This is a genomic window from Metabacillus niabensis, from assembly GCF_020524345.1.
In the GTDB taxonomy this organism is placed as follows: Bacteria; Bacillota; Bacilli; order Bacillales; family Bacillaceae; genus Metabacillus; species Metabacillus niabensis_B.
In genome coordinates this window covers 1-57,671 of the sequence record NZ_JAIVLH010000006.1, presented here as the reverse complement: position 1 = coordinate 57,671, position 57,671 = coordinate 1, and the positions used below count along the sequence as shown (strand labels likewise).

Annotated in this window: 58 protein-coding genes, 2 pseudogenes and 1 riboswitch (1 of these 61 running past the window's edge); of the genes and pseudogenes, 12 read left to right on the top strand and 48 right to left on the bottom strand. The window is 37.7% G+C overall.

Annotated features, from left to right (window positions below):
- The 3 genes from LC095_RS09195 to speE all read right to left on the bottom strand — a co-directional run.
- A protein-coding gene (locus LC095_RS09195; protein ID WP_226527911.1) for a CAP domain-containing protein crosses the window boundary here: on the bottom strand, positions 1–278 show its beginning. Its footprint begins 433 nt before the window's first position; the window shows 278 of its 711 coding nt (coding positions 1–278); it begins with the start codon at positions 276–278; its stop codon lies beyond the left edge, outside the window.
- Positions 279–623: 345 nt separating this feature from the next.
- Positions 624–1,502 (bottom strand): agmatinase, encoded by an 879-nt coding sequence (gene speB, locus LC095_RS09190; protein WP_226527910.1) that lies wholly within the window; start codon positions 1,500–1,502, stop codon positions 624–626.
- Between the two features lie 60 nt (positions 1,503–1,562).
- Entirely contained in the window at positions 1,563–2,393 is an 831-nt protein-coding gene (gene speE, locus LC095_RS09185) for a spermidine synthase (protein ID WP_226527909.1), read from the bottom strand.
- Positions 2,394–2,595: 202 nt separating this feature from the next.
- Here speE and LC095_RS09180 point away from each other — a divergent pair, with 202 nt between their 5' ends.
- Positions 2,596–4,665, top strand: coding sequence for a transglycosylase domain-containing protein (locus LC095_RS09180; RefSeq protein WP_226527908.1), 2,070 nt, complete (start codon positions 2,596–2,598; stop codon positions 4,663–4,665).
- Positions 4,666–4,961: 296 nt separating this feature from the next.
- Here the strand turns inward: LC095_RS09180 and LC095_RS09175 are convergent, their stop codons facing one another.
- The 6 genes from LC095_RS09175 to LC095_RS09155 form a co-directional block, all read right to left on the bottom strand.
- On the bottom strand, positions 4,962–5,474 hold the full coding sequence (locus LC095_RS09175) for a YwhD family protein (RefSeq protein ID WP_226527907.1): 513 nt from the start codon (positions 5,472–5,474) through the stop codon (positions 4,962–4,964).
- Between the two features lie 27 nt (positions 5,475–5,501).
- The gene (locus LC095_RS09170; RefSeq protein WP_226527906.1) at positions 5,502–6,176 is read right to left on the bottom strand and encodes a site-2 protease family protein; all 675 of its coding nucleotides are present in this window, start codon (positions 6,174–6,176) and stop codon (positions 5,502–5,504) included.
- 102 nt (positions 6,177–6,278) lie between these two features.
- Positions 6,279–6,800 (bottom strand): YwgA family protein, encoded by a 522-nt coding sequence (locus LC095_RS09165; RefSeq protein ID WP_226527973.1) that lies wholly within the window; start codon positions 6,798–6,800, stop codon positions 6,279–6,281.
- 41 nt (positions 6,801–6,841) lie between these two features.
- A complete protein-coding gene (locus LC095_RS09160; protein WP_226527905.1) occupies positions 6,842–8,140 on the bottom strand; it encodes an HD domain-containing protein in 1,299 nt (432 codons plus the stop codon).
- Positions 8,118–8,240, bottom strand: coding sequence for a hypothetical protein (locus LC095_RS26775; protein WP_264195979.1), 123 nt, complete (start codon positions 8,238–8,240; stop codon positions 8,118–8,120). Before LC095_RS26775 ends, LC095_RS09160 begins: the two co-directional genes overlap by 23 nt.
- A 481-nt stretch (positions 8,241–8,721) precedes the next feature.
- Entirely contained in the window at positions 8,722–8,946 is a 225-nt protein-coding gene (locus LC095_RS09155) for a DUF1450 domain-containing protein (protein WP_026563054.1), read from the bottom strand.
- A 287-nt stretch (positions 8,947–9,233) separates the two neighbouring features.
- Here LC095_RS09155 and LC095_RS09150 point away from each other — a divergent pair, with 287 nt between their 5' ends.
- Together LC095_RS09150 and LC095_RS09145 are read left to right on the top strand one after the other, a co-directional pair.
- Positions 9,234–10,028, top strand: coding sequence for an RsfA family transcriptional regulator (locus LC095_RS09150; protein ID WP_226527904.1), 795 nt, complete (start codon positions 9,234–9,236; stop codon positions 10,026–10,028).
- Positions 10,029–10,138: 110 nt separating this feature from the next.
- The gene (locus LC095_RS09145; RefSeq protein ID WP_226527903.1) at positions 10,139–10,960 is read left to right on the top strand and encodes an EcsC family protein; all 822 of its coding nucleotides are present in this window, start codon (positions 10,139–10,141) and stop codon (positions 10,958–10,960) included.
- 107 nt (positions 10,961–11,067) lie between these two features.
- Here the strand turns inward: LC095_RS09145 and LC095_RS09140 are convergent, their stop codons facing one another.
- The 3 genes from LC095_RS09140 to pta form a co-directional block, all read right to left on the bottom strand.
- Complete coding sequence (locus LC095_RS09140) at positions 11,068–11,910, bottom strand: biotin/lipoate A/B protein ligase family protein (RefSeq protein WP_226527902.1); 843 nt, start codon at positions 11,908–11,910, stop codon at positions 11,068–11,070.
- Positions 11,911–11,989: 79 nt separating this feature from the next.
- Complete coding sequence (locus LC095_RS09135; RefSeq protein ID WP_226527972.1) at positions 11,990–13,399, bottom strand: NAD-dependent succinate-semialdehyde dehydrogenase; 1,410 nt, start codon at positions 13,397–13,399, stop codon at positions 11,990–11,992.
- Between the two features lie 370 nt (positions 13,400–13,769).
- A complete protein-coding gene (pta, locus tag LC095_RS09130) occupies positions 13,770–14,738 on the bottom strand; it encodes a phosphate acetyltransferase (protein WP_226527901.1) in 969 nt (322 codons plus the stop codon).
- A 295-nt stretch (positions 14,739–15,033) separates the two neighbouring features.
- Between pta and hemQ the strand changes: the two genes are divergently transcribed.
- A complete protein-coding gene (hemQ, locus tag LC095_RS09125) occupies positions 15,034–15,786 on the top strand; it encodes a hydrogen peroxide-dependent heme synthase (RefSeq protein WP_226527900.1) in 753 nt (250 codons plus the stop codon).
- A gap of 159 nt (positions 15,787–15,945) precedes the next feature.
- Here hemQ and LC095_RS09120 read toward each other — a convergent pair whose 3' ends face one another.
- Positions 15,946–16,509 (bottom strand): GNAT family N-acetyltransferase, encoded by a 564-nt coding sequence (locus LC095_RS09120; protein ID WP_226527899.1) that lies wholly within the window; start codon positions 16,507–16,509, stop codon positions 15,946–15,948.
- Between the two features lie 181 nt (positions 16,510–16,690).
- Here LC095_RS09120 and gerQ point away from each other — a divergent pair, with 181 nt between their 5' ends.
- On the top strand, positions 16,691–17,149 hold the full coding sequence (gene gerQ / locus LC095_RS09115; protein ID WP_084043141.1) for a spore coat protein GerQ: 459 nt from the start codon (positions 16,691–16,693) through the stop codon (positions 17,147–17,149).
- Between the two features lie 54 nt (positions 17,150–17,203).
- Here the strand turns inward: gerQ and LC095_RS09110 are convergent, their stop codons facing one another.
- From LC095_RS09110 to LC095_RS09085, 6 genes and pseudogenes are all read right to left on the bottom strand, one after another.
- Positions 17,204–17,575 carry a DUF423 domain-containing protein gene (locus tag LC095_RS09110; protein ID WP_026563046.1) on the bottom strand — a complete coding sequence of 124 codons (372 nt, stop codon included), beginning with the start codon at positions 17,573–17,575 and terminating at the stop codon, positions 17,204–17,206.
- Between the two features lie 204 nt (positions 17,576–17,779).
- Positions 17,780–18,079, bottom strand: coding sequence for a hypothetical protein (locus LC095_RS09105; RefSeq protein WP_226527898.1), 300 nt, complete (start codon positions 18,077–18,079; stop codon positions 17,780–17,782).
- 99 nt (positions 18,080–18,178) lie between these two features.
- The gene (locus LC095_RS09100) at positions 18,179–18,478 is read right to left on the bottom strand and encodes a YwdI family protein (RefSeq protein WP_226527897.1); all 300 of its coding nucleotides are present in this window, start codon (positions 18,476–18,478) and stop codon (positions 18,179–18,181) included.
- A gap of 13 nt (positions 18,479–18,491) precedes the next feature.
- Positions 18,492–18,671 (bottom strand): hypothetical protein, encoded by a 180-nt coding sequence (locus tag LC095_RS09095; protein WP_026563043.1) that lies wholly within the window; start codon positions 18,669–18,671, stop codon positions 18,492–18,494.
- Between the two features lie 13 nt (positions 18,672–18,684).
- Entirely contained in the window at positions 18,685–19,356 is a 672-nt protein-coding gene (locus tag LC095_RS09090; protein ID WP_226527895.1) for a uracil-DNA glycosylase, read from the bottom strand.
- A gap of 17 nt (positions 19,357–19,373) precedes the next feature.
- Positions 19,374–20,184 (bottom strand): annotated as a pseudogene (locus LC095_RS09085) (glycosyltransferase family 2 protein).
- Positions 20,185–20,333: 149 nt separating this feature from the next.
- Here LC095_RS09085 and LC095_RS09080 point away from each other — a divergent pair.
- The gene (locus tag LC095_RS09080; protein ID WP_226527893.1) at positions 20,334–20,657 is read left to right on the top strand and encodes a general stress protein; all 324 of its coding nucleotides are present in this window, start codon (positions 20,334–20,336) and stop codon (positions 20,655–20,657) included.
- Between the two features lie 191 nt (positions 20,658–20,848).
- Here the strand turns inward: LC095_RS09080 and galT are convergent, their stop codons facing one another.
- From galT to LC095_RS09065, 3 genes are all read right to left on the bottom strand, one after another.
- Positions 20,849–22,381, bottom strand: a complete 1,533-nt coding sequence (gene galT / locus LC095_RS09075) for a UDP-glucose--hexose-1-phosphate uridylyltransferase (protein WP_226527891.1) — start codon at positions 22,379–22,381, stop codon at positions 20,849–20,851.
- Between the two features lie 158 nt (positions 22,382–22,539).
- On the bottom strand, positions 22,540–23,529 hold the full coding sequence (gene galE / locus LC095_RS09070) for a UDP-glucose 4-epimerase GalE (protein ID WP_226527889.1): 990 nt from the start codon (positions 23,527–23,529) through the stop codon (positions 22,540–22,542).
- A gap of 19 nt (positions 23,530–23,548) precedes the next feature.
- A complete protein-coding gene (locus LC095_RS09065; RefSeq protein WP_226527887.1) occupies positions 23,549–24,724 on the bottom strand; it encodes a galactokinase in 1,176 nt (391 codons plus the stop codon).
- A gap of 231 nt (positions 24,725–24,955) precedes the next feature.
- Between LC095_RS09065 and LC095_RS09060 the strand changes: the two genes are divergently transcribed.
- Positions 24,956–25,810, top strand: a complete 855-nt coding sequence (locus LC095_RS09060; RefSeq protein ID WP_226527885.1) for an AraC family transcriptional regulator — start codon at positions 24,956–24,958, stop codon at positions 25,808–25,810.
- 146 nt (positions 25,811–25,956) lie between these two features.
- Here the strand turns inward: LC095_RS09060 and LC095_RS09055 are convergent, their stop codons facing one another.
- From LC095_RS09055 to LC095_RS09025, 7 genes are all read right to left on the bottom strand, one after another.
- A complete protein-coding gene (locus LC095_RS09055; RefSeq protein WP_226527883.1) occupies positions 25,957–26,517 on the bottom strand; it encodes an ECF transporter S component in 561 nt (186 codons plus the stop codon).
- 325 nt (positions 26,518–26,842) lie between these two features.
- Positions 26,843–26,974, bottom strand: a riboswitch (FMN riboswitch).
- 178 nt (positions 26,975–27,152) lie between these two features.
- On the bottom strand, positions 27,153–27,407 hold the full coding sequence (locus LC095_RS09050) for a hypothetical protein (protein ID WP_216775067.1): 255 nt from the start codon (positions 27,405–27,407) through the stop codon (positions 27,153–27,155).
- Between the two features lie 72 nt (positions 27,408–27,479).
- Positions 27,480–28,391: an NAD(P)/FAD-dependent oxidoreductase gene (locus tag LC095_RS09045; protein ID WP_226527882.1), complete on the bottom strand. Its 912-nt coding sequence runs from the start codon at positions 28,389–28,391 to the stop codon at positions 27,480–27,482.
- Between the two features lie 370 nt (positions 28,392–28,761).
- A complete protein-coding gene (locus LC095_RS09040; protein ID WP_226527880.1) occupies positions 28,762–29,667 on the bottom strand; it encodes an SDR family oxidoreductase in 906 nt (301 codons plus the stop codon).
- Between the two features lie 91 nt (positions 29,668–29,758).
- Positions 29,759–31,057 carry a hypothetical protein gene (locus LC095_RS09035; protein ID WP_226527879.1) on the bottom strand — a complete coding sequence of 433 codons (1,299 nt, stop codon included), beginning with the start codon at positions 31,055–31,057 and terminating at the stop codon, positions 29,759–29,761.
- Positions 31,058–31,230: 173 nt separating this feature from the next.
- Positions 31,231–31,980 (bottom strand): oxygen-insensitive NADPH nitroreductase, encoded by a 750-nt coding sequence (gene nfsA, locus LC095_RS09030; RefSeq protein WP_226527878.1) that lies wholly within the window; start codon positions 31,978–31,980, stop codon positions 31,231–31,233.
- Positions 31,981–32,048: 68 nt separating this feature from the next.
- Positions 32,049–33,257, bottom strand: coding sequence for an MFS transporter (locus LC095_RS09025; protein ID WP_226527876.1), 1,209 nt, complete (start codon positions 33,255–33,257; stop codon positions 32,049–32,051).
- Between the two features lie 376 nt (positions 33,258–33,633).
- On the opposite strand from LC095_RS09025, the gene LC095_RS09020 reads away from it, so the two are divergent.
- A complete protein-coding gene (locus tag LC095_RS09020; protein ID WP_051475795.1) occupies positions 33,634–33,912 on the top strand; it encodes a spore morphogenesis/germination protein YwcE in 279 nt (92 codons plus the stop codon).
- A 48-nt stretch (positions 33,913–33,960) separates the two neighbouring features.
- Here the strand turns inward: LC095_RS09020 and qoxD are convergent, their stop codons facing one another.
- The 6 genes from qoxD to LC095_RS08990 form a co-directional block, all read right to left on the bottom strand.
- Positions 33,961–34,245, bottom strand: a complete 285-nt coding sequence (qoxD, locus tag LC095_RS09015) for a cytochrome aa3 quinol oxidase subunit IV (RefSeq protein WP_078432068.1) — start codon at positions 34,243–34,245, stop codon at positions 33,961–33,963.
- Positions 34,246–34,247: 2 nt separating this feature from the next.
- Positions 34,248–34,844: a cytochrome aa3 quinol oxidase subunit III gene (qoxC, locus tag LC095_RS09010; RefSeq protein WP_026563027.1), complete on the bottom strand. Its 597-nt coding sequence runs from the start codon at positions 34,842–34,844 to the stop codon at positions 34,248–34,250.
- 2 nt (positions 34,845–34,846) lie between these two features.
- Positions 34,847–36,790, bottom strand: coding sequence for a cytochrome aa3 quinol oxidase subunit I (qoxB, locus tag LC095_RS09005; RefSeq protein WP_226527875.1), 1,944 nt, complete (start codon positions 36,788–36,790; stop codon positions 34,847–34,849).
- A gap of 113 nt (positions 36,791–36,903) precedes the next feature.
- Positions 36,904–37,848, bottom strand: a complete 945-nt coding sequence (qoxA, locus tag LC095_RS09000; RefSeq protein ID WP_226527874.1) for a cytochrome aa3 quinol oxidase subunit II — start codon at positions 37,846–37,848, stop codon at positions 36,904–36,906.
- 326 nt (positions 37,849–38,174) lie between these two features.
- Complete coding sequence (locus tag LC095_RS08995; RefSeq protein WP_226527873.1) at positions 38,175–39,155, bottom strand: nuclease-related domain-containing protein; 981 nt, start codon at positions 39,153–39,155, stop codon at positions 38,175–38,177.
- Between the two features lie 404 nt (positions 39,156–39,559).
- A complete protein-coding gene (locus LC095_RS08990) occupies positions 39,560–40,021 on the bottom strand; it encodes an SRPBCC family protein (RefSeq protein WP_226527872.1) in 462 nt (153 codons plus the stop codon).
- 384 nt (positions 40,022–40,405) lie between these two features.
- Here LC095_RS08990 and LC095_RS08985 point away from each other — a divergent pair, with 384 nt between their 5' ends.
- A complete protein-coding gene (locus LC095_RS08985; protein ID WP_226527871.1) occupies positions 40,406–42,598 on the top strand; it encodes a DNA topoisomerase III in 2,193 nt (730 codons plus the stop codon).
- Between the two features lie 57 nt (positions 42,599–42,655).
- Here LC095_RS08985 and LC095_RS08980 read toward each other — a convergent pair whose 3' ends face one another.
- The 7 genes from LC095_RS08980 to LC095_RS08950 all read right to left on the bottom strand — a co-directional run bounded on the left by LC095_RS08980 (position 42,656) and on the right by LC095_RS08950 (position 49,832).
- Positions 42,656–44,377: an adenine deaminase gene (locus tag LC095_RS08980; RefSeq protein WP_226527870.1), complete on the bottom strand. Its 1,722-nt coding sequence runs from the start codon at positions 44,375–44,377 to the stop codon at positions 42,656–42,658.
- Positions 44,378–44,393: 16 nt separating this feature from the next.
- Positions 44,394–45,458: an ABC transporter ATP-binding protein gene (locus tag LC095_RS08975; protein WP_226527869.1), complete on the bottom strand. Its 1,065-nt coding sequence runs from the start codon at positions 45,456–45,458 to the stop codon at positions 44,394–44,396.
- Positions 45,459–45,528: 70 nt separating this feature from the next.
- Positions 45,529–46,317: an ABC transporter permease gene (locus LC095_RS08970; protein WP_226527868.1), complete on the bottom strand. Its 789-nt coding sequence runs from the start codon at positions 46,315–46,317 to the stop codon at positions 45,529–45,531.
- Between the two features lie 6 nt (positions 46,318–46,323).
- Positions 46,324–47,145, bottom strand: a complete 822-nt coding sequence (locus LC095_RS08965; protein ID WP_226527867.1) for an ABC transporter permease — start codon at positions 47,143–47,145, stop codon at positions 46,324–46,326.
- A gap of 24 nt (positions 47,146–47,169) precedes the next feature.
- Positions 47,170–48,099 (bottom strand): nucleoside hydrolase, encoded by a 930-nt coding sequence (locus LC095_RS08960; RefSeq protein ID WP_226527866.1) that lies wholly within the window; start codon positions 48,097–48,099, stop codon positions 47,170–47,172.
- Positions 48,100–48,230: 131 nt separating this feature from the next.
- The gene (locus LC095_RS08955) at positions 48,231–49,274 is read right to left on the bottom strand and encodes an ABC transporter substrate-binding protein (RefSeq protein ID WP_226527864.1); all 1,044 of its coding nucleotides are present in this window, start codon (positions 49,272–49,274) and stop codon (positions 48,231–48,233) included.
- A 192-nt stretch (positions 49,275–49,466) separates the two neighbouring features.
- Positions 49,467–49,832 carry a DUF2294 domain-containing protein gene (locus tag LC095_RS08950; RefSeq protein WP_264195978.1) on the bottom strand — a complete coding sequence of 122 codons (366 nt, stop codon included), beginning with the start codon at positions 49,830–49,832 and terminating at the stop codon, positions 49,467–49,469.
- Between the two features lie 376 nt (positions 49,833–50,208).
- Here LC095_RS08950 and LC095_RS08945 point away from each other — a divergent pair.
- Positions 50,209–50,550, top strand: a pseudogene (locus LC095_RS08945) (ATP-binding cassette domain-containing protein); the annotation flags it as partial.
- A gap of 271 nt (positions 50,551–50,821) precedes the next feature.
- On the opposite strand, the gene LC095_RS08940 reads toward LC095_RS08945, so the two are convergent.
- The 6 genes from LC095_RS08940 to LC095_RS08915 form a co-directional block, all read right to left on the bottom strand.
- On the bottom strand, positions 50,822–51,664 hold the full coding sequence (locus tag LC095_RS08940; protein WP_226527863.1) for an STAS domain-containing protein: 843 nt from the start codon (positions 51,662–51,664) through the stop codon (positions 50,822–50,824).
- Between the two features lie 22 nt (positions 51,665–51,686).
- A complete protein-coding gene (locus tag LC095_RS08935; protein ID WP_226527861.1) occupies positions 51,687–52,319 on the bottom strand; it encodes a response regulator transcription factor in 633 nt (210 codons plus the stop codon).
- Positions 52,312–53,358, bottom strand: coding sequence for a sensor histidine kinase (locus LC095_RS08930; RefSeq protein ID WP_226527860.1), 1,047 nt, complete (start codon positions 53,356–53,358; stop codon positions 52,312–52,314). Before LC095_RS08930 ends, LC095_RS08935 begins: the two co-directional genes overlap by 8 nt.
- Entirely contained in the window at positions 53,355–54,089 is a 735-nt protein-coding gene (liaF, locus tag LC095_RS08925; RefSeq protein ID WP_226527859.1) for a cell wall-active antibiotics response protein LiaF, read from the bottom strand. The genes LC095_RS08930 and liaF overlap by 4 nt, the downstream gene beginning before the upstream one ends.
- Positions 54,090–54,336: 247 nt before the next feature.
- A complete protein-coding gene (locus LC095_RS08920; protein WP_226527857.1) occupies positions 54,337–54,984 on the bottom strand; it encodes a PspA/IM30 family protein in 648 nt (215 codons plus the stop codon).
- Positions 54,985–55,005: 21 nt separating this feature from the next.
- The gene (locus tag LC095_RS08915; RefSeq protein ID WP_226527851.1) at positions 55,006–55,353 is read right to left on the bottom strand and encodes a flagellar basal body rod protein; all 348 of its coding nucleotides are present in this window, start codon (positions 55,351–55,353) and stop codon (positions 55,006–55,008) included.
- A 223-nt stretch (positions 55,354–55,576) separates the two neighbouring features.
- Here LC095_RS08915 and LC095_RS08910 point away from each other — a divergent pair, with 223 nt between their 5' ends.
- Both LC095_RS08910 and LC095_RS08905 read left to right on the top strand, forming a co-directional pair.
- Positions 55,577–57,115 (top strand): FAD-dependent oxidoreductase, encoded by a 1,539-nt coding sequence (locus LC095_RS08910; protein ID WP_226527850.1) that lies wholly within the window; start codon positions 55,577–55,579, stop codon positions 57,113–57,115.
- 140 nt (positions 57,116–57,255) lie between these two features.
- A complete protein-coding gene (locus LC095_RS08905) occupies positions 57,256–57,405 on the top strand; it encodes a hypothetical protein (protein WP_226527849.1) in 150 nt (49 codons plus the stop codon).
- Positions 57,406–57,671: the final 266 nt, after the last annotated feature.

The following is a 57,671-nucleotide window of genomic DNA, read 5'->3' as shown; positions in this document are numbered from 1 at the left end:
GGTTGCCCGGTTGCTGGTTGTTCGGTTGCTGGCTGCTGCTCAGTTTGTGTTTGTTCTTCTTTTGGTGCTTCTACTTCTTTTTGAATAGTAGATTTCTGATAGTTGCTGAAATATTTTTTAATGAATTCATTGATTTGTTCTTGGTCTAGATTACCTGATTGATAGTAATAGACTTTTGCTTGTGTTGTGTTTGAAGCAGCATCTGCTTTTTGTGCAAGTGGATTTGCCATTAATAGAGCCGCACCTGCTACAACTGATAAAATGATTTTTTTCTTCATGTATATGTCATCCTCCTTATCAACTCATGTGCTGACGAGACAATCGTAACATGTGTTTTTTTGTCATATTTGAGGATAATTTTAACAGTTGGTCACCATTATAGGTAGATGGTCTTATGTGGATTGACTTAAGTCTCGGAATCTATCAATGTTTTCACCGATTTACTAGCAGAAGCGGCACTTTCACCAAATGTCCTAATAGTTGGAAAACCACCCACTATTTTGGTCAAAACATCATGTTGACAAGGTTTTTAAAAAGCCTGTTTCTTTACATATATATCGGTATTGTTACAATTTTTTCAATGAAAAAAGCCTGATACATCAAGTACCAGACTTCCAATCTGTCTATTTTTTCTGCACTAATCCTAAAATCATTTCTCTTATAATTTTACTTGCTGTGTTCGCTGTTTGTTCAGAGTGATCATAAATTGGCGCAACCTCTACTAAGTCAGAACCTACAACACGTATATCTGATTTTGCGATCTCATGAATAGATGCAAGAAGCTCTTTTGATGTAATACCACCAGCGTCTACTGTACCTGTTCCTGGGGCGTGCGCCGGGTCAAGAACGTCGATATCAATCGTTAGGTAGACAGGACGTCCTGCCAGCTTTGGCAGCACTTCTTTTAATGGCTCTAGCACTTCAAATTTTGAAATGTGCATGCCCACTTCTTTTGCCCATTGGAATTCTTCCTTCATTCCTGAGCGGATTCCGAAAGAAAATACATTTGTTGGTCCAATTAAATTAGCGATCTTTTTAATTGGTGTTGAGTGGGAAAGTGGTTCTCCTTCATAGTCATCACGAAGGTCTGTATGAGCATCAAAGTGAATTATCGCAAGATCAGGGTATTTTTTATACATAGCTTTCATAACAGGCCATGATACAAGGTGTTCTCCTCCCATTCCCAACGGATATTTATCATCTGCAAGCAGTTGATCAATATATTCCTCAATCATGTCGATGCTTCGCTGCGGGTTTCCAAATGGCAATGGAATATCTCCTGCATCAAAGTATTTTACTTCCTCTAACTCACGATCTAAGTAAGGGCTGTATTCCTCAAGACCAATTGATACTTCGCGAATGCGCGCAGGGCCGAAACGGGAACCCGGGCGATAGCTTACTGTCCAATCCATCGGCATGCCGTAGATAACAGCTTCACTTTCTTCATAGTTAGGATGGCTTTTAATAAATACATTACCTGAATAAGCTTCATCAAATTTCATTAATTATTACCTCCATTCAAAAAGTGAGAGATTTCCCTTCTCTCACTTTTTATTTCAAAATTATTTAATTAAATCACTTACAAATTTAGGTAATACAAAGCAAGCTTTGTGTAATTCTTTTGTGTAGTATTTTGTTTCAATTTCATGGAAGCGATCTTCACTTACTTCTAGTGGATCGTATTTTTTTGAACCAATTGTGAAAGTCCATAGACCGCTTGGGTATGTTGGAATGTTCGCTGTGTATAGGCGTGTGATTGGGAATATCTCTTTCACGTCACGTTGAACATTTGTGATTAATTCCGGTGTAAACCAAGGGTTGTCCGTTTGAGCAACGAACACACCGTCTTCTTTTAGTGCTTTGGAGATACCTGCATAGAAGCCTTTAGTAAATAGGTTAACTGCAGGTCCCATTGGTTCTGTAGAATCAACCATAATCACATCATATTCATTTTCGCTTTCCGCGATATGCATGAAGCCGTCGCCTACTTTTACTTCCACGCGAGGATCGTCAAGTTTTCCAGCAATTTCAGGAAGGTACTTTTTAGAATACTCGATTACTTTACCATCGATATCAACAAGTGTCGCTTTTTTCACTTGTGGGTGTTTTAACACTTCACGAATAACACCACCGTCTCCACCGCCAACTACTAGAACATTCTCAGGGTTTGGGTGTGTAAATAAAGGCACATGTGCCACCATCTCGTGATAAACGAACTCGTCCTTCTGTGAAGTCATCACCATACCATCAAGGAACAACATGTTTCCGAACTCTTCTGTTTCCACCATTTCTAAGTACTGAAAATCAGTTTGTTCTGTATGTAACGTTTGCTTAACTTTTAACGTAATCCCAAAATTTTTCGTTTGCTTCTCTGTATACCATAACTCACTCATTATAATCATCCTTTCAAAACTGGGACAGAGGGACAGGTCCCCTGTCCCGTTCATTATGGGACACGGAACCTGTCCCCTTGTCCCTTATAGCAGAAAATGAGAAAAAAATCTATTAATTTTGTTTAAAATGTTTAAAATTCTGATAAAAAACTCATAATGGCTAACAGTATGTCTTTCATGACGAATATAGGAGGTGAGCTTCATGGATGTGATGACACCTAGACGTTTACGCATCACCCTTAAAACAGTACGGGCACTTATTTTTATAAGTTTATTATGTTTAGTACTTTTTTCAACGATTATTTTAAGTATTGTGTTATATGCAAAGTGGCTGGGACCTCCTTCTTTATCAGTTCCACAATCAACTCTCATTTATGCAAGTGATGGGTCAAAAATAGGTGAATTGCATAATGGTCAAAAACGGTACTGGGTTGATATTGATCATATTTCCCCACATGTCCGTGAAGCAACCATCGCAATAGAAGATCGAAGTTTTTACCAACATGATGGTTTTGATTATAAACGAATAGCAGGTGCTGCATTAGCTGACTTAAAAGCTATGGCAAAGGTACAGGGTGCCAGTACGATAACCCAGCAATACGCCCGAAATTTATTTTTAGAGCATGAAAAAACATGGCAGCGTAAAGCGAATGAAGCATTATATACCATTCGATTGGAGCAAAACTACAGCAAGGACCGGATTTTAGAAGGATATTTAAACACCATCTATTACGGACATGGAGTTTATGGAATTGAAGCAGCAGCTAAATATTACTTTGGAAAAAGTTCAAGTGACTTAACCCTTGCTGAAGCTGCCATGCTTGCAGGCATTCCAAAGGGACCAACCCTCTATTCTCCTTACGCAAACAGGGAAAAAGCAGAAGAAAGACAAGAAATCATTTTAAAAATGATGAAAAATGAAGGGTATATTACGGAAAAGCAATTCCAATCAGCACTCACAGCAGAGCTTATGTATAAAAAGAAAACAGACACTGTTCAACCAAGATTAGCCCCATATTTCCAGGATGCAATGCTAAGTGAGATTTCAGAGAAGTTAGACATAGACACACAAGCTATTCAAACCAAAGGGTTAAAGATTTATACAACATTGGATGCAGACATGCAAAAGCTTGCTGAAGAAACGGTTGGAGAAACGATTGATGAGTCCTCTGACATTCAAACAGGTGTTGTTGTGATGGATCCTAAGAACGGTTATGTTCGGGCATTAATCGGTGGACGTAATTATGAGGAAAGTCCTTTCAATCGTGCTACTCAGGCAAAAAGGCAGCCGGGTTCAACGATTAAGCCTTTTCTTTACTACTCTGCGATTATGAACGGCTTTACACCATCTACCGAGATGAAAAGTGAACCAACTTCATTTACCTATGATGATGGAAAAGCATCCTATAAACCGAGTAATTATAACGACTATTATGCGAACGACTTTATTACAATGCTTCAAGCCATCGCTCTGTCTGACAATATTTATGCCGTGAAAACACATATGTTTATCGGGATGGAGGAGCTTATCAAAACAGGGAAACTCCTTGGACTGAGCACAGGTATAAAGAAAAATCCTTCAGCTGCATTAGGTACGTCTCCTGTCCGTTTGATTGACATGGTCAATGCGTACGGAATGCTGGGTAATGGAGGAAAAAAAGTTGAACCTACTTTTGTGACAAAAATTGAAGACACTGCTGGAAATGTCATCTACGAATCGAAACAGTCAAAAGAGCAAGTATTAGACGAACAAGCAGCCTTCGTCACGACACACATGATGAAAGGAATGTTTGATACAACATTAAATGATTATACATCTGTTACAGGTCACAGCATTGCTGACTCCCTCACCCGGGACTATGCAGGCAAATCAGGTACAACCTCATCAGACAGCTGGATGATTGGATTTGCCCCACAACTTGCCGTCGGTGTTTGGACAGGGTATGACAAAGGAAAAACGATCAACCTTGTTCAAGAACGCGGCTATGCGAAGGAAATATGGTCCACCTTTATGGAGGAAGCATTAGATGATCAATCTGTAAAAGCTTTTCGCCCACCGGATGGGGTTGTCGGGGTTTATATTAATCCTGCCAGCGGAAAGCTCGCCACAAAGGGCTGCCCAACGAAGCGTCTCACGTATTTTATTGAAGGCACTGAGCCGACTGAGTATTGTGAAGAACATATGAGTGATGGTGAAGCTTCGGAAGCGGAACAGTCCTCTGATCAGAAGGAAAAAGAAAGCTGGCTTGATAAGTTTAAATGGTGGGATTGAAGCTGAGAATAGGGACGGATCGGTTTTTGTCAAAAATTGACAAATCGTTGATATATTCTCAGAATCGAAGATAAAATCTCATAATCGTTGATAAATCTTTAAAATCGAAGATAAAATCTCAGAATCGAAAATAAATTCTCAGCATTAAATCAAAAACCCCCGGGCAACTAATATGCCCGGGGGTTTTTGTGTCCTAGTTTTATAAACTGTATATTCAGTCTACTAATTTTCATGAAAAATCACAAGATTTTACCAATTTGTTCACGAAAACGTCACACTTTCGACAAATTTATATCCTAGACTTTTAAATCGTCTTTTAATTTTTGCTCAGAATGTTCCCACATTTTTTTATCGTGATGTTTTAAGAAGTTGGTTAAAATCTCTTTTGAACGATCGTCCATATGATCAACGATAATATGACGTTTCATTGATTTATCCATACGGTTTACATGCTCAGGCAGTGATTTGTAGCCCCTTCTTATTGAGCGGTCTACTGTAAGTTCGCATGCGGCTACTCCTGCATAGTAAGGACCATCTTCTTTACGGTCAATTGTGACCCAAACTAACCAATACGGCTTTCCGTTTGGAACCTCTTCTTTTGTTTTCAAAAATTTAATCCCTTTTTCCACGACACTTCTCGCATGCATGGCACCGATATCAACGAAGGCCTCTCCTTCTTCGATATCAATGAAAACCGGGGACACATTATCCAAACTAAGGGCACCTACACCAAACCCGCCGTGACCATCTGTTGGATCGCTTTTTATAATATTAAAACCAATGCTTTTTTTCTTTTTTTCTTGTTCCATATCATGGACCTCCTCATATGTAAGACATCATAATAATGGGCTAAGCAATAAATGAAAAATATTCATGACAATTGCCCGGCCAATTTCAAAAACTGGTTGAATCGTATAGGCATCCAGTGGTGTGATGACTAAAACTAAGAAAATAATAATTCCATAACTCTCAAACTGAACGAGCTTTGGCCGAATATGTGCCGGGACCAAATCTTCAATAATACGATATCCATCCAGCGGTGGAAATGGAAGTAAGTTAAAAATAAACAAAATTACATTAAGTGACACAAAAATATTAAAAAACTGCTCAAGTCCTGTTACATATTGTGATGGCAGATATGTCACTGCGTTTGTCGCTAATAGTATATACCAAATTGCGGTTCCTAAGAAGGCTAAGAAAAAGTTACTTAGCGGTCCGGCAACAGAAACTAATACTCCGGCTAATCGGGGCCGTTTAAAATGAAATCGGTTTACCGGTACCGGTTTTGCCCAACCAAACCCTGCAATAAAAATTAAGATTGTTCCAATTGGATCCAAATGTGCTAATGGAGAAAGCGTTAATCTTCCTTGTCGTTTTGCAGTTGGATCTCCAAACTTATAAGCTACATAGGCATGTGCAAACTCATGTAATGTAAAAGCAATCATTAGCGTAATGACCACATAAGGAATCATTTCTAACGGAAAGGCTAAAAATTGATTAAATTCATTCATCACTGGCTCCTCTGTTCTAAATGTACTCATTCTTAAGCTTACCATGATTAGGGGGTAATTTCGACTAATGGTTACTGACAAAGATGTAAAAAAACCGCCAGATTAATGATTGGCGGTTTCGTTTTGAGCGACTTGTTTAATTTTTTCAATATAATCATATGCTTCAGCAATTTCTTCTTCTGTGTAACGCTGCTTACTTTTTAACGTAAACACTTTTTCTTTTACTTCTTCTCTGCTAAGTCCTTCAAAATATAAAACGGTTGAAACTAATTCCAAAAATCTGGAGCTTTGCTCATTCAAATCCAGCATGCAGTTCTTTAATGGAGGCATGTCCACATCGTAATGGCCAAGGAATTCATTTCCTGCTTCTGTTAAAGTATAACGATATTGAAAATATCCACCCTTTTTTTCATGAACCTCGTCAATAAACCCTAAGTTACAAAGCTCTTCGATACGCAATGTAAGTTCTTCAGAGTATGGTCCAAAAAAGTGAAAATTGTATTTTTCATAGAAAGGTAAATCAATTTTCTTTGCGATATAAATCATTTTTTGCAATTTTTTCCGGCCAATGATTTCCCCTGCTGATGAGATAGCCTTCATCAGCTTCGCATGTTCTTTCATCAATTCCCCGTCATCTCCTAACTTTTCTTTGGTACCGATAAGCATTATTTCTTTATATTTAATAATTCAAGTATTTTCTTTTTCGCCGTACGCTTTGTTGAGAAATCCTCTATTAAGTCCAATGGAAAATACAATTTGTGATCTGTTCTTCTTTTCCCAGAAATAGCATCGACAATCTCTGATTCCCGTGACAATTCGCGCAAATCACCATTCGACATTAATAGATGGATCGGCAGTCTTTCCTCTTCTTCACCAGGACGATAAAAATCGTATGGAAGATCTGAGGAAGAATCAACAACAAGATAATAATCCGGATCGATTCCCGCTTTTTTAAATAATGATGTTAATTCCATCAATGTCATCATCTGTACATTCGGGTTAAATTCCACATATTTAAAAAGCTGGCGGTTCATAAAGCGGGTACATAAGTCACGCAGGATTGGATCTTCTTCCTCCTGCCATGCCTGAAAATAAAACATAATAACAGATTCGTCCAGCTTTAAATAGTCTTGAAGTGACAGCTCTTCTTCAAATAAAGAATAAAAATGAACAGGATCATGTTTAAAGGAATAAAACTCTTGATGCAGCTGTTTTGCACGGTGAAGAATTTTCGTTAAAATCACTTCGGCACTTCGTGTAACCGGGTGAAAATAAACCTGCCAATACATTTGGTAACGGCTCATAATATAATCCTCAACCGCATGCATGCCACTGCTTTTAATCACGACCTGCTCTTCACGAGGACGCATCACTCTTAAAATCCTTTCCATATCAAAGTGACCATAGCTAACACCAGTATAGTAGGCATCACGCTGCAGATAATCCATTCGATCAGCATCAATCTGACTAGATATTAAACTTACAACCTGTTTATTTTCATAGGTTTTGGCAATAACCTCTGCTACCTTTTTTGGAAAATCCGCTTCTACCGATATTAACACCTTGTTAACCTCTGTATCTCCCAGAATAATGGCTTGGGTGAAATCCTCATGATCAAGGTGGAATACTTTTTCAAACGAATGTGAGAATGGACCATGACCTAAATCATGCAACAACGCGGCACAAAGGCATAAAAGCCTTTCTTCATCATCCCATTCAGGTCTCCCCTTGAACACATCATCCACTATTCGGCGAACAATTTCATACACTCCTAGTGAGTGATTAAATCTGCTGTGCTCAGCCCCATGAAATGTTAAATACGTTGTTCCCAGCTGGCGTATTCTTCTTAATCGTTGGAATTCTTTCGTCCCAATGAGATCCCAAATGATTTTATCACGCACATGTATATATCGGTGAACGGGATCTTTGAAAACCTTTTCTTCAGACAACTTTCCATTTTCCATTGGCTTCCACATCCGTTCTGCTTAGTAACTTTTGGCTGCATTCTGTTTTTTTAAGATAGTTAACCATAAGAACAGGTTCGTTCCATTTCGCTCCAGACACAAGATTCGCCGGGGAGGAAGCTGAGCCTCCTCTGCTTCCCGCAGGAGTCAAGTGTCTTCCGCTCCATTCCACTATTGTTTTTATTAATCTTTGAAAGCAACAAACTTTGCAGAAAACAGCCTAAATTTTGACGACATTCACTAACTTCCACTTAATATTATATCGGCTTCCAATCGACAATAACACCAAAAATCCGCAAAATCATTCGACATGCCGAAATGCGGAAGGCGCTAAGCATTCGGCGACAAGCATAAGGCGACAAGCATAAGGCGAATAGGAATAGAAGGCGCTCTTTGCCTTCAATTCCTATTTGACTTATGACCTCGAGACAGTCAAAGACGCGACGTCCTTTCGCATTGAATGCACTTGCACGTCCTGTGCTTCGCCGATGGCGCCTGGAGCTAGACACCAAAACTAATTACTATAAACCCGTTCTACCTCAAAATAAAACATCACCCATGCATTAAACACAAAGGTGATGTTATTTTGATAATTTCTGAACGATCTTTTCTATTAATTCGTCCTCTGACGGTGCAGCTAATGGACGATTGTTTACAAAACAGAATGATTTCTTTCTTCCCGGGCCACAATAAGATTGGCAGGCAATATCTATCTTAGCTTCTGAATCTACCTTTTTTAACTTAGGCACAAGTGTTTTAATATTTGTTGCTTGGCAATCATCACAAATACGAAATTCATTTGCCATTGATTTCCCAATCCTTTCCTTCCAATAGGCGTGCTACCGTTTTTCACTAAGAGGTATTTTACCGTTATTCTTCCCTCTATGCAAGTAACGCTGGGCAAAGGACAAAAAGTTTTCACTTCCTTCAAAGGATTGATTTTCCATCGATTTTCAGTAGATTTCAAAAAAGCTATGAACATTTAAAAAAAATCTACTATCCTCTTAACAAATTTGTATAAAACATCTTCAACTTGTCCATGCTTACTAACAGTTGGAAGTAAATAATCTATTTATATAGGGAGTTGGAAAAAATGAAACAAAGACAAGACGCATGGTCTGAAGAGAATGATTTATTACTAGCTGAAACGGTTTTACGTCATGTGAGAGAAGGCAGTACTCAATTAAATGCTTTTGAAGAAGTTGGAGACAAATTAAATCGTACGTCTGCTGCTTGTGGGTTCCGCTGGAATGCCGTTGTTCGCCATGATTATGAGAAAGCTTTATCGCTTGCTAAAAAACAACGTAAACAGCGGATGAGAGCTTTAGGAAATGGACAACCAGTGAAAAAGCAGCTTTTATATACCCCTGATACACCTGCTATGGAAATGGAAATTGAGGATTTTGATCAACATGAAGAACAAACCATGTTGGCAAGTTTAGAGAGTCATATGGCTGAAGTTATGCCGGCTGATGAAGATGTTAAAACACCATTCAGCAATCAAGCACCTACAGCAACACCTGCAGCCCCACCAAAAGAAATGATGCAAAACAAGCAGCCTGTAAGCATAAATAACAGATTAACAATGGATCATGTTATTGCATTCTTGCAGTCTTATAAAACAAACAATCTACAATCAGAAGCATTAGTAAGTGAAAATAAACGATTAAAGAAAGAAAACCAAGATTTATCTATACAAAATGATGAGCTGATGAAAAAGGTTGAAAAACTAGAACAAGACACAGTAACCGTTCAAGAAGACTATGAAACACTGATGAAAATTATGAACCGTGCTCGTAAGCTTGTCCTATTTGATGAAGAAGACCGCACAGCACCAACAACATTTAAAATGGACCGTAATGGAAATCTGGAAAAGATGGCAGAGTAATAACTAGACGGTGTGCCTATGCATGGCACACTTTTTCTTTTTTTTGAAACTATTAAAGGACCTCCTACGTATTAACCTTAACATTACATTTCAAAAAGGTTGGTTTGATCATGGAAAATAAAGACTGGCTATTAACTGAGCTACAAACAATTGAAAAATGGGAGCAGGATCAGAAAGGAATATTTTTTTGGGAGAAAATTGGCAGACTTCCATTTAAGCTATTAGATAAAATCACACCGGCATTTATCCAAAAGAAAATAGGTGTTCTTTTAGATGAACTGGGACAATTCGTACAAACTGGTGGTCAATATTTAACACAAGAAAAATTAATCTTAAAAAGGCTTCAAAAACAATCGAATCAACACCAGGAGCTGACTATACAAGATATCGGCTCCCTCCCTCTGTCTACGATGGATGAGGTTAGTGATCAATTAAAAACAAATCGAGGAAACCTAGCAACAATTCAGGGGGCAACAACAGGTGTTGGAGGTATTTTCACCCTTGCCATTGATATCCCTGTCTTATTGGGCCTGTCGCTGAAAACATTGCAGGAAATCGCCATAACATATGGCTACGATCCTAAAGATCGAGACGAACGTATTTTCATTGTAAAATGCCTGCAGTTTTCTTCTGCTGATATTGTCGGAAAACAGGCCATTTTAAACGAATTATCATCTTTTTATAAAAGAAAAGAAGTAACAAATAACGAAATGATTTCCCAGCTTCAAGGTTGGCGTGAAGTTGTCTATACGTACCGTGATCAATTCGGCTGGAAAAAGCTGTTGCAAATGGTTCCTATTGCAGGGATTTTATTTGGAGCGATCACTAACCGCTCCATGATCAATGATTTATCAGAAGTTGGCATTATGTTATATCGAAAAAGAAGAATTCTGGAAAAACTTAACGAAAACGAAAAGGAGCTAGCAGAATAATAACGGTTAGCTCTTTTTTCACCTTAAGAAAGTTTAACTATATTAAAGGATTAAAGGATAAGAAAAGACATCAACTTTCGCCATTCTTGGCGGTAAGTCGTGTTTTTCTAAGAAAATACCTTTTCATTTCGATTAATCATCCGAACCAAATTTTGTTGAAATAAAAGCTGTTCTTCAACAGTTAAAGATGACGAAATTAGGTCCTGGCTGTGTTCTTTTAATGTGAAGAGCAGCTGATATAAAAGTTTTTCAACAGTAAGGTCGACTCCCAATAAATCACTGAGAGATGACATTGTCTCAGGCTTTATTGTTGGAAAAACAAATTTCGTTTGTTCCTTTTTAAGAGAGAGCTCATAAAATTGACGAATAAGTTCTGCACGGTCTTCTCCACTGCCTGCTACACAAAGATAGATTTGAACCGCAACTCCGCCGCGAAGTCTTCTTTGTGAAATACCTGCAAACTTCTTTCCATTTATACTTAAATCATAGCTGCCCGGGCAATATGAGCCGACGATTTCTCTTGCTTCAATGTTTGCATCATACTCTTTGAGCATATGCTTGATTAAATCGAGCATCGCGTCATATCCACGGTCTATATCAATTCCCTTTTCAGATTCAGGGAAGATGAGGGAAATGTTTAAAACATCCTTATCCAACACAACCGCCAGCCCGCCGGAATTTCGTACAATCACTTGATAGCCCTGATCGTGAAGAAATTGAAGTCCATCCTCTAAGAATGGTAGTTTTGTATCCTGTATTCCTAACACGATCGTTTGATGGTGCACCCATGTTCGGGCTGTTGCTGGCGATTCATTTTTCCCGACACTCGCACAGAGTGTATCATCTATAGCAAACGAATGCTTAGCGTCAAACTGCGGTCCTAAGCTTGATTGATCAATGACTCTCCATTTTGGTTGGTTGATTAATGAGGACGGCTGTAATAGGTTCATGCTGTTTACTCCTTAACTTTTACTATCCCTTATTATATCACTATCAGCTTTACAGCATAAACCTATTAAACAGAAACCCCTAAAGCCCCAATGAGATATATTTCACTTCCAAATATTCTTCAATTCCATAATGTCCGCCTTCACGACCAAGTCCACTTTCCTTAAAACCGCCAAATGGTGCTTGCGCAACAGAAGGTAATCCATCATTAAGTCCAACAATTCCATATTCAAGGTCCTCTACAATTCTAATACCTTTGGAAATATTTTGTGTAAATACATATGCTGCTAAGCCATATGGAGATTGATTTGCCCGTTTGACCACTTCTTCGATTGTTTCAAACGTTGTGACTGGTGCAACAGGGCCAAATGTTTCCTCTGTCATACAAAGCATATCATCACTGGCGTTACCAACTATAACAGGTGTCATAAAATAACCATTCTCACTATCTACTGATTTTCCTAAATAGGTAATATCTCCACCTTTATTTGATGCGTCTTCTAAGTGGTTCTTTACTTTCTTTAGCGCATTACGGTCTATTAATGGTCCAATTGTCGTTTGATCTTGGAGCCCATTGCCAACATGGAGATTTTGAAAAGCATCTTTCAGCTTGTTCATGAAAGGCTCATAGATTGTTTGGTGAACATACACTCTATTCGTACACACACATGTCTGGCCGGCATTTCGGAATTTGGAGCTTATTACTCCTTCAACTGCCTGATCGAGATCAGCGTCCTCTAATACAATCAGTGGAGCATGTCCCCCCAGTTCTAAGGAGATTTTCTTAACCGTATCAGCTGCTCCTCTCATTAACATCTTGCCAACCTCTGTTGAACCTGTAAAGGAGACTTTGCGCACACGATCATCCTTTAACCAGACCTCTCCAATTTCCTTGGCATCTCCAACAACTAAGTTAAGCACACCTTTTGGAATTCCTGCTTCATGTGCCAATTCAATAAGCCTGACGGCTGTTAATGGCGTTTGTTCTGCCGGTTTAATAACAGCTGTACAGCCGGCGGCTAATGCAGGTGCTACTTTTCGGGTAATCATGGCAGCTGGGAAATTCCACGGTGTAATGGCTGCCATGACGCCTACCGGCTGCTTACTCACAAAAAGTCTTTTATTCGGATGGGAGCTCGGTATGGTCTCACCGTAAATCCGTTTGCCTTCTTCTGCATACCATTCAATAAAACTATTAGCATATTGAACTTCTCCAAGGGCTTCCTTCAAAGGCTTTCCTTGTTCACTCGTCATGATTTTTGCGATTTCCTCTTTGTGTTGATCAATTAATTGATACCATTTCTTTAGGTAGCCGGCACGCTCTCCAGCGACAAGCTTTGACCAGCTTGAAAAAGCGTCATATGCAGCTTCGACTGCCATGGCTGCTTCTTTCTTTCCGCCATAGGCACTTTTTGCGATAATTTTGTTTGTTGCAGGGTTTTCTACATCAATTGTTGTGTCTGTTTGATGCCAGTTGCCGTTAATGTACATTGGTTTGGTTTCCATGTTTTCACCTCATGTCTTTGTATGTAGCTCTTGTATATTACTATTCGCTATATTGTTTTAAGCTTCCTCTTACTAATTATTTAAATACCTCATGGACTTGGTTGGCAAACAAACTTTGTAGTTAAACATGAAAATTAGTTTGTTCCATTGCGCTCCAAACACTCGACTCCTGTGGGATAGGTGAGACCCCGCAGACGGAACACGCAAAGCGTTGAGGAGGCTCACCGCACACCCCACGGAAAGCGAGCATCCTGGAGCTCAAATCAACCATCTCAACACTTATTACGGAGCAACAAATATCCATAAAAAAAGAACCGACAAAATAATGTCAGTTCCTTTTCTGCTATTTATGAAATTATGCCTGTGCAGCCGTAATCAAAGCTAATTTATAAACATCCTCTGCATTACATCCGCGGGATAGGTCGTTTACTGGTTTATTTAAACCTTGCAGAATTGGTCCTACTGCTTCAAAATTGCCTAAGCGTTGGGCGATTTTGTAGCCAATGTTTCCAGCTTCAAGGCTTGGGAATACAAATACGTTTGCGTCACCTTTAATAACTGAATCCGGAGCTTTTTTCTCAGCTACAGATGGTACAAATGCTGCGTCAAATTGGAATTCACCATCTAGAACAACACTTGAGTCTAGTTCTTTTGCAATTTCAACTGCGTTTGCCACCTTTTCTGTTTCAGGAGATTTAGCAGAGCCTTTTGTTGAGAAGCTTAACATCGCAACACGTGGATCGATGTTAAACATTTTTGCTGTTTGTGCACTTGCGATTGCAATTTCTGCAAGATCCTGGCTATCTGGTGCAATGTTGATTGCACAGTCAGCGAATACATATTTTTCGTCACCACGGACCATGATGAATACACCTGACGTCTTTTTAATGCCTGGTTTTGTTTTAATGATTTGAAGAGCCGGACGAACCGTATCAGCCGTTGAGTGTGCTGCACCACTTACAAGACCATGAGCTTTTCCAAGGTGAACAAGCATTGTTCCGAAGTAGTTTTCGTCTAATAAAATTTTGCGTGCATCTTCTTCTGTTGCTTTACCTTTACGTCTTTCAACAAACGCTGCAACAAGCTCGTCCATTTCCGGGTAGTTTTGCGGATCGTAAATGTCTACACCGTCTAATGTTAAGTTAAGTTCTGATGCTTTATTCGTAATTTCCTGCTGATTACCAATTAAGATCGGTTGAAGGATGCCTTCACCTGATAAACGGTTTACTGCCGCTAGAATACGCTCATCTAATCCTTCTGGAAAAACGATTTTAATTTGTTGGCCGCTCACTTTTTCTTTTAACGTTGCAAATAAATCTGACACAAAAAAACCTCCTTGATATGTATAAAGAATGCTTCCTTATCTAGCATACTCCACTTATTTCTCTTTTCAAACTGTTCTATTATGCTATAACGCTTACATCATAAATTTCTTTCATTTCAAAAAAATCTAACTTTTCTCAACTTCATTTTTGATCCTTTTTAAGTTTCTCACAGATTGGCTTTTTTACTCCTAACGTCATACATGAAGTTCAAGTTTTATTCACAAGGGTTCATGGACAAACTATGATATAGTTAAACTGTGTACATAATCATTAACTTTTTAGGAGTGAATATATATGAGTGAAGCAGCACAAACATTAGATGGTTGGTATTGTCTGCATGATTTCCGTTCGATTGACTGGTCTTCATGGAAACTTTTATCAAATGATGAGAGACAAGCAGCAATTAACGAATTTTTTGGCTTACTTGAAAAATGGACTGTCACAGAAAATGCTGAGCAAGGTAGTCATGCGCTGTACTCTATTGTTGGTCAAAAAGCAGATTTCATGATGATGATCCTGCGCCCTACAATGGAGGAGCTTAATGAGATTGAGCTTGAATTCAACAAAACAAAGCTTGCTGAATTTACGCTCCCGACATATTCCTATGTTTCAGTTGTTGAGCTTAGCAACTATCTTGCTGGTGAAAGCAATGAAGATCCTTATCAAAACCCGCATGTTCGCTCAAGACTTTATCCAAAACTTCCACAGTCTAAATATTCTTGCTTCTATCCAATGGATAAGCGTCGTCAAGGAAATGATAACTGGTACATGCTTACGATGGAAGAACGCCGTAACATGATGAGAAGTCACGGTCTAATCGGTCGTTCTTATGCAGGAAAAGTAAAGCAGATTATTACCGGTTCGGTTGGCTTTGATGATTATGAGTGGGGAGTAACACTATTCTCTGATGATGTTCTTCAATTTAAAAAGCTTGTTTATGAAATGAGATTTGATGAAGTGAGTGCACGATATGGAGAGTTTGGTTCCTTCTTTGTCGGAAACCTGCTGGATTCTGGAAAGCTTCAAAACTTTTTTGAAATAAACTAAAACCTATTATATAAACAGACTCAGAATGTGTAGACTATTCAGAGTCTGTTTTTTCTTCGTTTAGGAAAATTATAAAACTCTCGTACTGTAGATAAGCGCACGGCATCCAGCTCCAGCGCCTATCGTCTATCAAACTTCAGATCATCTCCCTACGATAAGTCAACATCGGTTCGCTTCGCTTACCGTGTTTCCTAAATCTTTAGTCGATGCTCCTCCAGTTTGTACGTCGATGATCAAGGCGCTTGCGCTTTTGTTCTTTATCACCTTTTCAAAACAGTCTACTTTTTTCCCTTCTTTATAAGGTTTTGTTTCATACCTTTTATAGCCTAGTGACTCCCAAAAGGTTCTTGCCGAGAAATTCTCTGTTAATACCGCTAAACGTACGATTTGCATCCCCGCTTTTCTTGCTTCAGCTTCAAATAAAGAGTAGGCCTTTTTTCCATATCCTATCTCTTGATAATCATGATGAATCATAAGTAATCCAAGCCAAGGATATTGGTCGTTGGGATTTTTAACTAAATAATCCAGAACCCCTACATACTCATTGTTTCCCTTTATAAAAAAGCTTTCTGTCGTTTCATTTAAAAACTCTTCTTCCATCTCCTTCAAAGTGCGCTCTTCCCGTCCGTTTTCAAGCACATTATATCTTTTGTTCGAATTCACAATGTCTCTTGCTATGTGAAGGGTTTCTTTTGAGATTTTTTCTAAAGAAAAATTAGACATTTCTCTTCCTTCTTCCATTTATTTTTTTATGGATAAGTCATAAGTTGTTTTTCTTTTACATACGTATGAATGAGCAAAGATTGAGTAATGAAATGTCTTTTCTTACAGCACCATCTTGCTTCATTTCTTTTCCAAACAGTCCTTATGTTTATTAATATTTTTAGGAGGGGTCATTTTGGCAATGAACCAAAACCAGCAGTATGGATACCCAATGCAAGGCATGCAACAAGGAGCAGGTTACCAACAACCTTATCCTACATATGCCTATCCTAGTCCATATGGTCAATATGGTCAAAACGGAGTTCAACCACCTCAAATGCTACCACAACAACAGCAGCAAGGGGTAGCTCAAAACATTCCCGGTATGCTGCCATTAGAACAGTCTTATGTTGAAAATATTTTGCGGTTAAACCGTGGGAAAGTTGCAACTGTTTATATGACATTTGAAGGAAATCGTGAATGGAATGCGAAAATTTTTAAAGGTGTAGTTGAAGCTGCAGGAAGAGATCATCTCATTTTAAGTGATCCTCAAACAGGTAAGCGTTTCTTACTACTAATGGTGTACTTGGATTATGTAACATTTGATGAGGAGCTGAATTATGATCCGCAATTCACACTTGCAACGGCTTCTCCAAGGTAATGGTAGCTTAAAAGCCGATCATTAGGATCGGCTTTTAGATTTATGTATTGCTGCTTATAAATATCGAATTGCTGCATATCCCACCAATAGCCATCCGCCTAAAAACGCTAAGCCGCCAAGTGGAGTAATGGCACCTAAAATACTAATTTGTGTCACGCTTAACACATACAGACTTCCAGAGAACAAAATAATCCCTGCTAAAAATAACCACCCTGCGGTTGTAAACGCCCCAATGTTTGTAAACTTATCTACTAAAAAGGCAACAACAAACAGGGCTCCGGCATGAAACATTTGATATTGCACACCTGTTTGCCATGTTTTTAGATATTTTTCAGGAATTTTCCCTTCTAATCCATGAGCACCGAAGGCTCCTAATGCTACTGCCAAAAATCCATTAATGACACCTAGAATAAGAAAAAGCTTCATCAAAAACACACCTCCCCCTTTCATCTTACCCTACTATCTTATAAATTCAACTTGAAATCTTGACTAAATGATGGCTTTTATTATTCTGTAAAGATACGTTTTTGCTTTGTAATAAGTGTTGGATTCGTTTCTTTTGAAAGAACTTATTAAAGGCAACAAGTTTTAAAAAAGCGATCAATAATAAAAAAAGGGCCAAATTGGCCCTTAACGATTTTGCAGATACACTTTTAGCACGTCTGCAACTTTGTGCTCGTTTTCGATTGCTTTAATATGATAGTGATCTCCATCTACTACCGATTGGAAATTTGAAATTCCTTCGTTTTTAAGGAAATCATCGATATCGTGAACAGATTCTTGTGCTGTTAATAAGTACTTTTGACCAACATAATCTTGGTTTACATATACATCATATCTGTCATGTGAGAGCTTTGTTGAGGAGAAATCATCAAACGCTCCCATCGTAAATCTGCCTCTTCCAACATTTAAAAATTCATCATATGCCATTTCACTAACCTCCATTAAGATAATTTTACTTATCATTGTGTCCTGATTAGTTTTAGAATATGATGGATTTCTTTGGAGAGGATGACCAGCTATTTTCAATTAAAAATCAAATAATGAGTCACCATTTGCATCATCTTCTTTTCTAGCCTCAGAGCTTGATGGATTTTTAACAACCGTTGCCATATTTCCCATCATTTTTTGAAGCTCAGCTTGACTTATTGAGCTCGAAGAAGGAGATGTGGTCGCTTGTACTTGTGGTGATTTTTCATCTAAAATCAATTCACATAAAGATTGAATGACAACAATTCGCTCTCTTCTTTCCTTTTCTGATTGACTGTTTTTAGCTTTTGTTAATTCTGCTTCCATTTTAGAAAGAAGCTTTGATATTGGTATATCCACTCTGATCCCTCCACTATGCCTTCATGGACTTTTGTTCATACTTTAAGCAGGCCATTCCAGATGATTTCTTTACCATGATTGCCGGTCTACCTGCAGATTTAAACCCATATGCCCTGCAGCCATTTGGAAATCTCGTATCCCATGTTACATAGAAATGCTTACACTTCACACAATTTATTGGTGTTTCTTTCATCATCCATACTCCCTCATCTTAAGGTCCAATCAATTTCACCTAATCCGTGTTGTATTAAAAACTCATTTGCCTTTGAAAATGGTTTACTGCCAAAGAATCCTTTTCTTGCTGAAAATGGACTTGGATGAGCCGACTCGATAATGAAATGGTTTGGTGAGGTTATCAATTGTTTTTTTGCTTGAGCATGTTTACCCCATAAAATAAAGACAACCGGCTTCTCACGGTTATTTAATACATGTATGATTTCATCGGTGAAGATTTCCCACCCTTTTCCTTTATGGGAATTAGGCTGACCTTTCCTAACGGTTAGCACCGTGTTCAAAAGCAAAACACCCTGCTTTGACCATTTGACTAATGACCCATTTTCGCTTTTTTCACACTTTATATCTTCACAAAGCTCCGTGAAAATGTTTCGCAGGGAAGGAGGAAGTTTTTCGCCTGGTTGAACAGAAAAACTTAATCCTTGTGCCTGCCCTTCTCCATGATATGGATCTTGTCCGATGATGACCACCTTCACATCCTCATAGGGAGTCTCATTTAAAGCGCGAAAAATATTCTCACGCTTTGGAAATATAGTTTGTTGCTTATATTCGTCATCTAAAAAATCTATTAGTTTTTTAAAATAGTCCATTTCAAATTGCTTACTTAGTAACTTACTCCAACTTTGTTCCATGTTCTCATTCATCTTTAGGTACCTCTCATCTATCTGCTATAACGGGAATGAATTGGTTGTCCACCCCATACAATTGTCGTGTTTGCTTCACGTTCTTTCATTTCGGGCTCTTCAAGCAAAACAAAGAAATTTTTCTGTGGTAATGATCCTAAGTGATGTTTTTCACATAACTTATCCAGATAGGCTTTACGCTTTTCATTTAAGCTTGCAGACTGATTTGTTCCACTCTCTGCAAATGCATATATGACACTGGCAACAGGAACTCTTTTCACCTGACAAGCCTGTGCCGCTCTTAACATGAAATCCCAATCCCAATAGTTATGTACATTCGGATCAAACATTCCGATTTTATCATGTAATTCCTTTTTCCTTTTTATACACACTGCCTGAGGGGACATAGGTGGAGAACTTCTTCATTCCCTGCTCATCATAGTGATAGGCAAACGTTCTTCTTTTTACAGGAATACGGGTTTTCCCGTGCTTCTCAAAATTAACAATTTCCGCATCAAAATAAACAAAGTCTGCTTCACGTAAGGCATCTTTTGCATATTCCAAATGCTTTGATGAAAGGAGGTCATCATCATCACAAAGCATGATATAATCTCCAGTTACATGACCAACCCCCATGTTTCTGGCACGTACATGCTTCATATTTTCATGTAATTCAATTGTTTTTATTGGCAGCTCTTTATAAAGATTAACGACTGGCTCAATGCTCTCTCCACAATCATTGACAATAATGATTTCATAAGGTGCTTCGGTTTGGATGGAAATGGATTCAAGAAGCTCGGCTAATTCGTCCAGTCGATTATGCGTCACAATCACAATGGATATTTTCATTATCATCACCTGTTCTTTTATATTCTTTTATTTTAACAAAGACCTTACTGACTTTTATAGTTAAAACGTCTTTTAGCCTATAACTTATTTTCCCATTATGTTTCATTTACTTTTAAAAGGGGTACAAGTTTATTAATCATGCAAAGGAGATGATGAACTTGAAAACATATGTTGTAGAAAATGGTGTACAAGCAACTCAAATCATTCAGGAGCTTGAGGGTCAGGGATATGATAAAGATCACATCTATTTATTTGCACATGATACTACCCGTTCCAAGCATTTAACAGAACAGACAGACACTCGTCAAATTGGTTTAAAAGAAGAAGGTGTTTTTGATAAAGTGGCCAATGTCTTTCGATCTCGAGGAGACATGCTTAGAGATAGGATGACATCATTAGGGGTTTCACAAGACAAAGCAAATGAATTAGAGGAAGAGCTTGATGAGGGCAGAGTTGTTATTGTAGCTCAATAATAATGATAGGGACAGTTCACAGCTGTCCCTTTTAGTTTTTCTTATACTATCATCAATAAAATCTTATACTTTCTAATAATCCAAAAAAATACCCCCTTACAAGTAAGGAGGCAACATACATATATAAAAATTAGGGGGGGATTACTAGCATCATTGACACATTTACGATATCTTATACCAGTAACCCACAATTATTTTAAAGAAGTTTGTAATTGCTGTACAAAGCGCTTAAATCCTTGTTGTCCGGCTTCATCCTGCTTGAATACTCCTGCATGCTCTAGAATGGTTGCAAAAACATGTCCTACTTCTTTTAACAGCACCTCATACACAATGGCTTCTGTTAGATCTGGGTATTTCTTATATACCTGTTTCGCCCATTCATAATGTTTGTTAATTTCGTCATCTTTTTCAATCTTATCTAAGCCATCTGCTTCAACTAAGAATTCTGCTAGTTTTTTGAGCTCATCCAGTAGTCTTCCAGGCAATACAGCTAATCCCATTACCTCGATTAAGCCGATATTTTCCTTTTTAATATGATGAACCTCTTGATGAGGATGAAAAATTCCAAAAGGATGTTCATCACTAGTTCGGTTATTTCTTAACACCAAATCAAGTTCAAAAAGGTCGCCTCTTCTTCTGGCAATCGGTGTGATCGTGTTATGTGGAGTTTCGCCGGAAAAAGCGTGTATATCTACAGTCTCATCACTATAGGACTTCCATTCCTGTAATATATCATCTGCTGCTGCAATTAAGTCCGCTTGATTATTTCCTTGCAGACGCAGCACAGACATCGGCCACTTCACAATAGCGAAATCAATCGATGGATATTTATTTACAGAAAAAGAATACATTTTTTCTGCTACTTCCATCGGGAAGGTATGATGCCCCCCCTGGAAGTGATCATGACTTAAAATAGAGCCTCCAACAATCGGTAAATCTGCATTTGATCCAAGAAAATAATGAGGATACTGCTCAACAAAATGCAGAAGCTTTTTGAACGAGTCTTTGGAAATCTTCATCGGCTTATGTTCACCTGAAAAGACAATCGCATGCTCATTGTAATACACATATGGTGAGAACTGTAGAAACCATTGTTCATCATCCAGTGTAACAGGAATAATGCGGTGATTTTGTCTTGCCGGGTGATCCAAACGACCTGCATATCCAACATTCTCTTTACATAAAAGGCAAGCAGGGTACTCACTTTTTTGCATGTTTCTTGCTGCCGCAATGGCAACAGGATCTTTTTCTGGCTTTGACAAATTGATTGTCATTTGCAGATCACCATATTCCGTACCAACAAGCCACTTTTCATTTTTCGCTATGCGGTCAGTCCGAATATAATGAACATCCTGTGAAAACTGATAAAACCATTCTGTTGCTTGTTTAGGTCCGCCCTGAAAGACAAGTTCATCAAAGCGACGTATGATTTCCCCTTGTGAAGGAACAAGACAGCCCATTATTTTTGTGTCAAATAAATCACGGTAGGTAACAGTGTTATCTTCGATAAGTCCCTGTTCAGCAGCCCAATCCAATATTGTTTCTAAAATGGGTACAGGAGAATCCGGTACTTCCTTATCAACTGTTACAGCCTTCACATCAGAAAGCTGTAACACCTCTAAGATTTTATTGCGGGCTAAATCCACGTCCCAGATTGTAATAATTTCCTTTTTCAAAGCAAATTGAAGTAATCTTTCTATTTCAGCATCAATATGAATAGACATGGTATACACCCTCTCGTCTTATATCAAAAGCGCAAGCGCCTTGTTCAGCCTCGGGCAAATAAGACGATTTAGAATAGAAGGTGTTCTTTGCCTTCAATTCTAAATTGGCTAGACCCTAGAGGTGCTAGGCGCTGGAGCTGGATGTCACAAAAAGAAATTTAGTTTTGATAGCCTTTAGGATTCTTTTGAAACCAGTTCCAGGCGCTTTCAATCATTGTGTGAAGATCTGCATATTTAGGTTTCCAACCAAGCTCATTGATCGCTTTTTCGGATGAAGCAATTAATACAGCCGGGTCACCTGCACGACGTGGCGCAACTTCAGCAGGGATTGGATGACCTGTTACTTTTCGAGCTGTTTCGATCACTTCTTTTACCGAAAAGCCGTTTCCATTTCCAAGATTATACGTAGCACTTGTATGATCTTTACGCAGCTTTTCAATCGCTAAAATATGAGCATCCGCTAAGTCTGTCACATGAATATAATCTCTTATACATGTGCCATCTTCTGTGTTGTAGTCATCACCAAAGATCATGATTTTCTCACGATCTCCCAATGCTACTTGTAAAATGATTGGGATCAGGTGTGTTTCCGGATCATGGTCTTCACCAAGTTTTCCTTCCATATGAGCACCTGCAACATTGAAATAGCGAAGAACGACATATTTTAACCCGTATGCCTGTTCACTCCACTTCAGCATTTTTTCAACTGCAAGCTTTGTTTCACCATATGGATTTGTTGGAACAGTAGGATCTGTCTCAACGATTGGAATATTTTCTGCCTCACCATAGGTTGCAGCCGTTGATGAAAAGACAATTTTCTTTACACCAAACTCTTGTATCACCTTTAAAAGGCACATTGTTCCATACACATTGTTTTCATAGTATTGAAGTGGTTTTTCAACACTTTCGCCTACTAGTGAATCAGCAGCAAAGTGGATGACTGCTTCGATATCATTTTCTTGGAAAACGTTTTTTAAGAATGCTTCATCACGTAAATCACCGTTGTAAAATTTCACTCCTTCTAAAACAGCCGGTAGATGTCCCTTTTGAAGATTATCAACCACCACAACCTCTTCATTTCGATCTAACAGCTCGGAAACCGCGTGACTACCGATATATCCTGCTCCACCGCAAACTAATACTGCCATCTTTTCATCCTCCAATTGTTTAGTTCATGTTTATTTCTTTTGCTCCATCGCCAACATTCGCTACGTAAAAATCAGCCGTTAATCCTGTTTTTTCGTTATAGCGTTTGCCTACTTCTTGAATGAATTCTTCAATCTTATCATTTTTCACAATTGATACTGTACAACCTCCAAAGCCTGCTCCTGTCATTCTTGAGCCAATGACACCTTCTTGGCTAAGGGCTGCTTCTACTAAAGTATCAAGCTCAAAACCGGTTACCTCATAATCATCTCGTAAAGATGTGTGAGAATCACACATTAATTGACCAAAACTTTCAATATCACCTTGTTGAAGTTTTTCAACTGCTAGAATCGTTCTCGCATTTTCATAAACAGCATGTTTTGCACGCTTTTGATCAACTTCGTTTTCAATTAAATGGCGATGTTGTTCAAATTGCTCAGGTGTTAGGTCGCCAAGAGATTGAATCGATAATTCCTTTTGCAATTGTGAAAGAGCACGTTCACATTCTGAGCGTCTTTCATTGTATTTCGAGTCTGCAAGTGTTCTGCGTTTGTTTGTGTTGGCAATAACAAGTGAAGCATCCTCAAGAACTATCGGGCTATATTGATAGTCAAGCGTTTGACAATTTAACAAGATCGCATGGTCTTCTTTTCCCATTCCGATTGCAAATTGATCCATAATGCCACAGCTAACGCCGATAAATTCATTTTCTGCATGCTGACTCATTTTAACAAGATCCACACTGCTGAACGTTGTTTCCAAGATTGATTGTAAAGCAACTGCTGTAACAAGTTCAATAGATGCTGAAGAGGATAATCCTGCACCATTCGGGATATTACCGTAGTATAAAATATCAAATCCTGTATTTAGCTGATTGCCTCGATCTGTGAACTCTTTCATCACACCTTTTGGGTAGTTGGCCCAATCATGCTCTTTTTGAAGTTCAAGCTGCTCTTGAGTTGATAGTTCAATGATTCCTACATTTGGAAAATTGACTGAGTACAGACGAATAGATTGGTCATTTCTTGGTGCAACTAATGCGTATGTCCCAAACGTTAACGCACATGGAAACACATGACCTCCATTATAATCTGTATGTTCTCCTATTAAATTCACTCGGCCTGGCGCAAAAAAAGTGCGTACAGGCTGATCTGTGTTGAATATCTGTTTAAATTGTTGTAGTAATTGTTCTGTCATTGGAAATCACCCTTCATCTCGCGTTTTTGTTTGTGATAACGTTATCTTTATTGTAAGTTCCATTTTTACCTGGAACAATGGTAAAATTATTTTATAAATTAGCACTTATTTGCTTAGAAGTTTCATTTAAACACAATGAATATAGCTATATTTAATACGTTTTACGATCATACTTCAGTCTTTTTTTGCTCACCTCAACAAAAAAGGGTAAGAAAGGGGGATTTTTTTGCTATGGAAAAGAAAAAGGGCGCAATTGTTTTTCGGTTTAATGAGCCTAATGTGAACAAAGTTGCACAAATTTGGTCTGTTGGTTGGGATGAACAGGATTCTTCTATTTATTCTTGGAGCGGTACGGAAAGAAAAGACCAAGATAAATACATTTTTCAATATACGTTATCAGGACATGGTGAAATCAATATTGATGGAAAGATTCATCAACTAAAAGCAGGTCATGCGTTTATTGTGAACAGTCCAAGCAACTATCGTTATTATTTACCTGAACAATCAACAAAATGGGAGTTTCTCTATTTAACCTTATACGGAAACGAAGCAAAGCGTTGTTGGGAGCAGGTAAAAAAATCCGACAACCAGGTTGTTCGCTTCCATCCAGAGTCAACGCTCATTAAACTGCTTAAGCAAATTTACGATGATTCAATCGAAAAAAAAATAACCAATGCCTACCATGGCTCAAGCATTGCCTATCAATTTTTAATGGAATTATCTTTATCCTTAAAAACAGTGGATAAATTTATGGAGGATTGGTCAGAAGGAATTATAAGCGCTGTTTTATTCGCCCAAAACTATTACCAGGATGATATTGGAGCAGAGGAAATGGCAGAGGCTTCAAAATTATCAAAGTATCACTTTACAAGATTGTTTAAAGAAGAAACCGGGACAACCCCTATTCAATATTTAACAAATATTCGCTTACAAAAGGCCATCGAGCTTTTGCAGCATACAAGATATACTGTTGATGAAATTGCACAATTAGTTGGTTATAAAAATGCGAATTATTTAAATAAGATCACCCGCAAGCTTACCGGGAAATCACCAGGGGAAATTAGGCAAGAGAGACATACTGTTTAGGTTGATTCACATGTTATCGTTTATAAACTTTTAATAAAAGATGCAAAAAAGCGGCCAATCCTGCAAAATTTATCTCGTTTCCCTGATGATAGCTTTTTCGGCAAAAAAATAGTCCCCAGTAAATCACTGGGGATGCCATAGTTCTTTTATGCAACTTTCGTCATCCAACTTTTAATCCGGACAAATACCAATACAAACATAGTTGACATCAGCACACCTTTTATTACATTAAACGGTAATATTGCAGGTATAACTAAACTGCGCATATCAGGTGCCTGCAGGAAGTAGGTATATGCTGGAAGAATAAATAAATAGTTTAATATACTCATAATAATCGCCATTGAAAGTGTTCCAACCGCCAGAGCAATCATCATTCCTTTTCTCGTTTCCATTCTTTTATATACAAAATACGTAGGTAAAATAAAGACAACTCCTGCTAAGAAGTTTGCGATGTGACCAACAGGCACTCCAGTTGGACTCCCCATCATTAAGAAATTAATGATATTTTTAATTAAAACGACTAAGACACCTGCCACTGGACCAAACATAATGGTTGCAATGAGCGCAGGAATGTCACTAAAATCAATGAATAAAAAGGTAGGAAATAACGGCAACGGGAAAACTAACAGCATTAATAAATACGATATACTGCTAAGCATTGCAACTGAAGCCATTGTTCTTACACTAAATCTTTCTGTTCTAATCATTTGTCTTCTCCTCCATTGATCCATCGCGTTTGGAAGAGGTGTTCGCAAGTAAGATACCTTACGCGGCTACGAACAAAAGCGCAAGCGCCTTGATCAGCCTAGGGAAATAAGACGATTTAGAATAGAAGGCGTTCTTTGCCTTCAATTCTAAATTGGCTAGACCCAAGAGAGGCTAGGCGCTGGAGCTGGATGTCGAAACTTATCCACAGTTCAAGAAATTTATAATTTCCTAAACGATAGAAAACTCCCTCACAAATATATGAGGGAGTTACGAAGGCATCCTAAATAAACGTTCATCTTGTCATTTTTTAAACGTTAGCTGAACCTCCATCTTCTCCCATCCAGACTATACTGTCGGCTTTGGAATCGCACCAAATCCTGCCTAAAAGGCTCGCGGGCTTAAAGAAAGTTTCTTAATACCGCCGATCGGGAATTTCACCCTGCCCCGAAGATAGATCATTATTTTGTTTATGTCTTCATTATACAGAAAACTTCATATTTTAAAAGATATTTGCATTTTATTCCTAGATATTCACTTGGTGTAAATTTTCTCTTTTTTCTTATCCGATCATCCATAAAAATTTTATGCTTTCTAATAGTATAAAATAAAGGCGTGTGACGTAACGACTCTTCTCTCAATTATTTAGATCTATTTGAATGGTCCCTTTTTGATGCATAATCGTCATCTTTGTTCCAGGTGTCATGATATTTTCTAAAATATCCTTAGCCGCTTGCAAGGCAAATTCGATTCTTTCCAGCTTCTCTGTCACTTCTTCAGATTGGGTGATTGGGTATTCAGAAAGCTTTTCTGTGTAGTCAAAAGACTTTTGATGATATTCAGCCAGTTTCTCATAGACTTCATCGTACAATTCCTCAATTTCCTTTTTCAAGTCCAACCTCTCCCTTATTGATTCCTATTCTCTCTATGATACAAAACATCATGAAGAAGGAAAACAGAGATTTCACTTATTATTTTTCAATAGTCGTTTATGAATCCATATCGCTGCCTGACATCCGTCTGCCATCGCGATCGTCACTTGCTCTGAGTGGGCAATAAGATCTCCTGCTGCCCATACATTTGTTATATTTGTTTCCTTTGTTCGAGGATCTACAAGGACATGTTTGTTTTCAAGCCTCTCTACTCCTAATTGTTTTGCAAGCTCCGAATGAACAGCATTTCCGCCAAATCCGATAAATCCTTTATCACCATGAACGATTTGTCCATTTTTTAATGTCACACCTTTAAAGTCGGATTCATTTTCAGTGATAATCCCATCAATCTCTTCATTGATAACAGCTATGTTCTTTTGCTTAAGCTCATTTAATAATGGCGGCTCTATTCCTCCATCATGATTAATGAACGTAATCTTGTCTGTCCAATAAGTAAGAGTTATCGCTAAATTTGCACCTGTTTTCCCTGATCCTAACAGGAGAACATGCTGATTCCTTACCTCATAGCCATCACAATCCGGACAAACATAGATGGAAACACCTAAACACGGGTTTATGTTTTTAATCTCGGGTATTCGATCTTTTATTCCTGTGGATAACAAAAGTGTTGTGGATTCATACATTTTACCTGATTTCGTTTTCACCGTTATTCTTTCTTGATCTTTCTTTGCTTCGATAACATAATCTTTTATAAATTCAATTCCATATTGTGATGCTTGTTTCTTCCCTAATTCCCTAAGGGTTTCACCACTTACACCATCCGGCCATCCCAACATATTATGATAGCCTCTGCATAAGTTTGACCTTCCATCTTCAGAATCAATTACTACTACCTTATGCATATATCTCCCTAATTGAATAGCCGCCTGCAAACCGGCTATTCCTGCCCCAACGATCAAACATTCATATGTATTCTTTGACATCATGACACGTCCTTTGAAGTAGATACTACTTATCGTGCGTCAAATTAAAATTGTTCATTCAAATATAAAAGGACCTTTTTATAATCGGTCTCCTCAAATACTTCAAATTTTATTTTTCAATTGTGGATAACTACGCTTTCATTTGCGAATTGTTGATATTTTTTGAGGTATTTACCTTTTATAACGTAAAAATTTAGATATTAACAGCTTATTATCCAGTTAACAACAACTTATCCACAAAAGTTATCAACATATCCACAATTTCTATCCACATTTTGTGTGGGTACATTCGTTCGCCACAATATATATAGGACTATTATCTCCTATAAACAAGTTATTCACAGGGCGTTTTTTCGTAACTAAGTTCTCCTTACGAAGTACGAAATTGACCTCCATTTACGTGTAATACCTGACCTGTAACATAGCGTGAATCATCTGATGCAAGATACACATATGCAGGTGCAAGCTCAAAAGGTTGCCCCGGTCTTTTCATTTCCGAATCAGAACCAAAGGTTGATACATTTTTCGCTGAAAAACTCGCCGGAATTAACGGAGTCCAGATCGGACCAGGTGCTACACCGTTCACCCTTATTCCTTTATCCACAAGTGATAAGGATAAAGATCTTGTAAATGTTGTGATCGCTCCTTTTGTTGCAGAATAATCAATTAAAGTTTTATTTCCTTCATACGCTGTTACGGATGTTGTATTAATGATGGAGCTCCCCTTTTGTAAATAAGGCAAGCATGCTTTTACCATGTAAAAAAAGGCAAAAATATTCGTTTTAAACGTTCTTTCCAGTTGCTCGGCCGAAATATCCAAAATACTTTTCTGTACAAATTGTACAGCATGATTATTTACCACAATGTCCAAGCGGCCAAAGGTTCCAATGGCCAATTTTACAACTTCATAAGACGTTTGCTCCCGGGACAGATCTCCTGAAAATAATAAGCATTTTCCACCCAACTCCTCAATTCTGTGCTTCGTTGTCCTGGCATCTTGATGCTCATTATAATAAGGAATGACAACTGCAGCTCCCTCTTTCGCAAATGCATAAGCAACTGCTCTTCCGATCCCACTATCCCCTCCTGTTATAATCGCCACCTTATTCTTTAACTTTCCACTTCCCTTATACCCTTCCCATTCTGATATCGGCGGAGGATTCATTTCATATTCAAAACCAGGTTGGCGATTTTGATGTTGCGGAGGAAATACAATCGGCTGCATCTTTGTTTGTTGTTTTTGGCCATAATACGGATAAACAGGATATGGATACATGAACGGCCCTCCCTCATTCAATTACTTCGCTTAACCCTATTCACAAATAGCTTGTAAAAATAACAAAAATCCTAAAGAAATGATTATTTCCTTAGGATTTTCCAGTAAATCTTTTTATAATAAATGAAACCACTATAAGAAAGAGCGAACAAACAAACATTGTAATAGCCACAATACTCAAGCCTATTCCATACCATGGATTTGTCAAAAATCCAACAACAAAGCTGCCAACAAACGTAAGTACAGAAAGAGCAAGACTAATCAATGAAGGCAAATAAACTCTCCCCGATCTTCTCTTGGCAACCAGGATCAGTCCGACAAAAAAGAGAAAATAGTACACGGCAATAGCTTGTTCACTTAACAAAAAATCTATTGTCTTAGGAATAATATACGTTTCACTTGAGACAGGAAGTCCAAGATCAATTAACTCCGGCTTTACATCACCCTCGAGAGAGACTGACATTAATTGAAATTCTTCAGGTTCATCAGGCCAATTTTCATACTGTAGAAATGCAATATGATCTGCCTTATGCAAAAAGACCGGTGACTGCACATTGGCTTGTAAATCTGTTAACTGCTTCACTTTATTACTTTCCACATTTTTTAAGAACAATTCATAATGAAACAAGCTACTATTCTTTGATTGCTCAGTTACTGCTGTATAAGCGAGTAAACTTCCATCTTCGGAAAAAACAGAAGAATACATATCACCACTGACTTGTGCAACAGGTGTTTCGGTTTTTTTCTTTAAAGAATAGGCAACAGGCTGTTCATTACTTTCAAATAAACCATAATACAAGGTTTCTCCATCAGTCGAGATGGACAGGTTATTCATTGAAAAATGGTCTTTATCTGTCAGTTGTTCAATTTGACCACTTGCACGATCTACTTGATAAAGATCATACCCTTCCTTTGTTTCACCTTCTAATTTTCCTACCTCAGAGGCTAGCATTGCAGTAAAGAATATTGTCTCATTGTCAGAGGCGAAGACAGCATCTGTTACGTGAAGACCATCCAGCGTTAATCTATTTGCGTCACTTCCATCATGATTCATAACTGTAATAGTTTGAATTCCTTGATCATCCTCTGATAAAAACAACAGTTCTTCTCCATCATGTGAAAATTTTGGCGAATGGGATCTTCCTTCTATTTTCTCACTTAATCTAGTAACATTAGATCCATCCAGATTTGACATATAAATGGCTTCATGTCCATCTAAAAAGTAAGAAAAAGCTAATTGTGAATCATCTGGGGCTATATCAAATTCCTGTCCCAGGCCTGTATAAAAACGATATGGGTCTCTGTCCTGTAGAGTTTGGTACAGGATTGAACCGATCATGAGCAGCAGACTTACCACTGTAAAGATTATGAGTATTCGCTGTTTTTTCACCAGTTCTCAACTCCTTCCTTTTTTATCCTATGCAACGGAACGATCTCACTTGTACACAAAGTGAAAATCCACTTTTAGCCAATTATACTATATTTACTAGTAACTGGATTGTTTTAAGGGGAATTTATTAAGACGAAAAAGCCAGATGCAAAAGCACCTGACTATAATGGAATTTACCGCTTATTAAATCCTTTTTTCTCCACAAATTCTTTCATATACATTCTAGTCGGTCTAGATAATAAGCGTGCCATTTGACCAGTCCATGTGTCTTTTCTTTCTCCATTTGTACGCTGTTCATAATACGCAGAAATTTGTTGATCATATTCTTTTAGTTGACTTAAATAGCTTGTCTGATCTTGCTGATACTCATCTTCATGGTACACATGTTCAAACGGCAGTCTTTGTTTTTGATCCGGCTCCTGTGCCGGGTATCCCACTGCAATACCGAAAAGCGGCAAAACATGTGAAGGCGTTTTTAATAAACTCGACACTTCAGATAGTTGGTTTCTTAAACCTCCAATATATACCGCTCCAAGCTCCATTGATTCAGCAGCTAGCACAGCATTTTGCGCCGCAAGAGCCGCATCAATTACAGCAACCATAAACTTTTCAGTACTCTCGAGGATTTCACTCGCATCCTGATGATATTGGTCAGCAATTAACTGATGTCTATGTAAATCTGCACAAAAGACAAAGAAATGGCCATTTTCTGCTACATAGTTTTGCCCTCCGGCTAACTCTGCTAATTTCCGCTTTTTCTCATTATCTTTCACACCAATTATAGAATATGCCTGAATATAGCTTGAAGTTGATGCAGCTTGGGCACTTTGAACAATCAGTTTAATCTGTTCATCTGATAATGTTTTATCCTCAAATTTGCGGATGGAACGATGATTTAAAATCGTTTTAATCACATCATTCATTGTTGCCGCCTCCTTTTTTCTATTATAAAAAGGATAACTCTTTTTTCGTTCATTACATACTGATTTGCTTATACTAATTCTTTTTGCTTCGTTTCTTCGCCAAGCAGCAGGACAGCTAATGCCCCAATAATAATTGATATGGCAAAAATGAGGAAGATAGTGTTGATAGAGTAATCAGCCGCAACAAAATAGCCGACAACTAACGGTCCCAAAATACCTCCAACTCTACCAAATGATGCAGCTAATCCTGCGCCGGTACCGCGCACCTCTGTTGGATAGTGCTCAGGTGTGTAGGCATAAAGCGCACCCCACGCCCCAAGGTTAAAGAATGATAAAAAGATACCTGATGTGAGTAATAATGGTAAAGTATCAGCATTTCCGAAGAAATAGGCACTAAGAGCTGTCCCTATCAAGAACGAAATGAGAACAAACTTTCTTCCTGCACGTTCAATTAGATAGGCCGCAAGAAAATAACCCGGCAGCTGTGCAAGCGTCATAATAAGAACATACTGAAAACTTTTAATTAAGCTAAACCCTTTTAACACCATCACACTTGGTAACCAAAGAAACATACCGTAATAAGAAAAAACAACACAAAACCATAGAATCCAAAGCATAGTTGTTTGCTTAACATAAGGCTTCGCCCACACTTTCGCTATTTTTGTGAACGAGGATTCTTTTTGTTTTATCATCCCAACCGCTTGAAATCTTGGAGAGTCCGGGAGTTTCATTCTTAAATATAATGCATAGAATGCTGGTAAAGCACTTAATAATAGTGCAGCTTGCCAACCGTAAGTTGGAATAAAAAAATAAGAGATAAGTGCAGCAATTAACCAGCCGCCAGCCCAAAAACTTTCTAATAAAACAACAACCTTTCCTCTCTCATTGGCTGGAACACTCTCAGACACTAATGTAGAGGCAACCGGAAGTTCTCCTCCTAAGCCAGCACCGATAAAAAATCGTAAAGTAAGAAATAGTGCATATGATGTGACAAATGCAGACAGTCCACTTCCCACCGAGAATAGTAATAGGGTAACAATAAATACTTGCTTACGACCAACTTTGTCAGCCATTAATCCAAACACTAAAGCCCCTACAGCCATTCCGATCGAATTCATACTGCCTATCCAGCCCATTTGAGATGAAGTTAAATTCCATTCCACTTGTAGAGCAGCAATGATGAACGAAAGGATTCCAACATCCATGGCATCAAACATCCATCCTAACCCCGCTATGCTCAGAAGCTTTCGTCTTGAAATTTCTTGAGTTGTGTTCATGTAATCCACCTTTCATTAAGGTCTTTTCCAAGTCAAATTCATGTTTCATCTTTTTCACTCAGGGAAACGTATAAGTAGATACACAAAAGTGCATGAAATGGTAAAGGAAACACGACAAGGATCTTAGGAAAACCCGAATTTTAAAAACTAACGAAGCATATACTATTTTACTCTCCACCTTCACTTATACGCTATACAAATTCTTGTCGTCAATTCATATTGCTTAACATGCCAAATTCTTTTTTACTCCATGCACTTTTCTCTTTATTTCTTATTGGCAAGTGTGTTATATTAAATGCAACAAAAAGTTCACAAATTATTCTTTTTTTAGACACAGACTTGTAAACGTAATCAATGTTAAAGGAGCGTGTCAAATATGGATGTATTTTTCGCTTATTTATTAATAGGAACAGCCACACCATTGTTTTTATGGAAAGAAAATAAAAAGCTAGCTATCTTACAAGTGCCACTTATTATTTTAATGTGGACAACATTAGTTCTCTATATGTACTCTGATTTCGGAACAGGCCACCTGGTATTTGGGGCAATGTTCATCTTTAATATCGTTGCAGCCCACTTAACTGTCCTTTATGTCCTTTGGAAATCTGAACTACCGGAATTTTTACAAAGCAGATCTGAAGATTATTTGCATTAATAAGAAAAGGGTATGACTCTCATCTAGAGTCATACCCTTTTTTACTTTTTAGCCCATATCCCAAACCATTGCTAGAAGTGTACCAAAAATAGTTACTAATGCAATGATTACTCCGTAGTAGATGTTTGTATAAATTGCCGCTTTGTCTTCAGTTTCTCCTGCGTGCATGAAGACAACAAGCTGAAGACCAGCTTGTATGAATGCTGTGACAAGAAGTACAGTCATTCCTACTTGAAACGACATATCAAAGAAGTAAACACCAAGTGCAATGACTGTTAGGACTAATGAAAAAACAAATCCCATAACTTGTTTAAGAGGAAATAATTCGCTCATGTTTACATCATTCCTTTCAGATAGATGAAGCTGAAGATAAAGATCCAGACTACATCTAGGAAATGCCAATACAGTGAAAAGATAAACGATTTATTCGCTGTTTCCGGAGTTAAGCCACGCTTTTTCACTTGCATGACGATAAATAATCCCCAGAAAAACCCGAGTGTTACGTGGGCACCGTGCGTTCCTAATGTTGTCAATAAGATTGACGTAAAGGCACTTGCTCCGATACCTGCTCCTTCATGAGCATAATGGATAAATTCATAGATCTCAATGCCTAAGAATCCTAATCCAAGAATAAGTGTAAGAATAAAGAAATTGATCATCGCCTTTTCTCTGCCAAGACGCATGGCATGAATACCAAGACCAATTGTAAAACTACTTGTTAAAAGTAAGAATGTTTCAAAGATAACAGGCGTAATAACGAAGATTTCAGCTCCATCAGGGCCTGAACCTGTACGGTTATATAATGTAAAATAGGTTGCGAAAAGTGTTGCGAAAAGCATGATTTCCGCACCAAGGAAAATCCAAAACCCAAAAATCTTTAATCGATTTTCTTCTGTACTATATTCTAGTGGAAGCGAGTTATCAATTTTCAAGTTTAAGCACCTCGCAATTCTGATTCAGTTTCTTCTACTTCTTTAGCAGGAATATATCGACCATGATCTTTTTCAAACGAACGAAGAGTCATAAAGACGAATATTCCAATCGTTGTAATAATTGCCGGAATCCATAGGCTAAAGATCAGCGAGAAGCCCCATGCAAAGAAGAAACAACTCATAATGAATGGCATACCACTGTTATTAGGCATATGAATTTTTTCAATTTTACCATTAAATAGTTCATGACCATGTTTCTTCGCATCCCAGAATGCTTCACTAGTTTTTACTTCAGGTACAATCGCGAAGTTATACTCTGGAACAGGAGTGTGTGTAGCCCACTCAAGCGTACGCGCATCCCATGGATCTGAACCGATGTTTCTTGGTGCATAACGAATGCTGTAATAGATGTTATACACAATTAAGGCAAATCCGATCATCATAATTGCAGCTCCGACAAATGAAACCATATTTAATGGACCGAATCCAGTTGATTCTGAATATGTGAAGCTACGACGAACTTGACCATCTAAACCAGTAATATACATTGGGATAAATGCTAGCACGAATCCGATAGAAAGTAACCATGCTGTCCATTTCCCAATTTTTTCGTTCAACATAAAGCCGAACATTTTTGGCCAGTAATATGTTAATCCAGCAAGCATAGCATAAACTACACCCGGAATAATAACATTATGGAAGTGAGCAACTAAGAACATTGTATTATGGTATTGGTAGTCAGCTGCAGACATCGCAAGCATAACCCCTGTTACCCCACCTAATGTGAAAAGCGGAATGAAAAGCATTGAATAAAGCATTGGTGTTGTCATGCGAATCTTACCTTTTCGCAGCGTGAACAGCCAGTTAAAGATCTTAACACCTGTCGGTACAGCAATCGCCATTGTTGTAATAGAGAAAATACTGTTTGTAAAAGCACCTTGACCCATTGTAAAGAAGTGATGTGCCCATACTAAGAAAGAAAGAAGTGAAATTAACACCATAGACCAAACCATTGACTTGTAGCCGTATAGGTTACGTCCAGAGAATGTTGAAATAATCTCACTGTAAAGACCAAATGCAGGTAAAATCAAGATATATACTTCAGGATGTCCCCATACCCAGAAAAGGTTCGCCCAAAGCATATCCATACCACCGTTACCCAATGTAAAGAAGTGAGTACCAAATAGGCGGTCCATTGTTCCCATCGCCAACGCTACTGTTAAAACAGGGAAAGCGAAAACGATGATTAAGTTTGCAATAAGAGCTGACCATGTGAACATTGGCATCTTCATTAAAGTCATACCAGGTGCTCTCATTTTCATGATCGTGGTTATAAAGTTAATACCCGTCAAGAGGGTTCCGATACCGGCGATCTGTATCGCAATCATATAATAATTCGTTCCAACAGATTTACTGAATTCCTCACTAGCCAGTGGGAAATACGAAGTCCAACCTGCGTCAGGTGATCCACCTACAACGAATGAAATGTTAAATAACATAGCTCCCATAAAGAACAACCAGAAGCTTAATGCATTAAGACGTGGAAATGCAACATCACGCGCTCCAATTTGGAGTGGAACAACCAAGTTCATGAAGAACATGATAAACGGCATTGCCATAAAGAGAATCATCACAACCCCGTGAGTTGTAAAAATCTCATTATAATGCTGTGAATCTAGTAATGTATTATCAGGAACGGCAAGCTGTGCACGCAACATAATTGCGTCAACGCCACCGCGGAATAACATAACTAATGCAGAAATTAAATACATAATACCGATACGCTTATGGTCAACAGTCGTTAACCATTCACGCCATAAATAACCCCATTTTTTAAAGTATGTTAATCCAGCAAGGATGGCAATTGTTGTTAATCCAATCGCAACCATTGATGCATAGATCGCAAAACTTGGATGAGGCACGGCAAAACGATCAAAGAAATCCATACGTTTGTGACTCCTTTCGGAATTGAATTATTTTGTAAGAAGAAAACTGTGATCGAACCCGGTTTTCTTCGTAAGGTAGTAAGCTACATTAAGCTTGGTAAAAGCCAAATTTTCTAATGATTCATGTGTTCATGCTCGGAATGAGTCATGTCCTCATGTTCTGAATGATCCTCATGTGATTCTTCTGTTTCTGTATCTGCGTCAGAAGCTTCTTCTTCCTCAGCCTCACCATGATGATGTTCATTTGGAGGTGAGAATTCTAAATGAGTTCCCGTGTATGTTAATTGCCCAAGATGTCCAGGCTCTAACAACTCTGTAAATTCTTGTTTTGTAAGTGGGTCAGCTGTTTCTTTTACTTCGTCAACCCACTCATCAAAGTCTTCCTGTGACATAGCTGTTACATTAAATGTATTTGCAGCAAATCCTTCACCACTAAAGTTTGAATTACGTCCCATATACTCGCCTGGTGCATCTGCAGCAAGATGAAGTGTTGTAATGTGATCATTCATCGCATATTTTTGTCCACCAAGCTGTGGAATCCAGAAACTTGTAATCGGTCCATGTGAATATAACTTAAATTCAAGCGGACGATCAGTTGGGATATATAAGTAGTTAACTGTTTCAATGTTTTCCTCAGGATAGCTAAAATGCCATTTCCAGTTAGAAGATGATGCATAAACAACTAAAGGCTCTTTATCCCCGTAACCTTCAGGCTTTGCCTCTACGATATAGTTACTTTGAACAGATACAAAAGAAAGGTAAGCAACGATTAAAATCGGTACACCAACGCAAATCGTTTCAACCCATATATTCCCGTGAATATGAGGTGGCTCATAATCTGCAGGTTGCTTAGAAGCACGATATTTCACTAGCATGTAAATTAAAAGTCCAAATACAGCAAGAACAATAAATAGCATGATACCCATAGTTAATAGAATGTCACTTGCTAGTCTTTCAGCCTGAGGCCCCTTTGGATCCAAAACCAATAACGGCTCACATCCAGTTAAAACAGCAGCAATTGTTAACATCATTGCAAACAAAGACCATTTTAATTTCATAAAAGTACTCCTTTCTTTATCGCATAGACTCAACAGGATCTATACTTTAGTTAGTTTGACTAACATGTAGTTTAAATTGTTTTGAACTGCTTTTGTGAAAAATTGAACATAGTGAAACTCACACATACGAATGTCACAATGTTCTTTACCCACATCATAGCAGAGGACTAACCTGAAATTTACTTCTTTTAAGATTTGTCATGCAACGTTCAACGGTTGATCACGATTTTGTAATACTTTCTTCATAAAACGTTCACTTTTTTGGAAAAGATATTGCTTACATGGGTGGGTAGAAGATATAGAGGTAAAATTGGGATTGTGTGAAATTAACAATTTTGGAATTCTTTAAACGTTAATTCGTAGGTTTTACCTTTTGTTATACCTGAAGATGGCAATTTCATCGATCTTAGTATTCTTGAGACTAGAAAAGGTGAAGAGATCATTAAAAATTCTCTTGCGTGTTTGTTGGATATCTGTGATCCATATAAAAGATAATAATCTTTCAACGCTTGAACATGTGCATCTTTTTCACTTATTTTACATTGTTCACAATACCATGCTCCATTAACTCTTATCATAGGAAGATGGCTACACCCTGAACAAATGACTCCTTTACCTACTTCTGTCGAATTTATTTCATACTGATCAAACACTGAAGTATCTAAAGGTGCATGTTCTTTTAAAAGCAATCTAGTTATTTTCTTTATATCTTTTGATGATAACATGTCTTTTGGATAGTTTCTTTCTATTTGATTGATTCGAGTGCTTAGATAATAGCGGTTTGCAACAATTTGATTGATGTTTTGATGTTTTGGAGACGTTTGGATAATGGCATTGGGGTGGCTGACAACAACTAGCGGCACAATAGGAATCTCTGGAATTTGCTTATTAGTTAACCATTGTCTCAGTTGAAGTATTTGCCTCTTAATTTGAGTGATTGGATCAGGAAAGACTGCTTCCTCTCCGTTATGAGTTCTTATTAGTTGGTGAAACTCTTGATCGAAGAAAAGTGTACCAGTAATATTTTTCACTTCTATTATTAAAATGAATTTTTGAGAAATAACAAGTGTATCTATCTGAAAATAATGATCGGATATATTTAACCTCAAATCATGAAAGATAAAGTACTCTTTTTCATCCAAGAAACTCAAAGGGTAGTTTAATGACAATTCACCTTGGTAACCTGAACTTCTTTTTGCTAAATTTTCTTTTATTAGGAGGTACTTTGGATGTGTAGTTGGAATTCTTCTTAATAATGCTTCTAATTTTAGGTTTATTAGAGGTACTTTTCTTTTTTTAACAATCATTGTACTATTCCACCTTTGTAAGTGACATGCTTTGTACCATTATAAATAGGTTCACAGATTTTTGGTAACTTTTAAAACTGGATATTAGCTGTGTCTTCGTGGGGTGGTGCCTGATTTTGTTCAGTTTAATTACAGATTTTCCACTTTTATAAAGGTAATTTATTATTTTAGTAATAAACTTTTGAATTGGATCTAAAAAGTGGGGCTATCTTGCTTTTGACTAGTCATTTTAGTTCTGCACCTGTACTTAATTTTGCAGGGTTCGCCTCGTTTTTTGCAGCTTTGTCTGTATTTTTGCAAGCCTACTGCTCTTTTTTGCAGCGTAAGAGATTATTCTTGCAAATCTTCCAATTTTCTTGCAGTCAACTTTCGAGCTGTATCTAACCTAATAAAAAGGGCCGCAATCAGCGGCCCACTCTCTCTTCAGCAATCTTCTTAATATACCGATTTCTCTTAATTAAAAATTCTTTCATATACTGCTCTAAAAACAGTCGGTCTGCAAGTCTACCAAAGAAGCCGAAGGGCGAGGTGTAATCAAAAGTATCGAGCATCAGGGTTCCGTTTTCTTTTTCAATAAATTCGTGGACGTGGTAGAAGCGTTTGAAGGCTCCTTTTTCCATTTCGTCGACGAACCGGTTGGGGAAGTCGAGTTCAGTGATTCGGACTGTTAAGTTTTGCTTAACCCCAAAGTGTACAGCTTCCCATGTAACGGTTTCGTTTAAGCCAATGAGACCGCTTGTAACACCGCCGATGGCACGTTCATTTGTTTGGCTTGTGGACTCGGTATGAATATCAATATCACGTGCAACATCGAAGCAGATGTTGCGCGGTGCATATATAAACATATCTGTTTTAATAATTGGCACGGTGGATCTTCCTTATCTTTAGCGTTTCACAATTGTTATTCTTTAAGATTTATCTTTTCATATAGTTTGCGACGTCACATTTTGATACCTTACTATTTTGATTCTTTTTGCGTTTTTCCTGGAAGGCAGTCATTTTCTCGGTGAGCACATTTCTAGAATACACTCAATATGAACCAACGTCAAAGGAGCTTTATTATTGATCATCTAAGGAGAAGGAAGTCAGAAGTTGGAGATAACACATCAACAAATTATTGTATATAGAAAGAAAAAATTTACAACATTACTATTTTTATTGAAGATGAAGTTCTCCAAAAGATGTATAAGTAGTTTCCGCCTTACCTATGGTATATTAGACGATACATAGTTAGTAAAGGAGTTCGACAAATGGTAAAAAGTGTAGTAATTGCTGAAAAGCCTTCCGTGGCACGTGATATTGCAAATGTATTGAAGTGTACAAAGAAAGGGAATGGTTTTTTAGAGGGCAACAAATATATCGTCACCTGGGCGCTTGGGCACTTAGTAACTTTAGCAGATCCTGAAGTATATGATACTAAATATAAAACATGGAATTTAGAAGATCTTCCTATGCTTCCGGAAAGATTAAAATTAGTTGTCATCAAACAAACCGGAAAGCAGTTTAATGCTGTAAAATCGCAGTTAAATCGTAATGATGTTAATGAAATTATTGTAGCAACCGATGCAGGGAGAGAGGGAGAATTAGTTGCTCGCTGGATCATTGATAAAGCGAAAGTTCGTAAACCAATCAAACGTCTTTGGATTTCCTCTGTAACAGATAAGGCTATTAAAGATGGATTTAATAACTTAAAGCCTGGTAAAGCTTATGAAAATTTATATGCTTCAGCAGTAGCACGTTCTGAGGCTGATTGGTATATCGGTTTAAATGCAACTCGTGCATTAACAACAAAATTCAACGCTCAACTCAACTGCGGACGTGTACAAACACCAACAGTGGCAATGGTTGCGGCGCGTGAAAATGAAATAAAAGATTTTATACCTCAAACGTATTATGGCATTGAAACACAAACAGATGGACTTAAATTAACATGGCAAGATGCGAATGGTCATAGTCGCAGCTTTAATAAAGAAAAGATCGATGCCATTGTTAAATCACTAGGTCATCAAGATGCTACAGTTGTTTCTATTGATCGTAAAGCAAAGAAAACATTCGCACCTGCTTTATATGATTTAACAGAGCTACAACGTGACGCCAACAAAATCTTTGGTTATTCGGCTAAAGAAACATTAAATATTATGCAAAAATTGTACGAGCAACATAAAGTGTTAACATACCCTCGTACTGATTCACGTTATTTATCTTCAGATATTGTCGGTACGCTTAAAGAACGTTTAAAAGCATGTGGTGTAGGTGAATACCGTTCTCTTACAAACAAAATATTAACAAAGCAAATTAAAGCGACAAAAGCATTTGTAGATGATAATAAAGTAAGTGATCACCATGCTATCATCCCAACTGAAGGTTATGTTAATTTCTCATCTTTTACAGATAAAGAACGCAAGATATATGACCTTGTTGTCAAACGATTCTTAGCTGTTTTATTCCCTGCCTTTGAATACGAGCAGTTAACAGTACAAGCAAAAATAAAAAATGAAACATTCATTGCTAAAGGGAAAACAGTCATTCATGCCGGTTGGAAAGAAGTATACGAAAACCGTTTTGATGATGAGGAATCAACTGATGATGTAAAAGAGCAATTATTACCTCGTCTTGAAAAAGGTGATGTCTTACAAACAAAATTAATTGCTCAAACATCAGGCCAAACAAAGCCACCAGCACGCTTTACTGAGGCTACTTTACTTTCAGCAATGGAAAACCCTACAAAGTACATGGAAACGAACGATAAAAAGCTTGCAGATACTTTAAAATCAACTGGTGGTCTTGGTACAGTTGCAACTCGTGCCGATATTATTGATAAACTATTTAATTCATTCCTAATCGAAAAACGTGGTGGAAAAGAAATCTATATCACGTCTAAAGGTCGCCAACTACTGGACTTAGTACCGGAAGAATTAAAATCACCGGCAACAACAGCTGAGTGGGAACAAAAGCTGGAACTAATTGCTAAAGGAAAACTAAAAAAAGATATTTTCATCAATGAAATGAAAACACACACAAAAGAAATTGTCGCAGACATTAAAGCAAGCAACAAAAAATATAAACACGACAACATCTCAACAAAGTCTTGCCCGGATTGCAGAAAACCAATGTTGGAAGTGAATGGTAAGAAAGGCAAAATGCTTGTCTGCCAAGATCGTGAATGTGGTCACCGTAAGAATGTATCACGTGTAACAAACGCCCGCTGCCCGCAGTGTAAAAAGAAAATGGAACTACGTGGTGAAGGAAAAGGACAATTATTCGCATGTAAATGCGGATATCGAGAAAAAATGTCTGCATTTGAAGCAAGACGTAAAAAAGAGTCTGCAGGAAAAGTTGATAAGCGAAGTGTCCAAAAATATTTAAAACATCAGGAAAAAGAAGCTGAACCTTTGAATAACGCCTTTGCTGATCTATTAAAAGGATTTAAAGTAGACAAATAAAATAAAAAAAGCTGAGAACCATACTCGATTCTCAGCTTTTTCCCATTTTTCAATTCTCTACAAACGATCCTGATTCACTACAAGAGATACTACTTTTCCTTCATTCACATTAATCAACCCATTATCGGTTATTTTTAGAGCTGGACTAACCGGCAATGATAGCGTACTTAATGACATAATGACATTGTAATGCTGATAACCTAAGGATTTAATCGCATGAGTTAAATGCTCAACCTGCTCGGATATCTTATCAAATGGCTCTTCAGAAAGAATTCCGCCTACCGGAAGAGGAAGCAGCGAAAGAATTTTTCCGTCTTCTACGCAACAAATTCCACCTTGCTTCTCAATAACTGCATTTGCAGCGAGCAACATGTCCTGCTTATTCTTTCCTACTACTAAAAGGTTATGGTTATCATGAGAGTAAGTCGTTGCAACAGCGCCTCTCTTCAAAATATCACCACTGATTAGGCCAAGGGCTGAATTACCGTTCTTGCCATATCGTTCAAATGTTGAAATTAAACTATAAGGACTCTCTTCCCAGCACAGCTTTCCATTTTTCACTTCAAGCTCATCATGCTTTTCTTCCGTAAAGGTTGAACCATCCTGTACGTTCATAATCCTACATAAATAGTGACCGTCAGCAAGTGGAAGCTGGAAATCAAAGGAGTCTTCATTGAGCTCTCCAAGTTTCACACTTTGATAAAAGGAGTCTGGAAATTGTCTACCCTCTAGAGTTTGAACATAAGGTTGCAAAGAATCATAAACTAGTTCGCCTTTTTTATACACCTGCTCAATCTCAAAGCTTTTCAAGTTATCTACAAGTAAAAAATCGGCAACCTTCCCTGGAGCAATAGCTCCCCTGTCATACATTCTCATCCGTGCAGCAGGTGTATACGTACATGCATAAATGGCTTTTTCCGGCGGCATTCCCATTTGAATGGCTTTCTTTAGGAGAACATTAAGATGCCCCCTTCTCTCAAATGAGTCAGCCATGACATCATCTGTCACAAAACAGAAATGCTCGTCCACATTCTTTTCTATTAAATAGTCGATTACCTCTTTGGTCATCGATTTTTCTTGTATCTCAAGGAACATTCCTGCAGCAATTCGCGCTTCCATTCCTTCTACTGTTTGATGGGTATGATCTGAATTCACTCCCGCATAAACAAGCTGCTGCAGTTCTAAATCAAGCAGTTTTGGAACATGTCCTTCAATAATAAAATCGGGATAGTTAGAGCGGATATGGGTTAAAATCTGATTTGTTTTACACTCAGGATCAGTTATAACTTCGTAAAAGTTCATGATCTCACCTAAGCATTTAATACCTTCCATTTGCATCAGCTTATCGATATCATTAATTTCAATCGAACCACCAGTTGTTTCCATCGATGTGGCGGGAACAGAGCTTGGAATGGCGTAAAACATATCCGCGATACAATTCTTACTTGCCTTAATCATTTCCTCGACACCAGAAATTCCGAACACATTGGCCATCTCATGTGGCTCAGGAACTATCGTGGTAACTCCATTTTTTATTAACCCGTAGGAAAAAGTAGCTGGCGTCACCATCGTACTCTCAATGTGCAAATGAATATCGATGAGGCCTGGAATCATATATTTCCCTTTCCCATCAATGACTTGACACGGTTTAAAGGTTTCTAATTCACGATCTCCAATATAAAAAAAATTTCCGCCCTTAATCGCTACATTTGCTTCCACAAATGATTTAAAATAGCTGTTATAGACAAGGGTGTCTTTTACTAGCATATCGATTTCCATAACTTGCCCTCCTAAGCTAGTCAACAAGCACCATCTGGTCTTTTGGAATTTCAAGTACGATTTCTTGACCAGTACGATAAGGTCTCAACATTTCCTTATTTACAGTGAAATCACCTATAGCTGTTTCGATATCATATTGATAACTTCTCCCTAAATATGTGACAACCTTAATCCGACCAGATAAACTGTTTTCTGGAGCTTGTTTGGTACTTTCTTTATCCTGAATGACTAAGTTATCAGGTCTAATTGCACCTGTTTTTCCAGAAGAATTTTGCATTTTATCATCCTTATGAATAACAAAAACTTGACCAGATTTACTAAGCTCAATATGATTTTCATGGTCTACTCTTTTATCAAATTCAATGAAGTTTTTAAAGCCAATAAAGTCTGCGACAAATTTGGTTTTTGGATATTTGTAAATAGTAGCCGGATCACTCAGTTGTTCAATAACACCTTTATTCATAATTGCGACCTGATCAGAAATAGAGAAGCATTCCTCTTGATCATGTGAAACATAAACGGTTGTAATCCCCAGCTCCTGCTGAATACGGCGAATTTCCACCCGCATGTTCACTCTTAAATTTGCATCTAGATTACTTAAAGGTTCATCAAATAGAAGTATATCTGGTTCTATTACCAACGCCCTTGCAATGGCAACACGCTGTTTTTGTCCGCCGGAAAGTTCAGATGGAAATCTTTTTTCAAACCCAGCAAGATTAACGATTTCCAATACATTCAATACACGTTTTTCGATTTCGCTTTTTGATACTTTCCTTAAGCGCAGACCAAATGCGATGTTATCAAAAATCGATAAGTGTGGAAATAATGCATAATTCTGAAACACAAACCCAAAGTTTCGCTTGTTGACCGGTACTTTCGTATAATCTTTATCTTTAAATAAAAACTTCCCTTGATTCGCTTGTAAAAATCCGGCAATTAATCTAAGTGTCGTTGTTTTTCCACATCCGCTTGGACCCAATAGAGAAACAAGCTGTCCTTTTTCAATTTCCAGATGAAAGTCTTTTAAAATATTTTGTTTATTGTAAGCAACAGAAATGTCTTGTAATGTAAATAAAGCCATCTAAATCATGACCCCCTTTATCAATTTTCATAGAGAATGCCCCTTCCTCGAGGAAACAGGGAGAGGGAGTTCATCGGTTTGTAAAATATGACAATCCCATGAGTCTTTCAATCATAAACATAAAGAAAGCTGTTAGAATCATAAGCAATACTGATATAGCTGCAACTGTAGGATCAAAATAATTCTCTACATATGTCAGCATTTGAATCGGAAATGTACTTACTCCGGGACCCGTCATAAACACTGAGATGTCAACATTATTAAAGGATTCTAAAAAGGCAATCATAACAGCTGCTATAATCCCTGATTTTATATTAGGAAGGACTACTTTAAAGAAAGTTCCCAGCCTGCTTGCCCCTAAACTCTGAGCTGCTTCTTCTATTGAAAAATCAAAGGTAGACAAGCTTGATGAAATAACCTTGATCACGTATGGAAGCATAATAACGGTATGACCGATAAACAGACTCGTATATATCGGAAGCTGATATGTCCCAATAAGGAAACGCAAAAACGCAAATCCAAGCACAATTCCCGGAATCAATATAGGAGAAACAAAAAGACCGTCTATCATTGTCTTTCCTTTAAAGGTAAACCTGCTTAATGCATAGGCAGCAGGAATCCCGATTAATAACGCTATAAGATTCCCTGCTAGTGAAACAAGAATTGATGTTTGAAACGTCGTTAAGAACATTCTTACTTGAAAGATATTTTCGTACCATTTAAATGAAAATTCTTCTGGAGGAAACTTCAAAATACTTCCATTTTCAAATGACGAAATTGAAATAATTAGTAAGGGCCCTAGTAAAAATATAAATACCAGGCAGGTAAACAGGCCCAATCCTCGATTTTTTTCCTGCATACACCTCTACCCCTTTGGATTTAATTTCTTTGCTAAACCATTCATCATAGCAACAACTAGAATGGTAATCACAATCATAATGGTCGCAACGATTGATGCAACATGCCAATCATTAAGTGTCACTGCATTTTGATAAAGAAAGGTTGATATGACACGTTGTCTTCCTCCCAGTAACGATGGCGTTGTATAAGCCGTAAAGCTTCCTACAAAAACAAGAATACTTCCCATGACTAAACCAGGAACGGAAAGCGGCAAAACAACCTTTAAAAATACGACAAATCTTGAAGCACCTAAACTTTCTGCTGCTTTTAATAAATCGAGCTCGATATTTTCCATGACACCTACAAGCGTAATGATGATCAAGGGTAAAAACAAATGAACTAAACCAATAATAATAGCAGTTGGTGTGTATAAAATATCAAGCGGCTCATTAATTAAGCCAATACTTATCAGTACATTATTCAATAAGCCGTTTTTTCCAATAATAATCATCCAGCTAAATGAGCGAACAACTGAACTCGTTAATAATGGGAAAATTGTCAATAAAAGCAGAAGCGCCTTTTTTCTTGGTCCTAATTTTGAAATATAGTAAGCCGCCGGAAAACCTAATAGTATACAAATAATTGTCGTAATGACACTAACTCTAAGAGTTGTTAATAGAATATCAACGAAATACTTATCTTTGAAAAAGTCAAGGTAACCTTGAATAGAAAATCCATTGTCAGTAAAAAAGGTCGTTCCAATCGTTAGGAAAATTGGAATGATCATAAAAATTGTTAAAAATAACAATCCTGGCAACAGCAATAGATATAGATAACGTTTTTTCATCTCTAAACCCCTGTTCCAAAAAAATTATGAATTAATTATGCGAATAAACAGGTCAAAAAACGCCTCCGCATTAACGTCTAAACAAACCTTTACATTCGGTGGCTTCATAAGTCGATGTTGAAAATCACATACGATCTGGCCATCACAAAGCTCACTTTTTGTCTCCACATCAACATAAAATTTTTCTATTTTGACAAGGTCCGGTTGTAGAGCAACGGCCACTGCCAAAGGATCATGCATGGCACAAGCCTTCACTTGATTACGTTCAAAATACCTTTTCATATAATCCGATGTGCTTTTTTTGATATAGTCTGCAAGTGCACCGTTTTTCATTAATTTTAGATGTTCTTCTGTTAATAAAGCCTTCCTTGTAACGTCCAAGCCAACCTGTGTTATGGAGTCAAAGCCTGCTTGCAATACAATCTTTACTGCCTCAGGATCGACATATGCGTTATATTCAGCTGTTGGTGTTACATTTCCAACTCCTCGTACAACACCGCCCATAAAAATCACTTCTTTTACATGCTTAACCATTTGCGGGCATTTCTTCACCGCCAGCGCCAAATTTGTAAGCGGCCCTGTCATCACTAGAGTAACTTCTCCGGAAAAACTCAATACAGAATTAATGATGAAATCTGAAGCAAATCCCTCATCAGGCTGCTTCTGAACCTGAACATCTTTTAATGCTCCACCAAGTCCGTCTTCCCCATGAACCCTATGCTCAAAAAAGGACTTCCTCATAATTGGAGCTTCAGCCCCTTTGATGACGGATATTTCTTGTTCATCTAAAAGATCCAGGATTTTGCATGTATTTGTTGTAGCCGTCTCAAGAGAAACATTCCCATTTACTGTTGTAATTCCTAAAATATCAAACTGACGACTTTTTACTGCAAGGATCAATCCAATTGCATCATCTATACCAGTATCAACATCGAAAATGATTTTATTTTTCATCAATTAGACCTCTTTTTCTAGTGTTACAAAGGATAGAACCTACAAGCTATAAGCAGATAGGTTTGAGTTATAAGAAATGAGTCAGTCAGAGTGATGATGATCATATTCTGACCGACTTTCGTTTCTAGCTATTATTGTGCAAGTTCACGATTCCAACGATCGATCCATTTTTTTGAGTTTTCATTAATAAACTTCATGTCCAGCACATGTAAGCTATTGATGACATCTTCTCCATAAGTTAAGCCCTGTGCTTCTTCTTCCGTAAGCTCAACATCAAGGTTAACCGGTGAGTCTACTTTTTCCTTCGCTGACTTTTCTTGCACATCTTTACTTAAAATATAGTTAATAAATTCTTCTGCTAATTCTTTTTGATCACTGTCCTTCACAACATTCACAGTATTCATAACTGCATATCCTCCTTCTTCAGGAGAAACAAATTCAGCATTTGGAACAGCCTCTTGTAAATCACCAAAGTACATTTCCATAATTGGACCTGCAGCAATTTCACCTTGTGCAAACATATTAACAAACTCAGATGTTTGTCCATATTCTTTTACAACATTAGGCATAAGCTCTTTCAATTGACTAAAAGCTTGATCTTCATTAAACTCTTGATTCCCACTGACCTTGGATGCAGCATCTAAAAACATTGGACCTGTTGTAGTAGAGATTCCAGGGATTGTCATTTTACTTTCTAATTCTGGTTTCCAGAGGTCTTTCCACGATGTGATCGGTGCGTTTACTTCATCTGGATTATACGCAATACCAAATTGTGCAATTGTATACGCTGGTCCATATTCTTCACCATTAGGAGTTTTTGCTTTATCATAGATTTTTTCAATGTTTGGGATATTGTTTCGATCGATTGTTTCAAATAAGCCATCGTTTATTCCTTGCTGTGCATAGTAATCAGAAAGATAAATAACATCAACCTCAGATCCTTGACGAACTTTGTTCAAGCGATCCGCATTGTTTCCAGTGTCTAAAACAATTTTCACATTATGTTCTGCTTCAAACGGTTCAAATACTTCGGCACGGAAGAAATCCTCGGCAAAACCCCAAGTGGAAATAACTAGTTCTTTAGGATCTTCATTACTTGCAGAATCTCCATTCGCGCCACACGCTGTTAATACAAAAAGAGATAAAGCGACAAGAAAGCAAACTATTTTTTTCATTAATAAAACCTCCAAATTTTTATTTTTAGGATTCCCTAACTTAGTAAATAAAAAAAAGACAATCTTAAATAGAATAAAACAAACATTCTACCCAAGATTGTCTTTCCTTGTAAACAAAGATTAACTTATCGTGTGGTTATATTGCGGCGTTCCCCTTAGATAAATCCAAGTGGGAAATCCATTATTTTAATGTTACTTTAATATAATATTCGTAAAGGCAAGTTGTGTAGCTGAGTCATAATCCCTAAGAACGGCTTCAACTTCCCAATCAGTGTGTTCTTCTAGATTTTGTCGTAATTTCTTTTTAAATAGAAGCGACAGATGAAAATCAACTTCCTGCTTTAAGCTCGGTACTTCTCCTTCTAATGCAGCAGATCTTGAGGCTCGGCGATGTTTAGCTTGAAATGTAATCACATTTTTATCAACTGATACCTTTAGCAATGTCGTCCCAACACCAAACAATTCCTTAGATACCTCATTATACATATGAGATAAAACTTTCTTTGTTTCGTTAGAGTCACTCGGATAAATGTGAATCACCTTCCAAATCCGTTTCATCTACTTGAATTCATGATGATATATTAGTTATTATACGGGTTTTACACAAAAAATAAAGTACTTTTTTATAAAAAAATTTATTTTCTAATTAGAACACGAACAATATACCAAAAACCAACCCTTTACCTTCCTGTTTTTATTTTTATAATATAATATTGACTCCCGCTCGGGACAGAGGTTCCTCCGTCCCACTTTTACCAGTAGCAGTATAAAACAATCAGTAGTAGAATGATGCAAGATACTGTTTTATTTTTGGGGGGATGTAAGGATATGAGTCTTTTATCTATCGATAATCTTAGCCATAGCTTTGGTGATCGTACATTATTTAAAGACGTATCTCTTCGCTTATTAGCTGGTGAGCGCGTTGGTCTTGTTGGAGATTGACGATGTGTGGAACGCATTCCCTCATCTTGATCAGCATCAGGTTAGAGCATTGCTTGCACGTGCAGGCTTGAAGAATGAACATATTTCACGTCCGTTAACACAACTAAGTGGTGGAGAACAGGCAAAAGTCCGTCTTTGTAAATTGCAAATGAACGAAAGCAATTGGCTACTCTTTGACGAGCCGACAAACCACCTTGATGTTGTTGCAAAAGAAGAGCTAAAACGTGCCATTAAAGCCTACAAAGGAACAGTTGTCCTCGTCTGCCACGAACCTGACTTTTATGAAGACTGGGTAACGAAAGTATGGGATATTGAAGAGTGGGCAAATAACTAGAAAAGCGCAAGCGCCTTGGTCATCGCCGTACAAACTGGAGGAGCATCAACTAAAGATTTAGGAAACACGGTAAGCGAACCGATGTTGACTCATCGCAGGGAGATGATCTGAAGTTTGATAGGCGATAGGCGCTGGCAGTCTAAATTCGCGACGTCAATCTCCAAGACTGCACTTGCACATCCTGTGCTTCGGAGCTAGACACCAACACTAAGTACAAAATGATATAATTTCTTATCTTGTAAAAAAAACGCAGATTTTGTGATCTGCGTTTTTATTTTTGTACATATAACTGATCCAAAGCATTTGCTAACGATGCAGTTGTTTTAATTTCTCCAAAATCAAGCCCAAGCTGAATCGCTGTTTGTGCAATTTCAGGTCTGATTCCAGATAAAACAGCTGTAATACCAAGTAATTTCAATGCTCTTATAAGACTAAATAACTCATGTGCAACCATTGTATCAATAATCACAACACCTGATAAATCAATACATAAATGCTCGACATCCAATGCGGCACATTGTTTTAATGTATTTTCAATAATCAGTTTTGCTCTTGCTGTGTCAATATCTCCTATTAAAGGAAGCAGAGCTGTTCTGTTTTGAAGGGAAATAACCGGTGCACTTAGTTCATTAATGACTTCTTTTTGTGCTGCAAGTTGTTTCATCGTATTCTTATGAGCTTCATCAATATAAATGTAAATAGATAGATGACAAATCTTTCTCACTTTTTCTAACCAAAGGAAAAGTCTATCAACATCGATTTTATCCATATTTTGTTTGTAGAATTCTTTAATATAAGATATATAAACTTCCTGCGTTCTGGAAAACTCTCTTACAACATAATGCACAGGTGTGTTTAAATGTTTCTGATCGCGCGCTAATTCCTCTGACCATTTAGTAAACTCACTGAAAAACTTTCCTTCTTCTTCTTTGAAAATTTTATGTAAATGTAGAAAATAATCTTGATTCTGCTCCTTTAATGCTTTGATTACCTTTGGGTCTTTTGTAGAATAAACGGAATTTGGATCATCATCTTCTACCAGTCTGTACCAATCTTCTGTCATTTGCCAGGAGTTTTTTACTAGATATTCGTATAGCTCTATATTTCTATGCATTTGATGTCTCTCCCTACAATTTTTATTTTACAAGTGAATGTTTAAAAGCATATATAACCGCTTGTGTTCTGTCTTGCACATCAAGCTTGCTTAATATATTACTTACATGTGTTTTAGCTGTTTTCAAGGCAATAAATAATTCATCGGCAATTTCCTGATTTGTTTTTCCCTCAGTCATAAGCATTAAGATTTCCATTTCTCTTGAGGTCAATTGATCGTGCAGATGAACTGTATCTTTTTGGCGCATTTTCATCATCATTTTTCCTGTTACTTCAGGCTCGAGTATGGACTGACCATGAAGGGTGGACCGCACCGCGTTAGCAATTTCACTCGCTTTTGATGTTTTTAACAGATAACTTGTTGCGCCCGCCTCAAGAGCAGGATATACCTTTTCATCATCAAGAAAGCTTGTGACAATGATAATTTTCGCTTCCGGCCATGCATTCATAATTTCCTTTGTTGCTTCGATTCCATCCATTTCATTCATGACTAAATCCATTAAAATCACATCCGGACGAAGCTCCAGACATAGCTCCACACCTTTACGTCCATTATCTGCTTCCCCAATTACTTCAATATCCGGCTGTGCAGATAGATAGGATGAAACACCGATTCTCACCATTTCGTGATCATCAACAAATACAACTTTAATCATTTTCTTCACCACACTCTTCTTCTAAAATTGGAACCTTTACTTCTAATCGTGTACCTTTATTTTTTAAGCTGACTATTTTCATAGTTCCACCTATTTCCACCGCTCGCTCATACATATTTTGTAATCCATAAGAGCCGGATTTTCCATCTTCCTGATCAAATCCTATCCCATCATCTGTTACACGCATAATCACAAATTCATCCCGTTTTATCAGCAGAATGTCTAGTGAAGTTGCTTTAGCATGTCGCAAAGTATTAGAAACAGATTCTTGTAAGATCCGAAATAAATGGTCCTCGACCCCTTTGTCTAAAGGAATCGGTTCTACTTTCCATTTTATGTTCATTGTGACCTTTTGCATTAGTTCTACTAAAAGCTCCTGAATTCCTTCTTGAAGAGACTTTCCTTTTAATGCAACCGGACGCAAATGAAGTAATAACGCTCTCATTTCAAGCTGTGATTGATGAATAGTTGCTTCGATCAATTTTAGTTGTTTTGTTTCCCAATCGTCTGACAAAGGCTTTGACTCTGTTACAGCTGACATCATCATGGATGCAGCAAACAACTGCTGACTAACAGAATCATGCAGCTCTCTTGCCAGCCGGTTTCTTTCCTGGGAGACCATCTCCTGAATTCTTCTCTCCTGGTCCTCAGCCTTTTCATTGGCAATCTTTTGTGATAATTTTGTTTGCTCAAGCATTTGCTTTTGAATTTTTATTAACTTTGTTTTTATATCTTGGATATCCGGCAATTGATGCTGTTCGGTTAGAATAGGTTTCCCCTTTGAAATTTCTTGAATATCCAAGTCAATCGAGCGTATATGTTTTTTCCAGCTAAAACCGGTAATAAACCCAAAGCAAACACCCGCTAAAATACTCACACTTGGTAAAATATAAATAAACGGTAAATCCATTACGTTACGGGTCCATAACTCTCCCCATTCATGTAAAGGAAAGGCCATAAAAAAAAGCAGAGAAAAGATAACAAATGTAATAAGTGTAAAAATGGCACTGCTGATAATTTGGCGCTGAAGCATGCTCATACTCTTTTCACCTCAAGCTTTCCTGAAATAGCTGAAGTGAAGATTTTCACCTTTTGATCGGCTTCTTTATATTGTGCAGTCTCGTAAACGACCGTCTCATTGACTACCCGCTGTTCAGATTCTTGAAAAATGGCGATTGTCCCTGCCATTGTAGAATGATGGATATGAAGTTCCACCTCATACGGAATCAAAATTTGAACATTTCCCACTAAGCTACGAATGACAATAACAGCTTCTTCCTTCGGCAAAACAGTATCACTTAAATCAATGACCGTATTTCCTATTCCGACTTGAATATTTATATCATTCCATTCATATGCATGTTCAGGTGACTTTTGGCTGGAAAAAAATTTATTCTCAAAGATTTTTTTCCGTTGTATAAACTGACCGGTTTCAACGGTTTCTTGAGGCTCAATAATAACCGGTTTCACTTGCTTTGGATTTTTTTGTGTTTGAAAGAATTGGACTATAAAATAGATAAGCAGTACAAATAAAAAATAGCGAAGAGTAATCATATTCAGCACGGTCATAACAAGCCAGATCCATCCGCCCCAATACAAGAGCTTTCCTAGAAAACGAGGTCGCCATTTCCGCCCTAAATAAATACTGCCAATTGAGAGGAGAAAGGTAACAATTAAGCCACCATTAAAAAATAATACCTCTAAAAGAAGGAGGAGAAATCCTATTAAGATGATCCAATTTAAGTAGTCTGAATTTATATTTTTAAACACAAGGCATTCCTCCTTCCTGTTTATGAAGAGTTACTGAAGATTAAAAAGCGGAAGCGTCTTGACCAGCCTTGGGCAAATAAGGCAATTTGGAATAGAAGGCGTTCCTTATATTCAATTCCAAATTGACTAGACCCTAGAGGAGCTGGGCGCTGGAGCTAGACACCTACACTAAGTACAAAATTTTATACTATCTTACAATTTGAAATAAGGCGCAGAGATCTACGCCTTTTTAGAATACCATGTTGTCTTATGATATTGCATTTGTTTCTTCTGTTTTTACCTGTTTTTCTAATGCAGCAATTCGCGCATCGATTGTACTGCGGTGGTAATCCTGATTCACTTTTTGCTCAAGACGGTCAAGATAGCTCTCCATTTCCTCAAAACGAGTGAAGGCTTTTGTTGAAAAGCTTCCTTGATCCACTACTTTGTTCATACGGTGATGCGCACGTGCAATATTTTCTCTGCCCATCAATTCCATTCTTTTTATATGCATATCCTTTACTTTATGCTTCATTTCCTCATACTTTTGTTCAAGCTCTTCAAGCTGGCGAGTTGTTTGCTGACGTGACTCCTCTAAACGAGCAACTCTTTCCTCATAATGAGATTGTTCTTTTAAAGCAAATTCATATAGCTCTGTTTCCCCTGCTTTAAGCGCAATCTCAGCCTGGCGTTGACGTTTCTCAGCTAAATGAACAGCTTCATTATACTCCCGATTGAACTCATCTTTTAATAAATATTGTCTTTCAACAAGCTTGCGCACTTTTTCTGTTTCAGCTTCACATTGTCTTAAATAATGATTTAGGACTGCGATTGGATTTTTTTGTTCCTTTTGATCTAAAGCCTCGTGTAAATCTGCCGCAATAGTTTCCTTTAGTCTTGTAAAAATATTAGCCATGATAAATCTCTCCTTTTTTAATTATAAATTCCCTTTTAAGTCATTCCATTCTTTTTCAAAATTAGTGAATGGGTCAGTACTTTCTTTCATCTTTTTCGATGGTTTGTTCCAGTTTTTATACACTACGTATAAAACGTAGATTGCTACAAATCCTAAAATGGCTGGAAGATTTGAAGCTGAAGCAAACAGGGCAATAACTCCAACGATTGCGCAAACGACTTTCGTAAATGTTGAATCAGTTTTCAAAAATCCTTTGTACGCATAGTACATGATGAGAAGGCTTATCCCTAAAGCAATCATCGGGGCCAGATTTGAAAGCAGCACCATAACAGCCACCCCACCAAGTAAGACATAACCAAACTTCTTCATCTTTTTTCCTCCTTTTCTTTTTCTAGCATAAGAGTTTGTGTTCTTATGCTGTGCTCCGTTTCTATGTCTTTATCTTACCTACATTCTGATTTTCTCAAAACGAGCCTCAGCTTTATTTTGATCTAAGACTTGAGACGTAGTAAGGATCAGACTCTCTTTGATTGCATGTTTTGACAGTTGTTAGGGAAAAATAAAGGAAGAAATAAACATAGGAGGCCTTTCGATGACAGAAGAATTTCCACAAGGTAAGATGCCATATGAACCAGAGCCGTTTTGGAGAGAATCTACTCAGGTCCATTCTTTTTCTCCTTTGACGATTGATACGGAAGTAGACGTTGCAATTGTTGGAGGAGGTATCACAGGCATAACAACAGGCTATCTGCTTTCAAAGCAAGGCATGAAAGTCGCTATTTTGGAAGCCGATCAAATTTTAAATGGTACAACCGGCCATACAACCGCAAAAATAACCGCCCAGCATGGATTAATTTATGATGAATTTATTCAGCATTTAGGGGAAGAAAAAACGAAACAATACTACCAAGCGAATGCCGATGCACTTGAATTGATTCGAAAAACTGTTGGAGAGCTTCAAATAGAATGTGATTTAACCGAAGAAGATGCCTATATATATGCCATCAGTGACCAATATGCGAAAAAAGTCATGAAAGAATATGAGGCTTATCAAAAGCTGGGTATACATAGTGAATTTGTTGATCACATCCCTTTTTCTATTGATATAAAAGGGGCAACAGTAATGAAAGCACAGAGTCAATTTCATCCTCTCAAATACTTAAAAGTACTTGTTGATGAAATTGTGAAAGCTGGTGGTGAGATCTATGAAAAAACAACGGCGACTGACATCGATGAAACAACACCTAAACCGATGGTCATTACCCGTGAAGGTCGCCGGGTCACATGCAAATATGCAATTGCCTGTTCACACTTTCCTTTTTTTGATGGAAAAGGATTTTATTTTTCACGATTACATGCAGAGCGTTCATATATACTAGGGATTACCGCAAAACAAGACTTCCCGGGTGGAATGTATTATAGTGCTGATTCACCGACACGTTCATTACGATACACACCTATGAACGGTGAAAAGCTCATATTAGTTAGTGGAGACGGGCATAAAACAGGGCAAGGAACTTCCACACACAAGCACTACAAAGCACTTGAGCAATTTGCCGAAGATGTATTTGGAATTGAAGAAATCAAATATAGATGGTCTGCACAGGATTTATACACTTTAGATAAAGTTCCATATGTTGGACCAATTACTTCCAACAAGCCAAACATCCTTGTCGCAACAGGTTATAGAAAATGGGGCATGACAAATGGTACAGCTGCAGCGCAACTCCTTGCAGACCTTGTTTTAGAAAAAGAGAATGCTTATGAGGAGCTCTATAGCCCTTCACGTTTTTACGCTGATCCTAGTATTAAAAAATTCCTTACACAAAATCTCGATGTTGCAGGCCACTTAATTGAAGGAAAAATTGATATCGCAGATAAGCGCATTGAGGATATTGGATCTGATGAAGGCTCTGTTGTTGTGGTGAATGGTAAAAGAGCCGGCTGCTACAAAGACAAGGACGGAAATATTAACCTTGTTGACACAACATGCACACATATGGGCTGTGAAGTAGAGTGGAATAGTGGTGACCGTTCATGGGACTGCCCTTGTCATGGATCAAGATTTTCAGTGACAGGAGATGTACTGGAAGGTCCTGCGAAAAAACCGTTGAAAAAAGTGGATATGTGATTGGAAAAACATGCTAGATGAGTAAGACAGCGCAGTCCTTTATGTGAATTTTTAACAATGAAAAAATCTCTTCTCTCTTCATGTTCCTCTTCAATATGGATAAGCTAAAATTAACACTATTAATAAGGAGATGACCCAGCATGAAGAGAGAACAAATGGAAAAAAACCAACCACAATCGTATAAAGGAAAAGTATATCAAAGAAAATCTGAAGCCCTTTCGGAATATAACCACACACTCGCTGACCAACCTCTTCCACAACCTAAAGATTATGAAGAAATCGAATATTGACACCCTCTAATAGGCCATGAAGGACAATTATATTCCTTATTCTGTGAGTTTTGTCCTTCATGTGCTTTATGAAGGATATTTCTGTCTTTGATTCGGATTAGTTTGTCATTCATATACCTTTTGAAGGACATTTCTCCTTTTGCTTTGAGTCAAGTCCTTATTCTTGTGTAAAAGTGTCAACAATGGTTTTCAATTTATTTTAAAAATGTGTATGGTGAGCAAGATTATTTCGAATTTACATTGAGGGGCGGGCGTGATAGCCTGGA

Bases quoted from the DNA above. Each gene is read 5' to 3' on its own strand.
- speB (WP_226527910.1), bottom strand. From the start codon at position 1,502: ATGAAATTTGATGAAGCTTATTCAGGTAATGTATTTATTAAAAGCCAT.
- speE (WP_226527909.1), bottom strand. From the start codon at position 2,393: ATGAGTGAGTTATGGTATACAGAGAAGCAAACGAAAAATTTTGGGATT.
- LC095_RS09180 (WP_226527908.1), top strand. From the start codon at position 2,596: ATGGATGTGATGACACCTAGACGTTTACGCATCACCCTTAAAACAGTA.
- LC095_RS09175 (WP_226527907.1), bottom strand. From the start codon at position 5,474: ATGGAACAAGAAAAAAAGAAAAAAAGCATTGGTTTTAATATTATAAAA.
- LC095_RS09170 (WP_226527906.1), bottom strand. From the start codon at position 6,176: ATGAATGAATTTAATCAATTTTTAGCCTTTCCGTTAGAAATGATTCCT.
- LC095_RS09160 (WP_226527905.1), bottom strand. From the start codon at position 8,140: ATGGAAAATGGAAAGTTGTCTGAAGAAAAGGTTTTCAAAGATCCCGTT.
- LC095_RS09155 (WP_026563054.1), bottom strand. From the start codon at position 8,946: ATGGCAAATGAATTTCGTATTTGTGATGATTGCCAAGCAACAAATATT.
- LC095_RS09150 (WP_226527904.1), top strand. From the start codon at position 9,234: ATGAAACAAAGACAAGACGCATGGTCTGAAGAGAATGATTTATTACTA.
- LC095_RS09145 (WP_226527903.1), top strand. From the start codon at position 10,139: ATGGAAAATAAAGACTGGCTATTAACTGAGCTACAAACAATTGAAAAA.
- LC095_RS09140 (WP_226527902.1), bottom strand. From the start codon at position 11,910: ATGAACCTATTACAGCCGTCCTCATTAATCAACCAACCAAAATGGAGA.
- LC095_RS09135 (WP_226527972.1), bottom strand. From the start codon at position 13,399: ATGTACATTAACGGCAACTGGCATCAAACAGACACAACAATTGATGTA.
- hemQ (WP_226527900.1), top strand. From the start codon at position 15,034: ATGAGTGAAGCAGCACAAACATTAGATGGTTGGTATTGTCTGCATGAT.
- LC095_RS09120 (WP_226527899.1), bottom strand. From the start codon at position 16,509: ATGTCTAATTTTTCTTTAGAAAAAATCTCAAAAGAAACCCTTCACATA.
- gerQ (WP_084043141.1), top strand. From the start codon at position 16,691: ATGAACCAAAACCAGCAGTATGGATACCCAATGCAAGGCATGCAACAA.
- LC095_RS09110 (WP_026563046.1), bottom strand. From the start codon at position 17,575: ATGAAGCTTTTTCTTATTCTAGGTGTCATTAATGGATTTTTGGCAGTA.
- LC095_RS09105 (WP_226527898.1), bottom strand. From the start codon at position 18,079: ATGGCATATGATGAATTTTTAAATGTTGGAAGAGGCAGATTTACGATG.
- LC095_RS09095 (WP_026563043.1), bottom strand. From the start codon at position 18,671: ATGAAAGAAACACCAATAAATTGTGTGAAGTGTAAGCATTTCTATGTA.
- LC095_RS09090 (WP_226527895.1), bottom strand. From the start codon at position 19,356: ATGAATGAGAACATGGAACAAAGTTGGAGTAAGTTACTAAGTAAGCAA.
- LC095_RS09080 (WP_226527893.1), top strand. From the start codon at position 20,334: ATGATGAACTTGAAAACATATGTTGTAGAAAATGGTGTACAAGCAACT.
- galT (WP_226527891.1), bottom strand. From the start codon at position 22,381: ATGTCTATTCATATTGATGCTGAAATAGAAAGATTACTTCAATTTGCT.
- galE (WP_226527889.1), bottom strand. From the start codon at position 23,529: ATGGCAGTATTAGTTTGCGGTGGAGCAGGATATATCGGTAGTCACGCG.
- LC095_RS09065 (WP_226527887.1), bottom strand. From the start codon at position 24,724: ATGACAGAACAATTACTACAACAATTTAAACAGATATTCAACACAGAT.
- LC095_RS09060 (WP_226527885.1), top strand. From the start codon at position 24,956: ATGGAAAAGAAAAAGGGCGCAATTGTTTTTCGGTTTAATGAGCCTAAT.
- LC095_RS09055 (WP_226527883.1), bottom strand. From the start codon at position 26,517: ATGATTAGAACAGAAAGATTTAGTGTAAGAACAATGGCTTCAGTTGCA.
- LC095_RS09045 (WP_226527882.1), bottom strand. From the start codon at position 28,391: ATGTCAAAGAATACATATGAATGTTTGATCGTTGGGGCAGGAATAGCC.
- LC095_RS09040 (WP_226527880.1), bottom strand. From the start codon at position 29,667: ATGTATCCATATCCTGTTTATCCGTATTATGGCCAAAAACAACAAACA.
- nfsA (WP_226527878.1), bottom strand. From the start codon at position 31,980: ATGAATGATGTGATTAAAACGATTTTAAATCATCGTTCCATCCGCAAA.
- LC095_RS09025 (WP_226527876.1), bottom strand. From the start codon at position 33,257: ATGAACACAACTCAAGAAATTTCAAGACGAAAGCTTCTGAGCATAGCG.
- LC095_RS09020 (WP_051475795.1), top strand. From the start codon at position 33,634: ATGGATGTATTTTTCGCTTATTTATTAATAGGAACAGCCACACCATTG.
- qoxD (WP_078432068.1), bottom strand. From the start codon at position 34,245: ATGAGCGAATTATTTCCTCTTAAACAAGTTATGGGATTTGTTTTTTCA.
- qoxB (WP_226527875.1), bottom strand. From the start codon at position 36,790: ATGGATTTCTTTGATCGTTTTGCCGTGCCTCATCCAAGTTTTGCGATC.
- qoxA (WP_226527874.1), bottom strand. From the start codon at position 37,848: ATGAAATTAAAATGGTCTTTGTTTGCAATGATGTTAACAATTGCTGCT.
- LC095_RS08995 (WP_226527873.1), bottom strand. From the start codon at position 39,155: ATGATTGTTAAAAAAAGAAAAGTACCTCTAATAAACCTAAAATTAGAA.
- LC095_RS08985 (WP_226527871.1), top strand. From the start codon at position 40,406: ATGGTAAAAAGTGTAGTAATTGCTGAAAAGCCTTCCGTGGCACGTGAT.
- LC095_RS08980 (WP_226527870.1), bottom strand. From the start codon at position 44,377: ATGGAAATCGATATGCTAGTAAAAGACACCCTTGTCTATAACAGCTAT.
- LC095_RS08975 (WP_226527869.1), bottom strand. From the start codon at position 45,458: ATGGCTTTATTTACATTACAAGACATTTCTGTTGCTTACAATAAACAA.
- LC095_RS08970 (WP_226527868.1), bottom strand. From the start codon at position 46,317: ATGCAGGAAAAAAATCGAGGATTGGGCCTGTTTACCTGCCTGGTATTT.
- LC095_RS08965 (WP_226527867.1), bottom strand. From the start codon at position 47,145: ATGAAAAAACGTTATCTATATCTATTGCTGTTGCCAGGATTGTTATTT.
- LC095_RS08960 (WP_226527866.1), bottom strand. From the start codon at position 48,099: ATGAAAAATAAAATCATTTTCGATGTTGATACTGGTATAGATGATGCA.
- LC095_RS08955 (WP_226527864.1), bottom strand. From the start codon at position 49,274: ATGAAAAAAATAGTTTGCTTTCTTGTCGCTTTATCTCTTTTTGTATTA.
- LC095_RS08950 (WP_264195978.1), bottom strand. From the start codon at position 49,832: ATGAAACGGATTTGGAAGGTGATTCACATTTATCCGAGTGACTCTAAC.
- LC095_RS08940 (WP_226527863.1), bottom strand. From the start codon at position 51,664: ATGCATAGAAATATAGAGCTATACGAATATCTAGTAAAAAACTCCTGG.
- LC095_RS08935 (WP_226527861.1), bottom strand. From the start codon at position 52,319: ATGATTAAAGTTGTATTTGTTGATGATCACGAAATGGTGAGAATCGGT.
- LC095_RS08930 (WP_226527860.1), bottom strand. From the start codon at position 53,358: ATGAGCATGCTTCAGCGCCAAATTATCAGCAGTGCCATTTTTACACTT.
- LC095_RS08920 (WP_226527857.1), bottom strand. From the start codon at position 54,984: ATGGCTAATATTTTTACAAGACTAAAGGAAACTATTGCGGCAGATTTA.
- LC095_RS08915 (WP_226527851.1), bottom strand. From the start codon at position 55,353: ATGAAGAAGTTTGGTTATGTCTTACTTGGTGGGGTGGCTGTTATGGTG.
- LC095_RS08910 (WP_226527850.1), top strand. From the start codon at position 55,577: ATGACAGAAGAATTTCCACAAGGTAAGATGCCATATGAACCAGAGCCG.
- LC095_RS08905 (WP_226527849.1), top strand. From the start codon at position 57,256: ATGAAGAGAGAACAAATGGAAAAAAACCAACCACAATCGTATAAAGGA.